53 protein-coding genes, 1 tRNA gene and 3 pseudogenes (2 of these 57 running past the window's edge) are annotated in these 56088 nt (G+C 59.9%); 34 read left to right on the forward strand and 23 right to left on the reverse strand.

All coding sequences use genetic code 11. From position 1 onward, the window contains the following. The 3 genes from ISN39_RS00275 to ISN39_RS00285 all read right to left on the reverse strand — a co-directional run. On the reverse strand, window positions 1-1796 hold the 5' portion of the coding sequence (locus ISN39_RS00275; RefSeq protein WP_194728781.1) for a methyl-accepting chemotaxis protein. The gene continues 538 nt to the left of window position 1, outside the view; the window shows 1796 of its 2334 coding nt (coding positions 1-1796); it begins with the start codon at window positions 1794-1796; its stop codon lies off the left edge, out of view. Window positions 1797-2027: 231 nt separating this feature from the next. Beyond that, window positions 2028-2927 (reverse strand): ribokinase, encoded by a 900-nt coding sequence (locus ISN39_RS00280; protein WP_194728782.1) that lies wholly within the window; start codon window positions 2925-2927, stop codon window positions 2028-2030. Window positions 2928-2977: 50 nt separating this feature from the next. After that, entirely contained in the window at window positions 2978-4201 is a 1224-nt protein-coding gene (locus tag ISN39_RS00285; RefSeq protein ID WP_194728783.1) for a DNA recombination protein RmuC, read from the reverse strand. Window positions 4202-4407: 206 nt separating this feature from the next. Between ISN39_RS00285 and ISN39_RS00290 the strand changes: the two genes are divergently transcribed. The 5 genes and pseudogenes from ISN39_RS00290 (at window position 4408) to truA (ending at window position 8549) form a co-directional block, all read left to right on the forward strand. After that, on the forward strand, window positions 4408-5904 hold the full coding sequence (locus ISN39_RS00290; protein ID WP_194728784.1) for a globin-coupled sensor protein: 1497 nt from the start codon (window positions 4408-4410) through the stop codon (window positions 5902-5904). A 95-nt stretch (window positions 5905-5999) separates the two neighbouring features. Continuing rightward, the gene (def, locus tag ISN39_RS00295) at window positions 6000-6518 is read left to right on the forward strand and encodes a peptide deformylase (RefSeq protein WP_074066452.1); all 519 of its coding nucleotides are present in this window, start codon (window positions 6000-6002) and stop codon (window positions 6516-6518) included. Window positions 6519-6653: 135 nt separating this feature from the next. After that, window positions 6654-6789, forward strand: a pseudogene (locus ISN39_RS00300) (type II toxin-antitoxin system VapC family toxin); the annotation flags it as partial. Window positions 6790-6810: 21 nt separating this feature from the next. Next, window positions 6811-7746 (forward strand): methionyl-tRNA formyltransferase, encoded by a 936-nt coding sequence (fmt, locus tag ISN39_RS00305; RefSeq protein WP_194728785.1) that lies wholly within the window; start codon window positions 6811-6813, stop codon window positions 7744-7746. After that, window positions 7746-8549 (forward strand): tRNA pseudouridine(38-40) synthase TruA, encoded by an 804-nt coding sequence (truA, locus tag ISN39_RS00310; protein WP_194728786.1) that lies wholly within the window; start codon window positions 7746-7748, stop codon window positions 8547-8549. The genes fmt and truA overlap by 1 nt, the downstream gene beginning before the upstream one ends. A 24-nt stretch (window positions 8550-8573) precedes the next feature. On the opposite strand, the gene ISN39_RS00315 is transcribed toward truA, so the two are convergent. The 3 genes from ISN39_RS00315 to dapD all read right to left on the reverse strand — a co-directional run bounded on the left by ISN39_RS00315 (window position 8574) and on the right by dapD (window position 11322). Continuing rightward, window positions 8574-9170, reverse strand: coding sequence for a hypothetical protein (locus tag ISN39_RS00315; RefSeq protein WP_039843750.1), 597 nt, complete (start codon window positions 9168-9170; stop codon window positions 8574-8576). Next, window positions 9157-10350: a succinyl-diaminopimelate desuccinylase gene (gene dapE / locus ISN39_RS00320; RefSeq protein ID WP_194728787.1), complete on the reverse strand. Its 1194-nt coding sequence runs from the start codon at window positions 10348-10350 to the stop codon at window positions 9157-9159. Before dapE ends, ISN39_RS00315 begins: the two co-directional genes overlap by 14 nt. A 111-nt stretch (window positions 10351-10461) precedes the next feature. Beyond that, complete coding sequence (gene dapD, locus ISN39_RS00325) at window positions 10462-11322, reverse strand: 2,3,4,5-tetrahydropyridine-2,6-dicarboxylate N-succinyltransferase (protein ID WP_194728788.1); 861 nt, start codon at window positions 11320-11322, stop codon at window positions 10462-10464. A gap of 193 nt (window positions 11323-11515) precedes the next feature. Here dapD and ISN39_RS00330 point away from each other — a divergent pair, with 193 nt between their 5' ends. After that, window positions 11516-12382, forward strand: coding sequence for an LOG family protein (locus tag ISN39_RS00330; protein ID WP_194728789.1), 867 nt, complete (start codon window positions 11516-11518; stop codon window positions 12380-12382). A 47-nt stretch (window positions 12383-12429) separates the two neighbouring features. Here the strand turns inward: ISN39_RS00330 and ISN39_RS00335 are convergent, their stop codons facing one another. Then, window positions 12430-13083 carry an EF-hand domain-containing protein gene (locus ISN39_RS00335; protein WP_194730059.1) on the reverse strand — a complete coding sequence of 218 codons (654 nt, stop codon included), beginning with the start codon at window positions 13081-13083 and terminating at the stop codon, window positions 12430-12432. Between the two features lie 110 nt (window positions 13084-13193). Next, a complete protein-coding gene (locus ISN39_RS00340) occupies window positions 13194-13901 on the reverse strand; it encodes a pyrimidine 5'-nucleotidase (RefSeq protein ID WP_194728790.1) in 708 nt (235 codons plus the stop codon). Between the two features lie 97 nt (window positions 13902-13998). Between ISN39_RS00340 and ISN39_RS00345 the strand changes: the two genes are divergently transcribed. Both ISN39_RS00345 and ISN39_RS00350 read left to right on the forward strand, forming a co-directional pair. Further along, window positions 13999-15063: a trifunctional transcriptional activator/DNA repair protein Ada/methylated-DNA--[protein]-cysteine S-methyltransferase gene (locus ISN39_RS00345; protein WP_194728791.1), complete on the forward strand. Its 1065-nt coding sequence runs from the start codon at window positions 13999-14001 to the stop codon at window positions 15061-15063. Between the two features lie 12 nt (window positions 15064-15075). Beyond that, window positions 15076-15855, forward strand: coding sequence for an isocitrate lyase/phosphoenolpyruvate mutase family protein (locus tag ISN39_RS00350; protein ID WP_194728792.1), 780 nt, complete (start codon window positions 15076-15078; stop codon window positions 15853-15855). A 1-nt stretch (window position 15856) separates the two neighbouring features. Here ISN39_RS00350 and argB read toward each other — a convergent pair whose 3' ends face one another. Next, window positions 15857-16744 (reverse strand): acetylglutamate kinase, encoded by an 888-nt coding sequence (gene argB, locus ISN39_RS00355; protein WP_039843756.1) that lies wholly within the window; start codon window positions 16742-16744, stop codon window positions 15857-15859. Window positions 16745-16890: 146 nt separating this feature from the next. Here argB and ISN39_RS00360 point away from each other — a divergent pair, with 146 nt between their 5' ends. The 3 genes from ISN39_RS00360 to ISN39_RS00370 all read left to right on the forward strand — a co-directional run bounded on the left by ISN39_RS00360 (window position 16891) and on the right by ISN39_RS00370 (window position 18815). Beyond that, window positions 16891-17430, forward strand: coding sequence for a sigma-70 family RNA polymerase sigma factor (locus ISN39_RS00360; RefSeq protein ID WP_074070142.1), 540 nt, complete (start codon window positions 16891-16893; stop codon window positions 17428-17430). Further along, entirely contained in the window at window positions 17427-18149 is a 723-nt protein-coding gene (locus ISN39_RS00365) for an anti-sigma factor (protein ID WP_194728793.1), read from the forward strand. The genes ISN39_RS00360 and ISN39_RS00365 overlap by 4 nt, the downstream gene beginning before the upstream one ends. A 108-nt stretch (window positions 18150-18257) precedes the next feature. Continuing rightward, on the forward strand, window positions 18258-18815 hold the full coding sequence (locus ISN39_RS00370) for a fasciclin domain-containing protein (RefSeq protein WP_194728794.1): 558 nt from the start codon (window positions 18258-18260) through the stop codon (window positions 18813-18815). Between the two features lie 45 nt (window positions 18816-18860). Here the strand turns inward: ISN39_RS00370 and yihA are convergent, their stop codons facing one another. The 4 genes from yihA to rpmH all read right to left on the reverse strand — a co-directional run bounded on the left by yihA (window position 18861) and on the right by rpmH (window position 22005). After that, window positions 18861-19517 (reverse strand): ribosome biogenesis GTP-binding protein YihA/YsxC, encoded by a 657-nt coding sequence (gene yihA, locus ISN39_RS00375; protein WP_022713523.1) that lies wholly within the window; start codon window positions 19515-19517, stop codon window positions 18861-18863. A gap of 143 nt (window positions 19518-19660) precedes the next feature. After that, on the reverse strand, window positions 19661-21451 hold the full coding sequence (gene yidC, locus ISN39_RS00380; protein WP_194730060.1) for a membrane protein insertase YidC: 1791 nt from the start codon (window positions 21449-21451) through the stop codon (window positions 19661-19663). Further along, complete coding sequence (rnpA, locus tag ISN39_RS00385) at window positions 21451-21849, reverse strand: ribonuclease P protein component (protein ID WP_039843758.1); 399 nt, start codon at window positions 21847-21849, stop codon at window positions 21451-21453. The genes yidC and rnpA overlap by 1 nt, the downstream gene beginning before the upstream one ends. 21 nt (window positions 21850-21870) lie before the next feature. Then, window positions 21871-22005 (reverse strand): 50S ribosomal protein L34, encoded by a 135-nt coding sequence (gene rpmH / locus ISN39_RS00390; protein ID WP_016552555.1) that lies wholly within the window; start codon window positions 22003-22005, stop codon window positions 21871-21873. A 452-nt stretch (window positions 22006-22457) separates the two neighbouring features. Here rpmH and ISN39_RS00395 point away from each other — a divergent pair, with 452 nt between their 5' ends. From ISN39_RS00395 to ISN39_RS00405, 3 genes are all read left to right on the forward strand, one after another. Beyond that, window positions 22458-24455, forward strand: coding sequence for a methyl-accepting chemotaxis protein (locus tag ISN39_RS00395; protein ID WP_194728795.1), 1998 nt, complete (start codon window positions 22458-22460; stop codon window positions 24453-24455). A gap of 144 nt (window positions 24456-24599) precedes the next feature. Continuing rightward, complete coding sequence (locus tag ISN39_RS00400; protein WP_194728796.1) at window positions 24600-26102, forward strand: HAMP domain-containing sensor histidine kinase; 1503 nt, start codon at window positions 24600-24602, stop codon at window positions 26100-26102. A gap of 123 nt (window positions 26103-26225) precedes the next feature. Next, window positions 26226-26302: transfer RNA gene (locus ISN39_RS00405), tRNA-Arg, on the forward strand. 635 nt (window positions 26303-26937) lie between these two features. On the opposite strand, the gene ISN39_RS00410 is transcribed toward ISN39_RS00405, so the two are convergent. Continuing rightward, window positions 26938-27381, reverse strand: a complete 444-nt coding sequence (locus ISN39_RS00410; RefSeq protein ID WP_074066482.1) for a nuclear transport factor 2 family protein — start codon at window positions 27379-27381, stop codon at window positions 26938-26940. Window positions 27382-27895: 514 nt separating this feature from the next. On the opposite strand from ISN39_RS00410, the gene ISN39_RS00415 reads away from it, so the two are divergent. Beyond that, window positions 27896-29785 carry an adenylate/guanylate cyclase domain-containing protein gene (locus ISN39_RS00415; RefSeq protein WP_194728797.1) on the forward strand — a complete coding sequence of 630 codons (1890 nt, stop codon included), beginning with the start codon at window positions 27896-27898 and terminating at the stop codon, window positions 29783-29785. Between the two features lie 662 nt (window positions 29786-30447). Next, window positions 30448-32361: an adenylate/guanylate cyclase domain-containing protein gene (locus ISN39_RS00420; RefSeq protein ID WP_194728798.1), complete on the forward strand. Its 1914-nt coding sequence runs from the start codon at window positions 30448-30450 to the stop codon at window positions 32359-32361. Here ISN39_RS00420 and ISN39_RS00425 read toward each other — a convergent pair. The 3 genes from ISN39_RS00425 to ISN39_RS00435 all read right to left on the reverse strand — a co-directional run bounded on the left by ISN39_RS00425 (window position 32358) and on the right by ISN39_RS00435 (window position 34527). Next, a complete protein-coding gene (locus ISN39_RS00425; RefSeq protein WP_194728799.1) occupies window positions 32358-32816 on the reverse strand; it encodes a YHS domain-containing (seleno)protein in 459 nt (152 codons plus the stop codon). The two genes, ISN39_RS00420 and ISN39_RS00425, sit on opposite strands and share 4 nt — an antisense overlap. 760 nt (window positions 32817-33576) lie before the next feature. Further along, window positions 33577-33789: a hypothetical protein gene (locus ISN39_RS00430; RefSeq protein ID WP_194728800.1), complete on the reverse strand. Its 213-nt coding sequence runs from the start codon at window positions 33787-33789 to the stop codon at window positions 33577-33579. Between the two features lie 246 nt (window positions 33790-34035). Continuing rightward, window positions 34036-34527, reverse strand: a complete 492-nt coding sequence (locus ISN39_RS00435; RefSeq protein WP_194728801.1) for a BA14K family protein — start codon at window positions 34525-34527, stop codon at window positions 34036-34038. 500 nt (window positions 34528-35027) lie between these two features. Between ISN39_RS00435 and ISN39_RS00440 the strand changes: the two are divergent. The 4 genes and pseudogenes from ISN39_RS00440 to ISN39_RS00455 all read left to right on the forward strand — a co-directional run bounded on the left by ISN39_RS00440 (window position 35028) and on the right by ISN39_RS00455 (window position 38348). Further along, window positions 35028-35509, forward strand: a pseudogene (locus ISN39_RS00440) (RidA family protein). A gap of 179 nt (window positions 35510-35688) precedes the next feature. Then, entirely contained in the window at window positions 35689-36090 is a 402-nt protein-coding gene (locus ISN39_RS00445; protein WP_074066492.1) for a VOC family protein, read from the forward strand. Between the two features lie 649 nt (window positions 36091-36739). Next, entirely contained in the window at window positions 36740-37078 is a 339-nt protein-coding gene (locus ISN39_RS00450; protein WP_194728802.1) for a helix-turn-helix transcriptional regulator, read from the forward strand. Further along, on the forward strand, window positions 37068-38348 hold the full coding sequence (locus ISN39_RS00455; RefSeq protein ID WP_194728803.1) for a HipA domain-containing protein: 1281 nt from the start codon (window positions 37068-37070) through the stop codon (window positions 38346-38348). The genes ISN39_RS00450 and ISN39_RS00455 overlap by 11 nt, the downstream gene beginning before the upstream one ends. 250 nt (window positions 38349-38598) lie before the next feature. On the opposite strand, the gene ISN39_RS00460 is transcribed toward ISN39_RS00455, so the two are convergent. Next, the gene (locus tag ISN39_RS00460; RefSeq protein ID WP_074066495.1) at window positions 38599-39069 is read right to left on the reverse strand and encodes an aminoacyl-tRNA deacylase; all 471 of its coding nucleotides are present in this window, start codon (window positions 39067-39069) and stop codon (window positions 38599-38601) included. A 212-nt stretch (window positions 39070-39281) separates the two neighbouring features. On the opposite strand from ISN39_RS00460, the gene ISN39_RS00465 reads away from it, so the two are divergent. From ISN39_RS00465 to ISN39_RS00495, 7 genes are all read left to right on the forward strand, one after another. Next, on the forward strand, window positions 39282-39596 hold the full coding sequence (locus tag ISN39_RS00465) for a hypothetical protein (protein ID WP_194728804.1): 315 nt from the start codon (window positions 39282-39284) through the stop codon (window positions 39594-39596). Between the two features lie 270 nt (window positions 39597-39866). Further along, window positions 39867-40529, forward strand: a complete 663-nt coding sequence (locus ISN39_RS00470; protein WP_194728805.1) for a methyltransferase domain-containing protein — start codon at window positions 39867-39869, stop codon at window positions 40527-40529. A 15-nt stretch (window positions 40530-40544) separates the two neighbouring features. Beyond that, complete coding sequence (locus ISN39_RS00475; protein WP_194728806.1) at window positions 40545-41180, forward strand: TetR family transcriptional regulator; 636 nt, start codon at window positions 40545-40547, stop codon at window positions 41178-41180. A gap of 417 nt (window positions 41181-41597) precedes the next feature. After that, window positions 41598-42872 carry an alpha/beta hydrolase gene (locus tag ISN39_RS00480; protein ID WP_194728807.1) on the forward strand — a complete coding sequence of 425 codons (1275 nt, stop codon included), beginning with the start codon at window positions 41598-41600 and terminating at the stop codon, window positions 42870-42872. Window positions 42873-42956: 84 nt separating this feature from the next. Next, window positions 42957-44207: an FAD-dependent oxidoreductase gene (locus ISN39_RS00485; RefSeq protein WP_194728808.1), complete on the forward strand. Its 1251-nt coding sequence runs from the start codon at window positions 42957-42959 to the stop codon at window positions 44205-44207. A gap of 9 nt (window positions 44208-44216) precedes the next feature. Then, window positions 44217-44927, forward strand: a complete 711-nt coding sequence (locus ISN39_RS00490) for an SDR family oxidoreductase (protein ID WP_194728809.1) — start codon at window positions 44217-44219, stop codon at window positions 44925-44927. Between the two features lie 12 nt (window positions 44928-44939). Then, window positions 44940-45977 (forward strand): proline racemase family protein, encoded by a 1038-nt coding sequence (locus ISN39_RS00495; protein ID WP_194728810.1) that lies wholly within the window; start codon window positions 44940-44942, stop codon window positions 45975-45977. 3 nt (window positions 45978-45980) lie between these two features. Here ISN39_RS00495 and ISN39_RS00500 read toward each other — a convergent pair whose 3' ends face one another. Continuing rightward, complete coding sequence (locus tag ISN39_RS00500) at window positions 45981-46457, reverse strand: RbsD/FucU domain-containing protein (protein WP_194728811.1); 477 nt, start codon at window positions 46455-46457, stop codon at window positions 45981-45983. Further along, window positions 46441-47688, reverse strand: a complete 1248-nt coding sequence (locus tag ISN39_RS00505; RefSeq protein ID WP_194728812.1) for an ROK family transcriptional regulator — start codon at window positions 47686-47688, stop codon at window positions 46441-46443. The genes ISN39_RS00500 and ISN39_RS00505 overlap by 17 nt, the downstream gene beginning before the upstream one ends. A gap of 238 nt (window positions 47689-47926) precedes the next feature. Between ISN39_RS00505 and ISN39_RS00510 the strand changes: the two genes are divergently transcribed. The 6 genes and pseudogenes from ISN39_RS00510 to ISN39_RS00535 form a co-directional block, all read left to right on the forward strand. Next, on the forward strand, window positions 47927-48946 hold the full coding sequence (locus ISN39_RS00510) for a sugar ABC transporter substrate-binding protein (RefSeq protein ID WP_022713541.1): 1020 nt from the start codon (window positions 47927-47929) through the stop codon (window positions 48944-48946). Between the two features lie 154 nt (window positions 48947-49100). Next, complete coding sequence (locus ISN39_RS00515; RefSeq protein WP_074066504.1) at window positions 49101-50165, forward strand: ABC transporter permease; 1065 nt, start codon at window positions 49101-49103, stop codon at window positions 50163-50165. Window positions 50166-50167: 2 nt separating this feature from the next. Further along, window positions 50168-50950 carry an ATP-binding cassette domain-containing protein gene (locus tag ISN39_RS00520; protein WP_074066505.1) on the forward strand — a complete coding sequence of 261 codons (783 nt, stop codon included), beginning with the start codon at window positions 50168-50170 and terminating at the stop codon, window positions 50948-50950. Next, window positions 50947-51573 (forward strand): nucleoside triphosphate hydrolase, encoded by a 627-nt coding sequence (locus tag ISN39_RS00525; RefSeq protein WP_194728813.1) that lies wholly within the window; start codon window positions 50947-50949, stop codon window positions 51571-51573. Before ISN39_RS00520 ends, ISN39_RS00525 begins: the two co-directional genes overlap by 4 nt. Window positions 51574-51666: 93 nt before the next feature. Then, window positions 51667-52710, forward strand: a complete 1044-nt coding sequence (gene pyrC / locus ISN39_RS00530; protein WP_194728814.1) for a dihydroorotase — start codon at window positions 51667-51669, stop codon at window positions 52708-52710. 10 nt (window positions 52711-52720) lie between these two features. Continuing rightward, window positions 52721-52960 (forward strand): annotated as a pseudogene (locus tag ISN39_RS00535) (glyoxalase superfamily protein); the annotation flags it as partial. 36 nt (window positions 52961-52996) lie between these two features. On the opposite strand, the gene ISN39_RS00540 reads toward ISN39_RS00535, so the two are convergent. Next, on the reverse strand, window positions 52997-53479 hold the full coding sequence (locus ISN39_RS00540; protein ID WP_194728815.1) for an anthrone oxygenase family protein: 483 nt from the start codon (window positions 53477-53479) through the stop codon (window positions 52997-52999). 2 nt (window positions 53480-53481) lie between these two features. Beyond that, window positions 53482-54306, reverse strand: a complete 825-nt coding sequence (locus ISN39_RS00545) for an NmrA family NAD(P)-binding protein (RefSeq protein ID WP_194728816.1) — start codon at window positions 54304-54306, stop codon at window positions 53482-53484. Between the two features lie 96 nt (window positions 54307-54402). On the opposite strand from ISN39_RS00545, the gene ISN39_RS00550 reads away from it, so the two are divergent. Then, window positions 54403-55068, forward strand: a complete 666-nt coding sequence (locus tag ISN39_RS00550; RefSeq protein ID WP_194728817.1) for a TetR family transcriptional regulator — start codon at window positions 54403-54405, stop codon at window positions 55066-55068. On the opposite strand, the gene ISN39_RS00555 is transcribed toward ISN39_RS00550, so the two are convergent. Beyond that, window positions 55065-56088 carry the 3' portion of an MgtC/SapB family protein gene (locus ISN39_RS00555; protein ID WP_194728818.1) on the reverse strand. Its footprint extends 248 nt past the window's final position, so only the last 1024 of its 1272 coding nucleotides appear in the window; its start codon lies beyond the right edge, outside the window; it ends in the stop codon at window positions 55065-55067. The two genes, ISN39_RS00550 and ISN39_RS00555, sit on opposite strands and share 4 nt — an antisense overlap.

The following is a 56088-nucleotide window of genomic DNA, read 5'->3' on the forward strand; positions in this document are numbered from 1 at the left end:
CCAGCGCGCGCTGCCTCGACGCCGGCATTGAGTGCCAGCAGGTTCGTCTGGAAAGCGATTTCGTCGATGACGCCGATGATGCGCGAGACTTCCGTCGATGACTGTTCGATGCCGTGCATGGAGGCGATTGCTTTCTGTACGACCTCGCCGGATTTTTCCGCATCTTCACAGGCGAGATTGACGTTTTCTGCAGCCGTGCGGGCATTCTCGGCACTTGAATTGACCTGAGCGGTCAGCTCGTTGAGCGCGGCGGCGGTTTCTTCCAGGCTTGCCGCCTGCTGTTCCGTGCGCTTGGCAAGGTCCGAGGCGCTGTTGCTGATTTCGCTGGTGCCGGAGCCAATGTTCACGACGCTGAGGTTCATCGTGTTGATCGTCTCTTCAAGGCTCGCAAGCGCAGCGTTGAAATCCTGCTTCAGCTTGGCGTATTCGCCGGGGAACTCCTCCGTGAGGCGATGACCGAGGTTGCCCTGCGATAGTTCTGAGAGCCCGGCACCGACGATGGAAACGATCTGGCGTTGCAGCGCGACAGACGCCTGCCGCTCGCTTTCCGAGCGGCTGCGTTCGGCTTCAGCGGCACTGCGCTGATTGTCGGCCTCTGCCTCGAGCCGTTGCGTATCGGCAAGCGTAAACCGGAATCCTTCGAGGGCCTTGGCGACGGAACCGATCTCGTCTGCGCGCTCCTGGCCGGTGACCGGCTCTTCGTACTTGCCGTCGCTGAGTGCCTTGACACTTGCAACGAGCAAGCCGAGAGGCTTTTGCACCAAGGAGCGGACGGCAAAATAGAGAGCCAGCATGACGGCACCAAGGACAACAATGCCACCGGCGATCATCATGAAGGTTTGATCTCGCACCGGTGCATTGATGGCGCTGTGGGGAACATCGACGAGTACGACCCAGGTGGCATGAAGATCCGGTACGGCAAACGGATAAACGACGCGATCGAAGGGTTCATGGCCATCAAAGTTGAGGTTGCGAACCACACTCGGGGTCATCGAGGCTAGCGCTGTCTTAACTTCGGCCGCGGCTTCGCCGTTGCCGTAGGGTTTCGACATCAGTTCTTTCGTCGGCGCCACGATCCAGTTGCCGTTTTGCGCAACGAGAGTGACACGGCCCGAACCGAAGGGTTGCAATGCCTGCAGTTTGTCGGTGAGGGACTTGAGCGAGATGTCGACGCCTTCGACACCAATCATCTTGCCGCCGGACATGACCGGATAGGCGATGGAAGTCAGCAACGTCGGAACGTCGGTGCCTTCGGCAAGATAGGGTGAGGTGATGGCGCCCTTGCCGGTGTCGGCGGCAAGTTTCCACCATTCGGCGGTATAGTCGTTGTCGAAGGTCGAAAACTGGATGGCGCCATCCCTCGTCTTCGACCAGTAGGGCGTAAAGGCGCCGTTCTTGTTCGTGCCCTCATCGAGTTTGTCGGCGATCTCGGCTGTTTTGCCGTCAAAGGCGCCGAGCTGTTCGCAGAACCAGCTTCCGAAGGCAAAGGCATTCTGCTCGAGGTTGGCCTTCAGGATGTTAATGATGCCCTTGCGGTCGAAGGTCATGCCTTCGTGACCGCGGCCGAGGACGCCCGACATCGAGCGCGCGGCACTCGCCAGCTCGCCGACATTCGCGGCGATCTCGTTGGCGATTGATTTCGCTTCGAGGTTGGCTTGGTCCATCGTCAACGCATGAACGCGATCGCGGGTCTGGCCAATCAGGAAGAAGTTGGAAACCAGTAGGACAAGCGCGATGGCCGCGCCTGTAATGAGGATGAGCTTTGCGGCAAGCGACTTCATGCGGAAGATGGACATGGGTTCCTCGGCAGGGACGACGCACCGGAGTCGCATTCTCCGGCACGGGGAGGAAATGCCGCGCCGTCATGGAGCAGCCGTGACGTTGCCGGGGCCTTTTAAGAAAAGCCTGGCGATCAAAAGAAAGATCGCCGGAGATCTCTTAAATTTGAATGAAACTATACCGATTCATTCCGCTAATATGTTGAGTTGATTCATATTTCTTCGAGTGTCCGGTCAAAATAGACAAGACTATATCTTGTTTGCGACTTCGGCGGACAAGGGAATGGATGGCTGTGCTCCGGCCTTGAGGCAGGCAAGCGAGCCGGCGACGGCGGCCCGGCGCAGCGAAGCCTCGAAATCGAGGCCTTCATCGAGGCTTGCGGCAAAGTAGCCGCAGAATGTATCGCCCGCCCCGACGGTATCCACCGGCTCGATCTTCAGTCCTTTCGCTCGTGTAATGACGCCATCCCGGATTGCGATCACACCGTCGGCGCCGAGCGTCACGATCAACGTCTGCCCAGTCTCTCCATGCAGGCGTCTCAACGCCGTTTCGCGATCAGCCGGGTTCATGTTGTCCTGGCCAGCAAGCAGCTCGAACTCCGTCTCGTTGGCAATGACGATATCGGCGAGACGTCCAAGCCGCGGGGCGTCCGCAATGAGCGGGGCGAGGTTGAGGACGGTCGTGACGCCCTTGACCTTGGCTGCGGTCAGCGCGCGCTCGACTGCCGGGGCGGGCACCTCGAACTGCAGCATCAGGGTATCGCCCTTGCTCATGGAGCCGATCGCCGCATCGGCATCCTCGGCCGCGATGGTCCCGTTTGCGCCCGGCACGACGGCGATCATGTTCTCGCCGTCTCCACCAACAAGGATCAGCGCCGTACCGGTGGGTCCATCGACATGCTTGACGCCTGCAAGGTGGATGCCCGCCTGATCGAGAAGCGTCAGCGCCGGTGCAGCGAATTCATCCTTGCCGACTGCGCCCACCATATGGACCACGCAGCCGGCGCGTCGCGCGGCTAATGCCTGGTTGGCTCCCTTGCCGCCCGCCGCCGTTGCAAAACCGTTGCCGGCCACCGTTTCGCCAGGCTTTGGCAGGCGATCGGTCGTGGCGATGAGGTCCATGTTGATAGAGCCGAAAACGGTGATCATAAAGGGTGTCCTGTCATGCTTCTTATGGCGACGGACACTGCCCGATGGGCTCACTCTTCGTCAACCACCCTGAGTTTGAGAAGGCCGGTGCGGCTTTCGACCGACTTCGCCGGAGGTCCGCTTTCACGTTCCTCCTTGAGCGCTTCTGCGCCCTCGAATTCCAGCGCTTCGATTTTTGCGCCGCGTTTGGAGAGTTTGTCAGTGGACGTGATGATCTGATCAACATCCCGCTGTGCCTGGGAAAAATGCGTCTGCAGTTTGCGCACGCGTTCATCGAGCCGCCCGAGATCATCCATCAGGATCGCTACCTCGCCCTGGATGACGTGCGCCTGCGCCTGCATGCGCTGATCCTTCAAAACGGCCTGGATGACCTGGATCGACAGCATCAGCAGCGAAGGCGAAACAATGACGATTCGGGAACGATGCGCTTTGTGGACGACCGGCTCGAAATTCTCATGAATTTCAGCGAAGATCGATTCCGAAGGAACGAAGAGAAAAGCCGTATCCTGCGTCTCACCCTGGATAAGATACTTCTCCGATATATCGCGGACATGGATTTCCATATCGCGGCGGAATTGCTGCGAGGCAAGCTTGGTTGCGTCCGGCGTGCCCGCGTCGCGAATGGCATTCCAGGCTTCGAGAGGAAACTTGGCATCGATGACGAGCGGCGGTGCACCGTTCGGCATGCGCACGGTGCAGTCCGGCCGCGAGCCGTTGGAAAGCGTTTGCTGGAAAGCATAGGCGCCCATCGGCAGACCGTCGGCGACGATGGTCTCCATACGCGACTGGCCGAAGGCGCCGCGCGTTTGCTTGTTGGAGAGGATAGCCTGAAGCCCGACGACATCCTTCGCCAGCGTCTGGATATTGTTCTGCGCTGCATCGATGACAGCGAGCCGCTCCTGCAGGCGCTGAAGGTTCTCATGCGTCGATTTCGTCTGTTCGCTGATCGTCGTGCTGACACGCTGCGACATGCCATCGAGGCGCTGACCGATCGCCTGGTTGAGTTCGGCCTGACGCGTTCCGAAGACCTCAGCCATGATCGAAATGCGTCCCTGCATCTCGGCCTGAATCTTCAGGAGCTCGGCCATCCGGGCATCGGCTTCCGCGGCCCGGATCGCTGCCTCCTCATCCTGTTCGCGCCGCAGGTTGCTGTTCCTGACCAGCAGGAACACGAGCACCACGACAACGACAGCGACAGCGCCCCCGGCAAGCGCGAGGATGGTCGGGCTGAGCCCGGCGATCGAAATTGTCAGCGATTCGGTAACATTGTTCATTCGCGCACAATAACAAACCCGCCGGCGATGGCTAGATCAAAACGTGAACAAATCCACAGCGCGATTTCGTGGGCAAAGTGCCGCCGCACTACGGCACGAAGCGCCTGAAGATCGCCGCCCGAATTTAACGAATACTCAACTATATTTTCGAATTGTCGTTTCCGAAGAGACCTCTATCGCACCATGCGCCAGGACAGAAATACAGTATGACCGCTCAGCAATTCGAAAACGCACTCAAGCAGCGCCTTGATTTCATCGAACTCGACAGCGAGGCGAGAAAGACGATACGCGAACTGCGCCCGGTCATCGGCGAACTGATCGGCGGCGCGCTGGACAAGTTTTATGGCAAGATCGCCAGGACGCCCGCTGTGGCCGGCTTCTTTTCCGACAAGACGCATGTCGGCCACGCCAAGAAACGCCAGGAGGATCACTGGGCGAACCTTGCCGGCGGCAATTTCGACGAGAGCTACGTGAACGGCGTCACCGCCGTCGGCAGGGCGCATGCCCGCATTGGCCTTGAACCGCGCTGGTATATCGGCGGTTATGCGATCGTCATGGCAGAACTTGTCAAAGGCATCATGGAAAAGCAGTGGCCGTCACGTTTCGGCCATCAAAAGGGCAAGGCGCTTGCCGAGAAGCTCGCCTCGGTCATCAAGGCCAGTATGCTCGACATGGACTATTCAATTTCTGTCTATCTCGATGCGCTGGAAGAGAAGCGGCGCAAGCATGAAGAGGAGCGTGCCAAGGCGGAAGCGGATCAGGCGATTGCACTCGAGCATCTGCGTCGCGGATTGGAAGCTCTTTCAAAGGGCGATCTCGAAGCAACGCTGCCGGCGGACCTGCCGGGCAATTTCCGCCACATGGCGGAGGACTATAACCGCGCCGTGGCGGCCCTTCGCGCCTCGTTCGCATCGGTGCGCAGCAGTTCCGGCGAAATTTTAAGCGGCACCGACGAAATTTCCAAGGCGACCGACGATCTGGCGATGCGCACGGCGCAACAGGCGGCCGGCATTGAGGAGAGCTCTGCTGCGCTCCAGCAGCTCTCCGTCAGCGTTGGCCAGACCGCAGCAAATGCCGAGAAGGCATCCGGTGCGGTGCGCGAGACGCAGGAGAAGGCGAAGAATTCAGGTGAACTCGTGACAAGCGCGGTGTCGGCCATGGCGGGTATCGAGAAGTCGTCCGCCGAGATAGCCAAGATCATCGGCGTCATTGACGAAATCGCCTTCCAGACGAACCTTCTGGCACTTAACGCGGGCGTCGAGGCCGCGCGTGCCGGCGAGGCGGGCAAGGGCTTTGCAGTCGTCGCACAGGAAGTGCGCCAGCTCGCGCAGCGCACTGCCGATGCAGCCAAGGAGATCAAGAATCTGATCTCGGAAAGTTCCATGCAGGTGAATGAGGGCGTCGGCATCGTCAGCAGTACCGGCGAGGCACTTAGCGATATGATCAGCCGTATCGACATCATCAACCGCTTCGTCGCCGATATCGCAGCGGCAGCGCGTGATCAGGCGACAGGGGTAAACGAAGTCAGCATTGCGATCCGCAACATGGACACGATCACGCAGCAGAACTCAAGCATGGTAGAACATACCTCGGCAGAGAGCCGTCACTTGCGCGCGGAGGTGGATAACCTCGTGGCGCTGCTGCAGCACTTCAATATCGGCTCGCAGGAGCGTCTGGCGCCGGCCTCCCGCCGCGCGGCCTGACCGAATGCCGCAAATTCCGCAGGGCTGCGCAAAAAAGCACTTTCCGGAGTTTCAGGATAATTCCCTAGCTGGAAAAGATAGGTTATGGGAACGCGATGACCATCAAGCCACTTATCATTCTTCCAGATCCCGTCCTCCGCCAGGTTTCCAAACCGATCGAGCGGGTCGATGCCGATCTCAAGCGTCTTGCCGACGATATGCTGGAAACGATGTATGACGCACCGGGCATTGGCCTGGCCGCAATCCAGGTCGGCGTGCCGCGCCGGATACTGGTGATCGACGTTTCGCGGGAGGGCGAGGAAAAGCAGCCGCAGGTCTTTATCAATCCGAAGATCGTCAAATCTTCCGACGAGCGATCGGTCTACGAAGAGGGCTGCCTTTCCATTCCGGACTATTATGCCGAGGTCGAGCGTCCGGCGACCGTCAGCGTCGAATATCTCGACCGTGACGGCAAGGCGCAGACCGTTGAGGCCGACGGCCTCCTCGCCACTTGCCTTCAGCACGAGATCGACCATCTGAACGGCGTACTCTTCATCGATTATATTTCGCGGCTGAAGCGGGAAATGGTGATCAAGAAGTTCACGAAGGCGGCGAAGTCGGCGAAGGCTCTCTGAGTTGCGTTGAAACCATGGACGCAGCGCATATGAAATCGCTGATCATCATGGAGCAGTCTTACGCTGCCGAAGATACTCGCCCTTGATCACCATGCCGCGATTGCAACGGGCCGTCTGCGGACAAAGCGTGAGAGCATGGGGCGGCCGAAAGATCCAGGACGCTAGGATTACCGCCATCTGCCTCGCTCACGGCGCGACGCTGGCGACACGCGAAATAAAAGATTTCGAAGGGCTTGATCTCAGGCTCGTAAACCCGTTTGAAGACGGCTGATCCTAAACCTGGCGAGAGAGAATGTCGTTTCGCATCATTTTCATGGGAACGCCGGAGTTCTCGGTTCCGACCCTGCGCACGCTGGTGGATGCGGGGCATCAGATTGTTGCGGTCTATACGCAGCCGCCGCGGCCGGGCGGACGGCGCGGTCTCGACCTGCAGAAGTCGCCGGTGCATCGAGCCGCCGAACTGCTCGGCCTGCCCGTCTTCACGCCGGTCAATTTCAAGGAACCGGAAGAACGGGAGCGCTTCCGGGCGCTCAACGCGGATGTGGCGGTTGTCGTTGCCTATGGACTGCTGCTGCCGGAGGCGATTTTGAACGGAACGCGCAACGGCTGCTACAATGGCCATGCCTCGCTGCTGCCGCGCTGGCGCGGCGCAGCACCCATCCACAGAGCGATCATGGCAGGCGACGAAAAGTCCGGCATGATGGTGATGAAGATGGACAAGGGGCTGGATACCGGCCCCATCGCGTTGACCCGCGAGGTCGAGATCGGCCCGAACATGACGGCCGGCGAGTTGCACGACAAACTGATGCATGTTGGCGCCAAGGCGATCGGCGAAGCGATGGTAAAGCTCGAAATGGGTGACCTGCCGCTGACGCCGCAGCCGCAAGAGGGCGTCCTTTATGCCGCGAAGATCGACAAGGGCGAGACGCGGATCGATTTCGGCAGGGATGCAAGGGACGTTCACAATCATATCCGCGGACTTTCGCCGTTTCCGGGCGCCTGGGTCGAAGTCGAGATTGGCGGCAAGCCGGAGCGGGTGAAGGTGCTGGGTTCGGAACTTGCGGACGGGCACGGTCCGGCCGGCGAAGTGCTGACGGATGAACTGGTTATCGCCTGCGCATTTGGAGCGGTTCGGCTGACCAGATTGCAGAAGGCCGGTGGCAAGCCGCTTGCGGCGGCGGATTTCCTGCGCGGCACGCCGCTTGCGCACGGCACGAGACTCGCCTGATGCCGCGCTACCGGATGACCGTCGAATATGACGGCGGACCCTATGTCGGCTGGCAGCGTCAGGAAAACGGTCCCTCCGTGCAGGGGGCGATCGAAGCTGCGATCCTGTCGTTAAGCGGCGAGACGGTGTCGATCCGTGGCGCCGGGCGTACCGATTCCGGCGTACATGCGATGGGTCAAGTGATCCATGCCGATCTTTCAAAGGAATGGTCGGTGTTCAAGTTGCAGAACGCGCTGAATGCGCATCTGAAGCTGGCGGGCGAGCGCGTGTCCATTTTGGAGGTGCAGGTGGTTGGCGAGTTCTTCGATGCCCGCTTCTCCGCCGAGCGGCGGCACTATCTCTACCGCATCATCAACCGCCGGGCGCCGCTGGCGCTCGAGGCGGGCAAGGCCTGGTGGGTGCCGAAGGTGCTCGATCATGAGGTGATGCATCAGGCCGCCCAGATCCTCGTCGGCAGGCATGACTTTTCCACCTTCCGTTCCGCGCATTGCCAGGCAAACAGCCCGGTCCGCACACTCGACCGGCTCGACGTGACGCGGAACGGCGAGCTCATCGAAATCCGCGCAACGGCACAGAGTTTCCTGCACAATCAGATCCGCTCCTTTGCCGGAACGCTGAAGCTTGCAGGAGAAGGAAAATGGACGCCGGAGGATGTGCGTGCTGCGCTTAAGGCGCGTGACCGCAAGGCCTGCGGTCCAGTTGCTCCGCCCGAAGGACTTTATTTCATGCAGGTCGATTATCCGGCAGTGATCACCGATCGGCGCAAGCGGACGCAAGAGAATGGCGATGACGATCTGTCATGACCCCGCCCATGCCAGACCGTTGATCTAAACCGGATAAATGCCGAGGAAGCGCTGGAGATATTCGGCGAGGATCATGGTCGGCACCAGCAGTGCCAGCGTCAGCGCCCCGGCCATCAGCCCGTGGCCGTGAAAGATCATCCGCAAAATCCTTGCAAGCATGAAGACCTGCGCCATCATGAAGACCAGAAGCAGGATCGACACGACGCTGATGGCGCCGGGAATGAAGAAGACCAGCGCCAGCAGCAGGCCGTTGATGTAGGAAAGCGGCACGCCGAGCCAGTTGATGCTGACGACCACGGCGGCAAAGCGATCACCCATGCGGAAGGCAAACAGCAACAGTCCTGCAAACACCAACGGCACGAACCAATTGGCGATTTCGACCAGGCCCAAACGGAAATAGAAGGGAAGGCCGACTTCGACATGCGGCGGCATCGACTGCAGGAAGGCCTGACGCCACCAGAGCCACGAAATGCCCATCGGCGGCAGGCACCAGGCCATCGCCCAGAAGGAGCGGTTGACGCCGCGGTCCGACATATCGAGAAACCGGAAGCCCCGCGTGTCCATGCGGATCAGCAGCCACAAACCCGACAGATAGTATTGAACCTCCCTAAGCCCCGGCATTTGCGAACCATCGCTCGATGAAGGTTTCGTAGATCTGCGTCAGCGTTTCGAGATCGGAAACAGCAACGCGTTCGTCGACCATGTGCATGGTCTGTCCGACGAGCCCGAATTCGACGACCGGGCAATAGTCCTTGATGAAACGCGCATCCGACGTTCCGCCGGTGGTCGAAAGCTTCGGCGCCTTGCTGGCAATGCTCTCGACGGCAGAGGAAAGTGATGCAATCAGTGCGTTGTTACGGGTGAGGAAGACCTGGCTCGGACGATCGGCCCAGGCAATGTCATATCTTACCGCCTCGCGGCCGGGGCGCAGGGCGCCATTCTTGGCGGCCGCTTCAAGACGGCGGAGGATTTCGGCCTGCAGCGTGTCGACCGTCCAGGTGTCGTTGAAGCGGATGTTGAAGCTTGCGGCGGCCTTCGCCGGAATGACGTTGGTGGCCGGATTGCCGACATCGATGGTCGTCACCTCGAGGTTCGACGGCTGGAAGTTTTCGGTTCCATTGTCGAATGGGGGATCCATCAGCGCGCTCGTGAGCTGCAGCATGCCGCGCACCGGATTATCCGCCAGATGCGGATAGGCGGCGTGGCCCTGAACGCCGTGGACAGTGATCCTGCCGGAGAGCGAACCGCGGCGGCCGATCTTGATCATGTCGCCGAGCGCATCCGGATTGGTCGGCTCGCCGACGAGGCAGGCATCCCAGCGCTCGCCGCGTTCTGCCGCCCATTGCAGGAGCTTGATCGTGCCGTTGATGGCGGGGCCTTCCTCGTCGCCGGTGATCAGCAAGGAAATCGAGCCCTTCGGATTGCCGTGTTTTTCGACGTACCGGGAAACGGCTGCCACGAAGCATGCGATCCCGCCCTTCATGTCGACCGCACCACGACCGAAGAGTTCGCCGCCTGAAATTTCCGCGGCGAAGGGGGGATGCGTCCAGGCGGCTTCGTCGCCAACCGGCACGACGTCCGTGTGTCCCGCAAACATGAGGTGCGGGCCATCACTGCCCAGGCGGGCGTAGAGGTTTTCGATGTCGGGCGTGCCGGCTTCCGTCGCCTTCACCTTGTCCACCTTAAAGCCCAGCGGCGAAATCATGGCGTCGAGCGCAGAAAGTGCGCCGCCTTCGGCAGGCGTCACGGAGGGGCAGCGGATGAGCGTCTGGAGATTGGCGACGGGATCGGTGGCGGTCATGAGGGTCGAATTATCCGGCGGGAATGGCAAAGACATGGCAAGGCGGCGAACCGCCTCGCTGAAAACAACGCCGTTTGTTTACCGGATCGGAATCCGGCTGTCACTGAAAGCTTAGTCGCGCAGCAATTCATTGATGCCGGTCTTCGACCGGGTCTGCTCGTCGACGCGCTTGACGATGACGGCGCAATAGAGATGCGGTGCCGGTTGGCCGTTTGCCATGGTCTTGTTGCCGCTCGACATCGAACCGGCAACGACAACGGAGTAGGGCGGCACTTCGCCATACATGACGTCGCCGGTGGCGCGATCGACGATCTTGGTTGACTTGCCGATATAGACGCCCATGCCCAGAACTGAACCCTCGCGGATGATGCAGCCTTCGACGACTTCCGAGCGGGCGCCGATGAAGCAGTTGTCTTCGATGATCGTCGGGCCGGCCTGCATCGGTTCCAGCACGCCGCCGATGCCGACGCCGCCGGAAAGATGCACATGCTTGCCGATCTGTGCGCAGGAGCCGACCGTCGCCCAGGTGTCGACCATCGTGCCTTCACCGACATAGGCACCGAGATTGACGAAGGAAGGCATCAGCACGACGTTCTTGGCGATATAGGCCGAGCGGCGGACGACGCAGTTCGGAACGGCCCGGAAGCCCGCGGCGCGATACTGGTTCTCGCCCCAGCCTTCGAACTTGGAAGGCACCTTGTCCCACCAGGTGGAATTGCCGGAGCCGCCCTTGACGACTTCCATGTCGTTCAGGCGGAAGGAAAGCAGTACGGCTTTCTTGAGCCACTGATTGACCGTCCAGACGCCATCGGCGCCGCGCTCGGCGACGCGAGCCTTGCCACCGTCGAGAAGCTCGAGCGCTGCTTCCACGGCTTCGCGAACTTCGCCTTTCGTCGACGCGTTCACGTTGTCGCGGTTGTCGAAGGCAGCTTCGATGGTCTTTTCGAGGGATGCGAGGTCGGTTGCGCTCATGAGAATTCCTTAAACTTCGAGCTTTATCCTGAAGACTAAGAAGTCTCCGGGAATTGTGATCGGCGGGATGCGATCTGCTCTATCGCATGAGCGGCTAAAATGGAATGATTTTTCGAACGAGATCGTTTCTGTATTCAAGGTGTTATAGACAGACCCGGCAAGTGTTGCCGGCATTTTTGAAGGGCATTCTGAAATGGCGAAGGGAAAAAACGGCAAGCTCAGGCGCAAGGACGGAGTCTGGGCTCCGCTGAAGTCGAGCGAGATCGACAGGCATCGCGCACTCGCCGTGCCGAAGACGCCGCAAACGCTTTCTCCTTCCTACCGCCTGGCCTATGCCGACGACGACTTTCTCTGCCGCGAGGAACTGCGGCCGATCCGTCTCCAGCTTGAACTTTTGAAGGTCGAGATGATGTTGACGGAACGCGGCATCAAATCCACCGTCGTCATGTTCGGCGGCGCGCGTATTCCGGCCCCCGGTCAGAGCGCATGGGCAGCCCGCAACGACATGCAGCGCGCCAATCTGGAGGCGGCGTCCATCTATTATGACGAAGCGCGCAAGTTCGCCCGGCTCTGCTCGAAATATTCCGCTGGTTTCGATTTCCATGAATATGTGATCGTCACCGGTGGCGGCCCGGGCGTCATGGAGGCGGGCAACCGCGGAGCAGCCGACGAAGGCGCGCCCTCGATCGGCCTCAATATCGTGCTGCCTCACGAGCAGGCCCCGAACGCCTATGTGACGCCGGAGCTCAGCTTCAACTTCCACTACTTCGCGATCCGCAAGATGCATTTCATGGTACGCGCGAAAGCGATTGCGGTGTTCCCGGGCGGCTTTGGAACCCTCGACGAATTCTTCGAATGCCTGACGTTGATCCAGACGGGACGCATGGAAAAGATGCCGCTCATTCTCTTCGGCGAGAAGTTCTGGCGAAGCATCGTCAATTTCGACGCACTTGCCGAATTCGGGACGATCGCGCCTGACGACGTGACGCTGATCAGCTTCGTCGATACGGCAGATGCCGCCTGGAAGATCATCCAGGATTTCTATGAGCATCAGGAATAGAAAACCGGCCACGATGTGCGACGGCCTCAATAGCGGTAAGTCCGTGCTTACAGGAACGGCCGATTAGGCATGTCATCGATCGAGATCGCGCCGTCCTTGTTGCGATCCATGCGGATGAAAAACTTGTCGAAGGTTGCCTCGGCTTCCTGCTTGGAGATCTGGCCGTTCTCGTCGGTGTCCATGCGGCGCATCATCGACGTAAACATCATCCTGCCACCGTCGCGCATCCCCCAGCGCTTGTCGCCTGGGCCGCGATCGGCGCCGCCGCGGTCATGCTCGGCGCGCTTCGGTATCTTCGGCTGGCCACCGTTGTCGGCCGTCTGCGGAGCGTTAGGCACCGCGTCGTCATTGGCACCCAATTGGTCATCCGGTGCGTTGCGGTCCTCCATTTGGGCTTCATGGTGCTTGCGGATTTCGCCCGGTGTCAGCGCCCCGTCGTTGTTCGTATCGATCGCGGCAAAGACCTTCTCGATGCCGTCCTGGGCTTCCTGTTTGGAAATCTGGCCGTCCTTGTTGGTGTCGAACTGCTTCAACATGCGCACAAAGGCAACCTCGCGCATTGCTTCAGCGCGCATACCGTCGCCCGTCATCTGGCGCGGCGGTTGGCGGGCCCTGTCGCCTGGAGCGGCAAAACTGCCGTCGGCTGCAGCACCGATCATGACGGAGGAAAGTGCGATCAGTATCAGCTTGTTCCGAGACATCATATTTCCTTTCGGGTTCGCAATCTCGCTGGGGATCACGCTCGAAAGGTAGGACCGATGCGTCAATCTGACCAATTAAACATCGGCAAGTTGAATGAAATCTTGGTAATCTAGTCCACGACCCTTGCCAGAAACGCAGCCAGATCGTCGGTGACGAAATCGATATGGTCCTCGTCGCCGCTCGTTTGTTCCCACCATTCGACGACGGTTTCCTCAAGATTGTTCGGCACGAGCAGCACAGTCTGCATGCCGAGCGCCTTTGGAACCACAAGGTTGCGCGGCAGGTCCTCGAACATGGCCGCCTTGCCGGTTGCGACTCGTTTCAGTGCCATGAACTTGTCATAGGTAACCTGCGCCGGCTTCGGCACGAATTCGGCGGCGACGATGTCGAAGATGTCGTCGAAATGTTCGAGAATGCCGAGTGCACCGGCCGTCATTTCGGCATGTTTGACGCTGCCGTTGGTGAAGATGAACTTACGGCCCGGAAGTGCCTTGATCGCCGCACCCAATTCGGGCTGAGCCGTGAGGCTCGAATAGTCGATGGCATGGGCCTTTTCCAGAAAGTCGTTCGGGTCGACGCCGTGATGGATCATCAGACCCTGCAGGGTCGTGCCGTGATCGAGATAATATTGCTTCTGCAGCTTGCGCGCCTCGTCCCGCTCCATCTGGAGAAGCGCCGAGACATAGGCCGTCATGTTTTTGTCGATCTGCGCGAAGAGATTGACGTGATGCGGATAAAGCGTGTTGTCGAGGTCGAAGACCCATTCGGTCACATGCGCAAAATCGGCTTTGGTCGGAGTGCGATCTATCTTGGTCATGGCGGCGTTATGGCATGGGCCAAGCAAATTGCCGAACAAAAAAATAGACGCCCGATTTTCGACGGACGGAAAAGGGAAGGGATGATAAAAGGCTCTCATGCTTTTCGATCTTCCCAATGAAGACACGCTTTATGATGCGCTGATCGCCCGCAGCTCCGATTACGAGGGGCTTGCCTATGTCTGCGTGAGAACGACCGGCGTCTTCTGCCGGTTGACCTGCCCCGCACGCAAGCCGAAACGGGAGAACACGCTCTTTTACGATTCCATCGCCACCTGCATGCAGTCCGGCTTCCGGCCCTGCCGGCGCTGCAAGCCGCTGGAACAGGCGGGCAAGGAACCGATCGTCGACGAGCTGCTGGAAGCGCTCGACTGCGCTCCGGCGGCGCGCTGGACCGAGGATGATCTGGTCCGCAAGGGTTACGATCCCTCCACCGTGCGGCGCGCTTTCAAACGGTCGCTGGGCATGACATTCTTAGACATCGCCCGCTACCGCCGACTCGGCGAGGCAGCAAGGCAGCTTGCGAGCGGCGCCCGCGTCATCGATGTCCAGCTGGATGCAGGTTACGAGTCGGGCAGCGGGTTTCGCGCCGCGTTTCAGCGGTTGATCGGCAAGGCGCCTGCTATGTCGCAGAACCGCGAGCTGCTCTTCGCAGACTGGTTTGAAACGCCGCTCGGGCCGATGGTCGCGGTGGCCGATCAGACGCATCTGCATCTTCTGGAGTTCCACGATCGGAAGGCGCTTCAGGCTGAGCTGGAAAACCTGCAGCGCAAGACACGCTCCTTGGTTGCCGCCGGAAGAACGCCTGCGATCGAACAGATCGATGCCGAGCTGCGCGCCTATTTCGACGGTCAATCCGCGAACTTCAAAACCCCTTTGGCGCTCGGCAACAGCACCGCCTTCGAGCGGGCGGTCTGGGCGAAGCTTCGGGAAATACCTGTCGGAGAAAGACGCGCTTATGGTGATCTGGCCAGGGAAATGGAAAACCCGCAGCTGGTGCGCGCGGTCGGCCGCGCCAACGGCGCAAACCAGCTTGCCATCGTCATCCCCTGCCATCGCGTGGTTGGCGCAGACGGATCACTGACCGGTTATGGCGGCGGGCTCTGGCGCAAGCAATGGCTTTTGAGGCACGAAGGAAAAATGCGGCCCAAAGGGGCTGTTTGAGGAGGACGTTCCATGAACCAGGCGGAAAAGGCGAAGGCGTTCGGCGCATTGCATCAGAAGGGCAATCCGGTCGTCCTCTATAATATCTGGGATGCTGGCACGGGGAAGGCTGTCAGCGACGCAGGCGCCAAGGCACTGGCGACCGGCAGCTGGTCGGTTGCTGCGGCGCAAGGCTATGCGGACGGCGAAAAAATCCCGCTGGAAGCGCTTGTCGCAACGGTGCGGTCGATCACTGCGGCCAACGACTTGCCTCTCTCCGTCGATTTCGAGGGCGCCTATTCGACCGACAAAGCGGGAGCCGCTGCCAACGCCGCCAGGCTGATTGATGCAGGCGCCGTCGGCATCAATTTCGAGGACCAGGTGGTTGGCGGCAGCGGGCTGCATCCCATCGATAAGCAGGCCGCACGCATCCGCGCCATCCGCGAGATGGCCGAGGCTAAGGGCATTCCGTTCTTCATCAATGCCCGCACCGACCTGTTCCTCAAGTTCTCCGATCCCGACCGGCATGTGCCGCTGGTGGATGAGGCGATCGAGCGGGCAGCCGCCTATGCAGAGGCTGGCGCCAGCGGCTTTTTTGCGCCGGGATTGTCGAACCAGGACCTGATCCGCCGAGTGTGCGAAGCCGTTACGCTGCCGGTCAACATCATGATGCGGCAAGGCGTGCCGGATGTGAAGACGTTGGCAAAGCTCGGCGTCGGCCGTGTCAGTTATGGGCCGGGACCCTACCGCGCAATGATGGAAAAGCTGAAGGAGGCAGCCGAGGCGGTCTTCGCCGCCGCGGGCCAAGCTTGAATCACGGAACGATCAGCGTTCCGGCGCCGTGTTCGGTGAAGATTTCGAGCAGCACGGAATGGGCCGTCTTGCCGTTCAGGATGACGACGCCCTGGACGCCGGCCTTGATCGCGTCGATGCAGGTTTCGACCTTCGGGATCATGCCGCCGGAAATCGTGCCGTCGGCGATCAGCGCGTGCGCCTGCGAAACCGAGAGCTCCTTGATGAGGTTGCCCTGCTTGTCGAGCACGCCGGGAACGTCCGTCAGGAAGAGCAGGCGCGTGGCATTCAGTGCGCCAGCGATAGCGCCTGCGAAGGTGTCGGCATTGATGTTGTAGGTCGCGCCGTCGCGGCCGGGCGCGACCGGGGCGATGACCGGGATCATTTCCGAACGGGCGAGCAGGTCGAGCAGCGTACGGTCGACTTCGACGACCTCGCCGACGAAGCCGAGATCGAGCACGCGCTCGATGTTCGAATCCGGGTCCTTGATCTTCTTCTGCGCCTTTTCGGCAAAGACCATGTTGCCGTCCTTGCCGCAAAGCCCGATCGCCCATTCGCCCGTCTGGTTGATGAGTGCCACGATCTCCTTGTTGATGGAGCCGGCAAGCACCATCTCGACGATCTCGACGGTCTTGGCGTCGGTGACGCGAAGACCGCCTTCGAACTTCGATTCGATGCCCATCTTCGTCAACATCGCGCCGATCTGTGGACCGCCGCCGTGGACGACGATCGGATTGACGCCGGATTGCTTCAAAAGCGCAATGTCGCTGGCGAAGGCCTTGCCGAGCTCGGGATTGCCCATGGCATGGCCGCCGTATTTGACGACTATCGTCTTGTTCTCGTAACGCTGCATGAAAGGCAGCGCCTGTGCGAGAAGGCGTGCTTGGGTTTCGCTTTCGGACTGGTTCATGGCATACCCCGCAGAATAGATCGCGGCCTTTTATCTCAAGTTCTTGACAGATGGAATAATGCCCTGCGCATTAGTTGCTGTGCCTCTTGTCAATTTGAGCCGGCCGCCGTTTATTGGCATCGTGTCAAAGACAGATGGGCCGCGGCATGACGAGCGAGGAAATCGCGCAATTGATAGGCCGCATCGCCATGGCCGACCGGAAGGCTTTCGCCGATCTCTACAAGGCGACGAGCCCGAAACTTTTCTCCATATGCCTGCGTATCCTGAACGATCGTATTGAAGCCGAGGAGGCGTTGCAGGAGGTTTATACAAAGATCTGGCAGCGCTCCGGGGCCTTCGTGGCCAACCAGGGTACGCCGTCCTCCTGGCTCGCGGCGATTGCCCGCAACCAGGCGATCGATACGATGCGGGCGCGAAAGCCTGTCGCCGACGAGTTGAACGGTGAATACGATCTTCCCGATCCTGCCCTCGACCCGGAAAAGCAGGCCATGTTGTCTGATGAAGGAAGGCGGATTGACACCTGCATGGAAGAGTTGGAAGCTGATCGGGCGCAGGCGGTGAAGAAAGCCTATGTCGAAGGACTGAGCTATCAGGAACTTGCCGATCAGTTTGGCGTTCCGCTGAACACCATGCGGACATGGCTGCGGCGCAGCCTTTTGAAGCTGAGAGAGTGCATGGAGCGATGACATCGCCGGATCAAAGCAAGGGAGGCCGCTCCCGTGATGAAGTGCTCGCCGGCGAGTACGTGCTTGGTGTTCTTTCGTTTCAGGATCGCCGGGTGGTCGAGGAGCGCATGCGCCGGGACCGCCAGTTTGCCGCAATCGTCAGCCGCTGGGAAACGAACCTCTCTGCTTTCAACGACGAGTATGAAGTGGCCGCGAGCCCGGGCCGGGAGACCTTCAAGCAGATCGAGGCACGCCTTTTCGGCGAACCGGAGCTTTCGCGATCCTTTTCGCGCGGCCTTTGGAATTCCGCCGTCTTCTGGCGCTCGCTGACCTTCGCTTCTCTGGTCGTTGCGATCGGAGCTATAATTTTCGCCTCCGGCAACGTTCCACCGCCGAAAGGTCAATCGCAACTGGTTGCCGAATTGTCGTCCGCCGACAGCCAGGTCAATCTGCTTGCCTCTTACGACGTCCAAAGCGGCCGCCTCCGCATCGTTCCCGTTGCGGCGGGCGGGGCTGAGAAAAAATCACTGGAGCTCTGGCTGGTGCCGGGAAGCGGCACTCCAAAGTCGCTCGGCATTTTCCAGTCGGATGAAGATGGCGAGCTTGTCATTCCTGCCGATCTGCGCGGCGGCATTGCCGATGGTGCGACGCTCGCCGTCAGCCTCGAGCCTTTTGGCGGTTCGACGACCGGCGCACCGACAGGACCGGTTGTCGCCAGTGGCACCACGCATCGCCGCTAAAAAATTGTCTCTTCTGAAACTCTTTCTGCATCGCCTCGTACATCTCGGTGTCCGGGCGGGCCGAGGCATTCCGCACGCGAACCGGCGCCGGACGTGAGGAGGATGATCATGATGAAGCCAGCTTTGCGCACCATTGCGCTTGCCACTGCCGTATCCGCAATCGCTTTTGCTGTGCAGGCCGCCAACCCCATGGTGGGTGGCGCTCCGATGTTCCCGACGAAGAACATCATCGACAATGCCGTTAACTCGAAGGACCACACCACCCTGGTCGCGGCGGTGAAGGCCGGCGGGCTTGTCGGCACGCTCGAAGGCAAAGGTCCGTTCACGGTTTTCGCACCGACGAACGAGGCCTTCGCCGCCCTACCGAAGGGCACGGTCGAGACGCTTCTCAAGCCGGAAAACAAGGCCGCGCTCGTCAAGGTGCTGACCTGCCACGTGGTTGCAGCAGATGCGATGGCGAAGACCGTCGCCAAAATGATCAAGGACGATGGCGGCGAACACGACATCAAGACAGTGGGCGGCTGCGTGTTGAAAGCCAAGGAAAGCATGGGCAAGATCACGCTGACCGATGAAATGGGAGGCACGGCACGTGTGACGATCGCCGACGTCAAGCAGTCGAACGGCGTAATCCATGTCGTCGACAGGGTGCTTCTGCCTAAGACGTGATGGATCTAAGGACGAAGGGGGGAGGCGCCTCTGGTGCGCCTCCGTTCAATTCCAGTTTTTGATCTCGACCGTTTCGGCAATGGCTTGGCGCAACTCATCCAATCCCTCGCTCTTCTCGGAAGAAGTGGCAATAACGAATGGGAAGGCCGCCGGACGCTTTTTGATCTTCTCTGCCGTTTCCGCGAGCAGCTTGGCGACCGCGGGCGGCTTGATCTTGTCGGTTTTGGTGAGAACAATCTGGTAGGAAACGGCGGCCTTGTCGAGCAGGCTCAGAACGTCATCGTCGTTCTTCTTGATTCCATGGCGGCTGTCGATAAGCACGTAGACGCGCTTCAGCGTAGCGCGGCCGCGCAGATAATCGAACACGAGTTTCGTCCAGGCGTCGACCTGGTCTTTCGGCGCCTGCGCATAACCGTAGCCCGGCATATCGACGAGCGCCATCGGCGGCAGGTCGCCGCCTTCGCCGGAATAACCCTCGGGAACGAAGTAGTTCAGCTCCTGCGTCCGGCCCGGCGTATTCGAGGTACGCGCCAGTCCCTTATGTCCGACAAGCGCATTGATGAGCGACGACTTGCCGACATTCGAGCGCCCGGCGAACGCCACTTCCAGCGGCCCTTCCGGTGGCAGAAACTTCATGGAAGGCACACCGCGGATGAAGATCCACGGCCGCCCGAAGAGTGGCTTTTCGTTGTTTTGCGTCATTCCACTTTTCCAGCGCGTCCTAATCCATTGCGCATAAGGCATTCAGGTTTCGCATGATTTTGTCAACCAACGGTCCCTGATAGGCCCTCATTGAAAACAGGTTGCCGAAAAGAAAAAGCCCCGCCGAAGCGAGGCTCGCTCATTCACTTCGATGGCGCCGGTTTTCGCCGGAACAAGCCCTTGAGATTGTCGAAGAGCTCGATCTTCACACCGTGGCGGCGCATGATTACCCCCTGCTGAATAACGGAGAGCGTATTGTTCCAGGCCCAGTAGATGACGAGGCCGGCCGGGAAGCTTGCCAGCATGAAGGTAAAGACCAGCGGCATCCAGTTGAAGATCATCGCTTGCGTTGGGTCGGGCGGCGTCGGGTTCATGCGCATCTGCACGAACATCGTCACACCCATTATCAGTGGCCATACGCCGAGATGTAGGAGGGCGGGCGCTTCGAAGGGGAGCAGGCCGAAGAGGTTGACGATCGTGGTCGGATCGGGGGCCGAGAGGTCCTGAATCCAGCCGAAGAACGGCGCGTGCCGCATTTCGATCGTGATGTAGATGACCTTGTAGAGCGCGAAGAAGACCGGAATCTGCAGGGCGATCGGCCAGCAGCCGGCAATCGGATTGATCTTCTCTTCCTTGTAGAGCTGCATCATCGCCTGCTGCAGGCCCATTCGGTCGTCGCCGAATTTTGCTTTGAGCTCTTCCATCTTCGGCTGCACGCGCTTCATGTTCGCCATCGAGGCGTATTGCTTGCTGGCGAGCGGGAAGAACAGCCCCTTGACGACGATCGTCGTCATCAGGATCGCGACGCCGAAATTGCCGAAGTAGCGGAAGAAGAAATCCATCAGCTTGAACATCGGCTTGGTGATGAAATAGAACCAGCCCCAGTCGATCAGGCGGTCGAAGCGCGGGATCTGGTAAGAGGCCTCGTAGCCGTCGATGACCGGAACTTCCTTGGCGCCGGCAAAGACGAGGTTCTTGAGCTCGATCGACTGTCCGGGAGCAACCGTTACGGCGTCTTCCTTATAGTCGGCCTGATAGCGTGGCTGGCCATCGGTGAAATGCGAGAAGCGAGCCTCATAAGCCGATTTCTGCGGCGGCACGATCGTTGCGGCCCAGTACTTGTCGGTGATGCCAAGCCAGCCGCCGGTGGACTTGGCGGGCGTGACGGGTTCCTCCTCGACGGCAGAGTACTTGCTCTCGACCAGGCCGTCGCCAATGACGCCGATGAAGCCTTCGTGCAGGACGTAGACGGAGGGCGTCGTCGGCTTGTTGTAGCGGGTAACGCGCCCGTAGGACGAAATGGAAGCCGGAGTGCTTCCGCTGTTCGTCACCTTGTCCGTGACGGTGAACATGTAGCGGTCGTCGACCGAAATCGTACGCGCAAAGGTCAGGCCCTTGTCATTGGTATAGGTCAGCGTCACCGGTGACTTGTCGGTGAGCTTGGCGCCTTCCGGCGCCGTCCATACGGTCGACGGACCGGGAACTGCTCCGGTCTGATCGCTGCCGATATAGCCGAGTTCGGTGAAGTAGCCGTCCTTGGTGTCAGCCGGCGAGAAAAGCGTAATGATCGGGCTGCTCTTGTCGACCGTCTCGTGATAACCTTTGAGCTTCAGGTCGTCGAGGCGGGCACCTGCCAGGTTGACGGAGCCAGAGAGCGCTTCCGTGTCGATGGCGACGCGCGGCGCCTTTGCAAGCGCTTCCTCGCGCGTTGCGGTCGCGGCGGCCTGGCCGGTCGGCGCGGCGCCACTTGTCTGCGGTGCGGGCTGGCCGCCTGCAGCAGGAGCCTGTGTCTGCTCGCTCTGCTGCTGCGCTTTCTGGGCTTCCTGAGCCTTGCGCTGAGCCTCGATGCGCGGGTTCATGTAAAGAAACTGCCAGCCGAGAACGATCAGCACCGAGAGAGCGATCGCAATGAAATAATTGCGGTTGTTTTGCATCATACGTTCCTGGGGCGTCCGTCGGAGGATCGCCTGTGTTTCGGCTTGTTTTCGACGCGTGCCTTAAGCTCCGCGCTCAATTCCTTGAAGGACGCCGTCAGGCAGTCTCTTCGCGCGACAACCACATAGTCGTGTCCGGGCTGCATTGCAAACCCCACATGAAGCCGCACCGCCTCTTTGAGGCGGCGGCGCATGCGGTTCCGTTCGACCGCGTTGCCATGTTTTTTTGTGACGGTGAAGCCGACGCGCGCTTCGGTTTCGGGCTCTTTCCGGTCGAGAACCTCGAGCAGGAAGAGGCCACCCTTGCGCTTTTCGCCGTTGCGGACAGCAAGAAACTGCGGGCGGCTTTTCAACCGCCCTGCAGTGTTTTTTTCAGTGGTCGTCAATTCGCCCGCCATCTGTTATCGGGCAATCCGGCCTTAGGCCGAAAGACGCTTGCGGCCACGCGCGCGGCGGGCAACGATGACCTTGCGGCCGCCCTTGGTAGCCATACGCGCACGGAAACCGTGGCGGCGCTTGCGGACAAGCTTCGATGGTTGGTAGGTACGCTTCATTTATTTAAACACCGCGGAGTGCGGCCCTTCTTGAATTTGCATATTGCAAGGAGCGTTGTTTTTCGAACGGGCGAGGCCAAAGACCGAAGTGACCGAACGTGCGGCGGCTTATACGGATGAAGCCTCAAGAAGTCAATTATCGCCCGGTGATTCATCGGTCAGCCGTTTAGGACTGCAAAAATTCGCATTATGGTATTAACTATTGTGCTCAACACGTCGAAAGGTTGAATTTTGCTGATTTTGTCTTGATGGGTATGCCATCGGTGATATTTTTACTCAGGTTTATGCAATTTTTGCGAAGAATGCCGTCGATGGGCGGATAATATGGGTAATTTTTTGTAGTACTAAACCATCGCATTCGAAATGTAACATTAAGACATTTAGCCGATCTTCATTCTATCGGCTGGGAATGTGCTTTCCAGACTGTCGTTAGTCCCTCAGGAGGCATTCCGTTGAAAATCCGCGGCAAGATCAATTTGCTCGTTTCTGTTATGGCAGCTGTTGCCCTTGTTATTGGCGCAACCGCCCTTATTGCCATGAACGAGTACAACAACAAATTCAGCGCCTATAAGAGTGCCTCACAGCGTGCCTATGCTGGCGAGCGGCTCAACCGCTTCGTGACAGCGACAGTTATGGAAGCCCGCGGCATCTACGCGGCGAAGGAAATCAAGGATACCGGCAACTTCGCCAAGGGACTGATGGCGGACCTCGACGAGATCGACAAGGTCATCGCCGGATGGGCGCCGCTCGTTCCCGAGAGCCAGAAGGAAAGCTTCGGAAAGCTCGTCGAGCGCGCCAAGGAATTCCGCACCTTCCGCACCGAAACGGCCCGTCTCGGCACTGAAGTCGGGCCGGCAGCCGCCAACACCCAAGGCAACAATGAAGCCAACCGCGCGAACCGAAAGGCCTTCCAGGCCGAGATCGATGCGATCGTAAAGACCGACAAGGCCGAGCTGCAGGTCGTCGATGCCGAGATCGAAGCCTTCCGTGCTTCGCTGTTCTGGCTCGTGCTTGCCATTGCCGGCGTCGGCATTTCGACAGGCGTCGGCATGGGCGTTTACATCGGCACCAATCATCTCAGCCGTCCGATCAAGCGCGTAACGACCGCCATCAATGAAGTCGCCAACGGCAATTTCGACGCGGATGTGCCCTATGCCGGCCGTAAGGACGAGATCGGCGAGATGGCCGCCGCCGTCGCCGTCTTCAAGGAGAACGGCTTGGCCATCAAGCGTCTGCATGCACAGGAAGCGGCCATGCGCACCAAGAGCGACGACCTGCAGTCGAGCATGTCTGTGGTGGTCGCTGCCGCGGCTGCTGGTGATTTCAGCCGCCGTATCGAGAAGGACTATGAGGACGACAATCTCAATCAGTTCGCAGGCAATATCAACACGCTGCTTTCGAGCGTCGATGCCGGCGTCGGCGAAACCCGCCGCGTCATTGCAAGTCTTGCGGATGGCGATCTGACACAGACCATGCGCGGCGACTTCCAAGGCGCCTTCGCCGAGTTGCAGCAGAACGTCAACAACACGTTCCAGACGCTACAGACGACCATGCGCGAGATCCGCGAGACCACCGAAGCGATCAACGGCAACACCAACGAGCTCCGCGTTGCCAGTGACGATCTCTCCAGGCGCACGGAACAGCAGGCGGCAGCCCTCGAGCAGACCTCCGCAGCTCTCGACGAGATCACGGCCGTCGTGCAGAACTCGACGGAACGGGCGCAGGAAGCCAGCATCATGGTCTCGGAAGCGAAGGATGATGCCGGCCGCTCCGGCGTCGTCGTCCGTAACGCGGTCGATGCCATGGGCCGCATCGAGCAGGCATCGCGCGAAATCAGCCAGATCATCAACGTAATCGACGAGATTGCTTTCCAGACCAACCTTCTCGCACTGAACGCCGGCGTCGAAGCGGCACGCGCCGGGGAAGCAGGCAAGGGCTTTGCCGTCGTCGCGCAGGAGGTTCGCGAGCTCGCCCAGCGCTCGGCAACGGCCGCAAAGGACATCAAGGCGCTCATCACCAAGTCCGGCGATGAGGTTCACGTCGGTGTGAAGCTGGTGCAGGCAACCGGCGAGGCGCTTGGCGAGATCGAAACCCGCGTCATCGCGATCAACGATCACATTCACTCGATAGCGACGGCGGCCAAGGAGCAATCGACCGGCCTCAAGGAGGTCAACACCGCCATAAACCAGATGGACCAGGTGACGCAGCAGAATGCGGCGATGGTCGAGGAAACCTCGGCTGCGACGCACAAGCTCTCCGCAGAAGCCGACGGTCTCGTCAATCTTATTGCCCATTTCAGGATTTCGAATGCTGCTGCAGCGCCGCTGGCCGTTGCCCGCCGCGAAGAACACCGTCCGGTCGCCTCGCCGGCGCGCCGCGTGATGAAGACCGTCTCGCGGGCCTTCAACGGCAACGCAGCGGTTGCCGCGCAGAATTGGGAAGAATTCTGAGTATCTTCGACAGTCAGAAAACGCCGCCTCCGGGCGGCGTTTTCTTTTGTGACGGCTTGCCGTCGCTCGCGAAGATTTGAAAGCGCACTTCGATCGGCTAATATAGAAGTCTGGTTTCAGGCGCTTAGCCGATCGGAAATGACGATGCCGGAGCAACAGCAAGGCGGAAATTCGACTGTCGACATTGCGGCGGACGGCGCAAACGGCCGTCCGGCGGGTGCGTTCGGCGGCCTGTCGGGCAAGCTGCTTTGGCTGACCGTCCTGTTCATCATGCTCGCCGAAGTGCTGATCTTCTTCCCTTCCATTGCGAGCATGCGCATCCGCTGGCTGGAGGACAAGCTGAACACGGCTGCCGCCGCTGCCATCGTTATCGATGGCCTGCAGCCCGTCGAACTGCCGTACGCTTTGCAGAAGGAAACATTGGCGGCGACCGGCACGAAGGCGATCGTTCTTCGCAAGGAAGGTACCTCCAGGCTTCTCGCGATGAGCAGCATGCCGACATCCGTCGATGAGCAGTATGACCTGACCAAGGCCACGCCGATCAGTTCCATGGGAGACGCGCTGGATACGCTGCTTTTTGGCGGCAACCGCATCATCCGCGTTTACGGCCCGGTCGGCGAGACGAACATGGGCGTCGAAGTGCTGATGAAGGAAAAGCCGTTGCGCATGGCGATGCTCGTCTATGCACGCAATGTTCTGCTCCTCTCCGTGCTGATCTCGCTCTTTACCGCGACGCTGATTTTCTTCGTCATCAATCGCATCCTGATCCGCCCGATCCGCAGGCTGACCGGCAACATGCAGCAATTTTCAGCCGATCCGGAAAACCCGCAGCATGTCTTCGTGGGCGATGGCGGGCGCGACGAACTGGCGGTCGCGGGGCGGCGTCTGACGGCGATGCAGATGGAACTGCAAAAGACGCTGAAGCAGCAGAAGAATCTTGCGGCACTTGGCCTTGCGGTCTCAAAAATCAATCATGACATGCGCAACATCCTCGCCTCGGCGCAGCTGATGTCAGACCGTCTCGTAGATGTCGATGACCCGATGGTTAAGAGCTTCGCACCGAAGCTGCTGCGCACGATCGATCGCGCGGTCGGCTATACGACGGAAGTGCTCTCCTTTGGTCAGGCAAGCGAATCGGCGCCACGCCGACGGCGGGTCAGGCTCTACGATCTGACGCAGGACGTGCGGGATATGCTGGCGATAGATCCGCAGAGCGGCGTTGAGTTTGCCGAGCAGATGCCGCCGGACATAGAGGTCGATGCCGATAGCGAGCAGCTCTTCCGCGTGATTCACAATCTCTGCCGGAACGCGTTGCAGGCGTTGACCGGCGAAACTGCCCCTGACGGCGTCAAACGCATCACTGTCTCGGCGCAGCGTGTCGGCAGCGTCGTCAGCATCATCGTTGACGATACCGGGCCAGGCATGCCGATGAAGGCCCGGCAGAATCTCTTTGCGGCCTTCCGCGGTTCGGCCCGCAGCGGCGGCACAGGCCTCGGACTTACGATCGCGCGCGAACTGGTCCTTGCGCATGGCGGCACGATCGCCCTCGTCGAAAAGCCTGCTGCCGGCACGCAGTTCCGCATCGAAATCCCGGACCGGCCGGTTTCGCTGGAGGACTATCGTTCGCGCACCCAGGCGGAAAAGTGATGCAAATTCCGCAACTCAGCCATCTGCAACCAAAGTCGTGATTTTTTTCGAATTGCTATTGCATTCGCCCAAAGGACGCTTTAGAGGATCGCCCACGCAAGCGGCACGGCCCGCTTTTGGCACGCACCCGTAGCTCAGCTGGATAGAGCACCAGACTACGAATCTGGGGGTCAGGAGTTCGAATCTCTTCGGGTGCGCCAATTTCTCTAGTTCTCTGTGTCACCGCATAAGCGCGGACTCGCACCCGCAGTTCTCGGACTATGACCACCATAAGCGCGGATTCCGGAAGCCATTGTCTGATCGAAAAGTTGACAACAGGCGCGCCCATCAGCGCAGAAAAGCACTCCTGATTGAATGTATAATCGTCCATGCGGCGCAGGGAGCCGTTACACTATTGAATATACGATGTATATCCACGGATTTACGAAATCAAAAAATTTAATAATATTACAGCACGAGAGTACAGCCGGAAATACTTTATCCCAGTCCTTCAGTATCCGCTTTCCAGCGGCCTGCCTGAGGGTGTGTGGATACTGAATCCTGTGCAGTCGAATCCTTTGCGGGCGCAATCGACCAGGGCGAGATGTGATCCGACCTCGACTTCTCAATCGCAGATTCGTCGGCACCTTCGGCAGAGATCGCGGGTTCTTGAAGTGGCGGACCGCAACTGCAGCCGAGCTTGAAGCCATCGCGATGATCGGTGCGCCTCTCAATGAGAGCGAAAAGAGACGTCGCGAAGAGGCGCTGAGATTGGCATCAGAGCCTGGACCTCATCGAACAAAGTAAAGCTCTACCGTTGGCGGCCTGGGGACATCGATACCCTGAGGCCAGCCGTTTAAGGTTTGAGATCGAGCAGAGCGCGACCGCTTCCATCCATGGCGAATGGCACGGATGCATGTTGGTGGGACACCATCCAGCGGCCATCGCGCTTCACCAGACCAAGGGTTTGACGAAACCAAAGATCGACCTCGGTGCCGTCAGTTTTAGTTCCCGTCATGCGCGTCAGACCACTCCAGAAAGCAACGTCTCCGCCGACCGTTAGCTTGGCATCGCAAACATCGCCACCGATCGGACCTTCCCAGGTATTGAACCACGCCTGCAGGCCTGCCTCGTCCTTGCCGTGATAGACGAGCGGCGGTGCTAGCGAAAACTCGACAGAATCCTCGGTTTCGTAGGAAAGCGCGCCCTTGGCATCTTTTTCGCCGAGCGCGGAAGCGCGCATCGTTAGCATGGCGATAATCGCCTCTTCTTCGATATTGACTTTGGTTTCGTTGCTCATTGCCGTTCTCCTGTGCTGTTCAAGCAGAGGACGAACGGGGGAACGACAATCCGACACCGACACACGAAGCTAGTGGAAATTTCGCGCCTTCACTCTGTGTCGCCACATAAGAGCGGATTCAGCTCTATTGAATTCATTCGGTTTTTTCAAGAGTTCGCCAGCATATGCTTGGACTCAGAACTCATAACCGTGACCCAAGTCGGCCATTCCGGGAGGCAAGCCCGAATGTCTCGAAACTTGCGGAAATGGACTTAGGCTAAGGCTAGGCCATGCGCCGCTTCGCCACCCACACCGGTCCGTGGGGCTGCGTTCGACGACGGTCCTCACATTGCAAGCGACTTGCGGGAGGCACACGAACAATCGGGCTCACATGGGCATTCCACACCGGGGGACTGCCTGCGGCGTTCAGTAGAAGTGTTGGATGAAACGCGGGTTCCCCTGAAGCGCTGTTGAGGTCGGTCGTTTCATTTAAGTGCGACCAGTCCTATAATCCGGTGAGGTTAGGGCCGAACCAATGGACCGCAAGCTTTCCGCCATCCTCGCTGCTGATGTCGTGGGCTATTCCGCGCTGATGGAACGCGACGAGGCTGGCACATTCGAGCGCCTTCGTGCGGGACGCAAGGAACTATTTGAGCCGGAGATTGCCCGCCATCACGGCCAGATTTTCAAGCTAATGGGCGACGGGATGCTCGCTGAATTTGGCAGCGTGGTGGACGCCGTGGAATGCGCCGTCTCGCTGCAGCGCGGGCTGGCAGAACGGAATGCCGCCGTTCCCGAGGACCAGCGGATCCGGGTCAGGATCGGCATCAATCTCGGCGAGGTGATCGTCGAGGGCGAGGACCGATATGGCGAGGGCGTCAATGTCGCGGCCAGGCTTCAGCAACTGGCAGACCCGGGCGGCATCTGTGTCTCGGCGAAGGTCGCCAGGGAGGTTGAGAAGAAGCTGGCTTTCGGCTTCGAGCCGATGGGCGAGCAGAAGGTGAAGAATATCGCCGAACCGGTGCACGCCTTCCGCGTCATCTTTGAGGGACAAGCCCCACGCCAACCAGCGCGGTCATCGCCTCCGCGCTGGGTTTGGGCAGTAGCAGCCGTGCCAGTCCTTATTCTGGTTTTGGCCGGAACGGTCTGGCAATTGTGGCCGACTGCGACAGTAAGCGGCAAACCGTCGGTAGCGGTGCTGCCGTTCGATAACTATGGCGGCGACGAGGCGACCGGACGCCTCGCCGATGGCCTCATTGAGGACATAATCACCGATCTCGCGGGGTTCCCTGAATTCCAGGTGATCGCCCGTAACTCGACTGAACAATACCGGGACAAACCCGCCGTGCCGAGTGAAGTGGGTAAGGCGCTTGGCGCAGGATTTGTGGTCGAGGGTTCCATCCAGCGTCAGTCTGACCGCGTAAGAATTACGGCGCAGCTCATCGACGCCAAAACGGGCAAACATCTTTGGTCGCAGCGCTGGGACCGGCCGGACGAGGACTTGTTCGCAATCCAGATCGAAATTTCCGAGCAGATTTCCAACCGCCTCGGCGGCGGCGCAGGTTTGGTCCAGGAGGCGGGCCGCATCACCGCCCACCGGAAGCCGCCCGAGAATCTCAATGCCTACGAACTTTATCTGCTCGGCACCGAAAAACTCGAGCAAGTCAATCAGGCGGATGTCGAGGAGGCCGTCAGGCTGCTCACCCGCGCGGTCGAATTGGACCCTGGCCTTGCCCGTGCCTGGGTCGAACTTAGCCATTCCCACGGGTTCCTGTCCAACTTCGGCGTCGAACCCGAAAATAACCGGGCTCTCTCTACCGACGCTGCCGAGCGCGCCGTCCAGCTCGATCCGAGCGATGCCGAGGCGCATGCTGTTTATGCCATCACTCTAGGTGACAGAGGCGAATTCGAGCGCGCCAAGGCAGAGTTCGACACAGCGCTACGCCTTGCTCCCGGCCAGTTCGAGGTTCTGACTTTTTACATCGGTTGGGCCTCGACCTTCGGCGAGCCTGAGCGCGGCGCGCAACTGGTCGACAAGGCGGTCAGTCTCAACCCCGCTTTTCCGATGTGGAGCGCCAGGATTTTCACTTACGCCTACTTCATGGCGGGCCGGTATGAGGATGCCCTGCGGATGCTGGACCGCTTGACGCCGGAAAACTATGGAAGGAAACACTGGGTGATGCGTTCTGGCGCGCTTGCGGCTCTTGGCCGAACTGAAGAGGCGAAGGTCTCAGTAACGGACGCACTCAGGCGGTTTCCCAATTTGACGGTCGAGGGATTTGTCAATATTCCCGGATTCAATGAAGCGGAGCGCCAGCGGTTGATCGAAACCATGCGGCTCGCCGCCTTCCCGGACTGCGCCAAGGCGGAAGAGCTCGCGAAGATAAAGAAGCCGCTGCGCCTGCCGGAGTGTGCTTCGCCGTAAAATGGCGGCCACGAATGACAAACGTCTCAAAGGGTCCGAGACGCGACCTTCGTTTCACTGACCGCGAAAGCCCAGATCTGGGCGCAAAGTAGACCCTCGGCTCCGGGAAGTGATCTTAAAAATCAATAGGCGCAACAATGACATAGTGGTGCCAGTTTCATCTCTTCGGGCGCGCCAATCGGGATGTACATTCCAATATCGTGTAGCGCGACGTCCGGTTTTGACCCCATTCCAGACCTTCCGGTGCATGCACAGCAAAGGGCCTTGCGGCGATACAATGCCTCCGACTTCTGCTACGGTGCATTCCTCGGGCATAGGTGGTCTTAAAGAACGCCGTCGTGGATCGCAAGCTTGCTGCCATTCTTGCTGCCGATGTGGTGGGCTACTCCGCGCTGATGGAGCGTGACGGCCAAGCAGGCGGCCGACGCGCGCACGTGGGCCGGCGTCCATTTTCGCTCCGATGTGGTTGCGGGCCAAAAGATCGGTGAGGGTGTGGCCGAGCAGGTCATAGCGTTCGCGGTTCCACCGCCCCAGCGGTGGGCGCGACGCTCGCCTTCGATTGGGGGCTCCTTGGGGCTAAGGACTACGGAACCCCAGGTTCCGTAGTCCTTAGCCCAGAGCTATCGGAAAAAAGTGGCCGAAGCGCACGGGGGAGAGTCGCATTGTCAACCGAGCATGTAGAGCGGCGACTTACGGCCATTCTAGCGGCCGACATCTCCGGCTACAGCCGGCTGATGGGCAACGACGAGGAAGGTACGCTCGCCCAGCTGAAGGAGCATCGGCGTGCTCTGGTCGACCGAAAGATCAACGAACACCGCGGGCGGATTGTCAAGACCACCGGCGATGGGATGCTGGTCGAGTTCGCGAGTGTGGTCGAGGCCGTGCGCTGCGCCGTCGAGATCCAGCGCGGCATGGCGGAACGCAATGTCGCGGCGCCGGCAGGACAACGTATCGAGTTCCGCGTCGGCATCAATGTCGGCGACATCATCATCGAGGATGACGACATTTTCGGGGATGGCGTCAACGTGGCGGCTCGCCTGGAGGGGCTCGCGGAGCCTGGCGGCATCTGCGTATCGGGCCGCGTGCAGGAAGACGCGCAAGGCAAGCTCGACATTGCCTTTGAGGATATCGGCGAACAGAAGCTCAAGAACATCGCTCGGCCGGTGCGCGCCTTTCGCGTGCGGCTCGACGCCACGGCCGCCCCGGCGCCCGCCGGCTGGCGCCGGGGATTGCTCGCCGCTCTGGCTCTGATGATTTTGCTTACTGCAGGCGCGCTGTGGGCCGGTCTTGGCTCTGAGTGGAAATTTCTCAGCATTCTGCGCTCTGGCGATCAATTCACAAAAAGTGCTGAAGTCGGCACAAAACCCGCGATCGCCATTCTCCCGTTCCTGAACCAGAGCGACGATTCGGCTCGTGAGTATTTCGCGGATGGATTGACGCAGGATATCATCAACGCACTGGGTCGGTTCTCCGCGCTGACCGTGATGTCGTGGAACGCTGTCTTCCCCTACAAGGGAAAGCCCGCAAGCCCGGAGGAGATCGGCCGCGGTCTCGCCGTCAGCTATCTGGTCGAAGGCAGCGTCCGCCAGACCGGCGACCGCGTGCGGGTCATCGCGCAACTCGTCGACACAAGGCAGGGACGGGTGATTTGGTCTGCACGCTTCGAGGAGGCGCTGGCGGACGTGTTCGCGCTGCAGGACAACATTGTCACTCGCATCGTCAGAGTCCTGGCGATTCGCGTGACGCAGATCGAACAAAATCGGGTGTTCGCAAAGCCAACCGAAAATCTCGCAGCCTATGATTACGTGCTGCGCGCCAGGCCGGCATTGCAGAGCCCGACGCATGCAAACAATGTGGAGGCGCGCGCCCTGCTCAGACGCGCCATCGAGCTTGACCCGAACTACGCTGCTGCCTATGCGGCACTTGCCGAAACCTATCACATTGCCAGCTCGATGGGCTGGGCGGAATCGCCAAGCGCCTTCCTGAGCCGTGCCGAGGAACTGGCAATCAAGGCGCTGAGCCTTGATGATTCCGACGTGCGCGCGCGCATCACTCTCGGCCACATCCACCTCTTTCGTCAGAGATACAACCAGGCAAAGGTTGAGATCGAGCGCGCCATTGCGATCAATCCGAACGATGCTCACGGCCTCGCCGGGCGCGGCACCATCCTGTTGTGGCTGGGACAGACGGATGAGGCGATCGAGGCCTTGGAGCAGGCGCAGCATATCGACCCCGATCTCAATGCGATCGATCGCTTTGCGCTGAGCCTGGCCTACTATCTGAAACGGCGTTACGACGCGGCGATCGAACAGGCGGAACTTAGTCTTCGAACAACTGCCGGCGCGAACTTCAGCCGTATCCTGCTGGCGGCCGCCTATGCACAAGACGATCGAGCGGAGGACGCCGCGCGTGTCGTGACTATGATACGCCGCATCGACCCAACCTTCGACCCGCAGGAGTTCGGAACCAAGTTTCTAAGCTCTGGCGATCTCGAACATCTGCGCGACGGATTCCGCAAGGCCCGCCTCTACCCCGTCACAGGCGACCTGCCACCGGCCGAGAGAATGAACCGCTAATGTCCTTGAAGTAGCGCGCGGTTCTGGTTGGCCTTCGCGATGTTCGCATCAAGGTCCTGCTGGAAGAGCGCGGGTCCCATCGGGGCCGGTTTGCTGAAAATATAAAGCTTTCCGTCGCTGATCAGCCAGTTCTCCGGGTTGGCCTCGTCGAGCTCGCCCAGGGCCAGCGCCATTGCACAAAAATTTCCGAACTCTGGCGCGTAGCGAACAGGATCGGCCTTGAAAAGCTCGCGATGCTCGGCGTTCGCGAAGAGGTAGCGGTGCTCGTCCCATTCGTACTCGATCTCCGGCAGCCCGCGCGTGGGGCTTCCGATGGTGAAATAGGCGACCGGGTCATAACCCTTGATCGCCAGCGGAACCGCTTCCGTGGCAAAAGAGGGCATCGAGGTCGCAAACAGGGCGGCTGCGACCGCCAGAACGAGGCGAATGGCATTTCGCCGAGAGACATTGTGCATGGCGAATTCCCTGATTTGCCCTTCCGGGGCCGCGAACGGCTCCGCGGCAAACGAAGCCGTCTGCGTCATTCCGTTCGAGCACTAATTATCGCTCTTGTAGCGCTCGGCCGCAACACGTTTCGGAGATTTTCGGAGTTCGAGTGTGGTGAGGGCCGGCGCCCATTGCAGGGGCGCCGGGCTCCATTCTTCGTCCGCTTATGGCGCGCAAGGCGGACCTTTCTGCTCCGAGCGGTGATCTCAGAAATCAATAGGCGCAGCAATGACATAGCGGTGCCCAGATTCATCCTGTCGGGTGCGCCATCTTTTCTAGGGTCCATACCGGACACATGTTTTCGCCCGTCGCCTATGCGGCGGCCAGAACGACGAAACGTATGGGAGGTCGGTCACGAGCAGACCGTAATCCCCCAAGACGTCGGTGACGCCTTCCTCATCGTTCTGATCTCCGTCACATCTCTGAAGTCGTAGAAGTCGGTCTGGATGAAGGGGCGACGGCATATGCGGCAGCGGTTTCATGCACCCGCCAAGCGGCGGTGATGCCGTAAGGGGCCAGTTCCGGATTGATTTCGTCCATCTCGGCAAGGGCGACCTCCAGCGATCTCTCGATCGTCCCAAGATTGACGACGCCCCCACTCCTCTTCACAGCGAAGCATTTAGAGCCAGTTCGCGTCGTTCGGTGTCTGCGCGACGCCATGCGGAAACTGAATTCGGTCACCCGTGTCCAGCCGGTAGCGAAAGCGATCCGCGCTGGCGTCGTCTAGGGTCAGCACAGGCGCCGTCGCTGGGGTGCGCCCCGTTCGTCCCACCTTAGGACGCTGTCCATTGTATCGACCGAAACGACGTCAATGATCTCCCAACTGCGGAAAACCTTCCGCCTACCGCAGATGTCAGCGAACACGACGCCGACGCCGAACTCGATATTGGTCGCGAGAAAGTTTCTCTCTTCGCCATCGTCGTCTATCGACACCACAAACATTGCAACCTCCGGAGACCGCACGCAGCCTATCGCTGCATCCTTGCGTAGAGGGAGATTGTGCATTTCCTATATGACGTGCGCTCCTCGGATCGTTCGGCTCTACCGAACTGCAGATTGGCGATCTGCCGACTAATCCGGACGGGCATTTTGTGCCGGATCCCGTTTTGGCGCATTGGCGATGCTCACAGGTCATGCCCACGGTTCACGGAACCTGGATCATCGGTCGCCCAGAAAGTACGCCCGCAATCAATAGTAGGGTGAGGCGCACGCGCGTCGCGAACCGTAGAAGGGCTGGAACGTGTTGTCGTAAGCCCTGTAGGACCGGTAGCGCGCATAGCACCAGCGCGTATGTGCGTTGCCGCCAGAATAGACCTGGCGGTAATAGCGTGGCGCGTAGTAGCGCGGACGGTAATAGGTCGGCCCGTAGTAGCCCTGATCGTAGTAGCTGGGGCCATAATACCTCGGCTGCGCCAGCAATCCGCCGATAACTGCGCCGGTCGCGAGCCCGCCGAGTGCCCAAGCCCAATCGTCGTCACCATTGTGGTGTCTATGCCCGCGGTAACCTCGATAGCCGCCCCGGTATCCACGGTTGTAGCCGCCACGGTAACGCCTGTACTGGACCGGCTGCGCCTCTGGGACTTCGATCTTCGGCACGGCAACGGTGGGAAACGCCATGGCCGACGGGACGCTCGTCAGCGCCGTCACCAGCGACAGGGTAACGATTGCTAACCTTTTCATTGGCTTCACCTTTCCTCTACAGCGCCCCGCGTCGAATACGGCGAAAGGACGCTGCAGCTCTCAAATGCGCTGCGTAATTTTACCCTAAAATCGATCTTGATTCGAGAATTATGCATTAGCAGGAAAGCTTTCTTTCATGCCCATTCGCGGTGTCGCATCGCCCCGCGCGAAAAACGCATTTTGTTGATCGCGAGCGCTCTCCCCAAAGTTACCAGAACAGGCGGCCGCGCGGATCCGGGGCCACACGTTCGCCGGAACGGTCTGGACAACGCGATATCCTACAACTGCAGATTTCGTGACTGCATGTTCCCTTGAATCGAGACCTGACCGCTCTGCCCCAATGCAGACGCTCGGCTGGCAGACAGAAGACTGACTCGTACGTCGTACGATGCGATTGGAATCGTACGACGTACGACCCAATTGTATGAGCTATGGGTTAAGTTCAATCCTGCCGGCCGCGAGGGTACGTTGCTCGCAGTTCGCAGAGCCAAGAGAAAATCATGTCACATGCAATCAAGCATCTGCTTATCGGAGGGCTAATCATCATGACGATGGGAACCACTGCGACGACGGCGAGAATGATCTCAGGCTGACCATCGTCAATCCACAAAACCTTTACGACCCGACGCCGAATGGCTACAGCATGGCGGTGATTGTGCGCCGTCAAGCCCGGGTGGCTTACATCTCCGGACAGGGTGGCCAAGACAGCACCGGGGCCTTGTCGTCCGACTTCGCTGTCCAGGTTCAGCAGGCCTACGCAAATTTGCGCACCGCCCTCGATGCGCTCGGTGCCAGGCCGGATCAGGTCGCCAAGCTCACGGTCTTCGTGGTCGATCACGATATGTCCAAGCTTGACGTGTTGACCAAGAACGTCAAGGAAATGTTCGGCGAGGCGCTGCCGGCGCAGACTCTGATTCCCGTTCCCAAGCTTGCAATTGACCCCATGCTCTTCGAGGTGGAGGCCGTGGTCGTGCTTCACTAGCGGGCGACGCTGCTAGCCCAATCGCTCAAAATGAAATCGGTCGAGCGCGCCGCCGCAGCCGCGCGCTCACAATCACGAGGGCCGAGCAACCAGGGTTGACCAATGCCTTTCAGATTGACCCTGTCGATTTGTCGCGAAACTTCTGATCTCTTACATGGATGAAGAGGAGACAGATCGAAATGGCTGGAAATTCTGGTAAGCAGCATCCGGCACTTCGAGTAAAAACGCATGGCATCATACTTGGGACTGAGCGTTTCGCGGAATGCGTTCGCTTCTATCGGGACATTTTGGAGTTGCCCGTTTGGTTCGAGAAAGACCAGCTTGTATGTCTGCACTTTGGCGACGGCTATCTCATGATTGAAACAGGTGGAATGGCCCGAGAGGAGCGAAAGCCCAACCAGGAAAATCCGACCATGCTGAGATTGAACGTCATGGACGTTGAGGGCGCAGCTGCCGAATTGGAAGCCAGAGGCGTCTCCGTGGAAATCAAACGGTTCACCTGGGGCACGGTCGGAACGTTCATCGATCCCGATGGCAATGCCTGCGAACTGAAGAACGCGGACGATCCGTTTTTCTCTTGATGGCTGAACAATCAGGTCTTCGCTGCCGCGCCCTCGTGCGTCAGTCGGGATATTCCGCAGGACCTTTGATCTCGATTTTGTTGCCAAAAGGGTCGTGTATATAGAACGAATGCTCCGGGCACCGCCGTGGGGGGCCTCTTGAAATATATCGATGCCGTGGCTCTCCACATGCGCACGTAGCTCTTCGTGGTGGAAAGCTCGTTGCGATGCAATGTGGTCGACATTGCGACCACCGGCTACCGGAGGGGCTGCCTTTCGGCCACCAGGGTGCATATCTCCCACAAGGCGATCAGCGCTGACCCGCACCAGACCTGTCCAATCTAAGGCGCCGGATATGAATAACTTCGCTTCAGCGCCGAATTAGAGGCTTGAGGCAAGACGCGTCTCGCGTTGCTTGTCGCGCTGCACCGGCCAGAGCTTGTGGCAAGAGGTGGCAAGAATCGCCGTAAACCGCGACACTCGGTCTATCTACTGGAAGTCGGGGCATTTGGGGCCGGTTTTCACAAATGATCCATAAATAGCCCATGAAGCCCCTCTATGAGCTTTTTATGGATCAAATCCTTGAACGAAGCCGCGAAGACTGCTAGTTTGATCTATAAATAGTCCACGGAGACGTTTTGTGGACTATTTATAGATCATAGGTGTGTCAGTGCCAAAACCGTCAGTCCGTGCTTATTCCCATTACAGTCGCGATGCCCTGGTTCTGTTGAGCCAGATGATCAAGCGTGCGCGCATCGAACGGACGCTGACCACCCAGGAGCTTGCCGACCGCGCCGGCATATCACGCGGCCTCCTACAGAGAATCGAGAAGGGCGATCCGGGCTGCGCCATAGGGGCTGTATTCGAGGTCGCCGCGATAGTGGGCATCCGGCTGTTTGATGCCGACCAGGCGACGCTCGCCATAGGCATTTCCGCCAACACCTCGACCTTGGCCCTTTTGCCCAAGTCCGTACGCCCGTCAGGAAGGAAGGTGGAGGATGACTTCTAAGAGCGACTATCAGGAAGCCTTCGTCTGGGTGTGGTTGCCTGGCTCAACCGAACCGGTAGTGGCTGGCCGTCTGGCGCGCGAAGGAGCGGCGCTGATCTTCAACTATGGACGAAGCTATATCGCCCGTACCGATGCCATCTCGCTTTTCGAGCCCGAATTGCCTCTGCAGGCGGGCGCATTGCCGCTGCAGCCGGGTCTTTCTATGCCCAGCTGTTTGCGTGACGCATCGCCTGATGCGTGGGGACGGCGGGTCATCGTCAACAGGCGGCTGGGACAAAAAGGTGCCCAGGTCGATACGACGGAGCTAGATGAGCTGACCTATCTTCTGGAGTCGGGCTCGGATCGGATAGGAGCGCTCGATTTTCAGAATTCCGCCGCCATTTATGTACCGCGGCAGGCCTCGGCCGCCTCGCTTGACGAACTTATCAACGCCGCCAAGCATGTAGAAGAGGGCGTGCCTTTAACCCCCGATCTGGATGCGGCGCTGCTCCATGGAAGCTCCATCGGTGGGGCGCGCCCCAAAGCGTTGATCGATGCTGGCGACGAGAAATACATCGCCAAGTTCTCTTCACAAGGCGACATCTACAGCGTCGTGAAGGCCGAGTTCATTGCGATGAAGCTGGCGGCGGCTGCCGGCATCGATGCCGCGCCGGTCCTGATGAAGCGTGCGGGCGGCAAGGATGTACTTTTTATCCGGCGTTTTGATCGCGGACCGTCACAGGAAGGATGGCGCCGCCGGGCCATGGTCTCAGCACTGACGATGCTCGGCCTTGATGAAATGATGGCCCGCTATGCCAGCTACGAAGAGTTGGCGACCATCGTCAGGCACCGGTTTGAAAGCCCCAAAGAGACCCTGCGCGAGCTCTTCTCGCGCCTCGTCTTCAACATCCTTTGCGGCAATACCGATGATCATGCCCGCAACCACGCCGCATTCTGGAATGGCAAGGGCCTGTCTCTTACGCCTGCCTACGATATCTGTCCGCAGGCCCGAACCGGCAGAGAAGCCGGTCAGGCGATGCTGATTACGGGCGACAAGCGGTTGAGCCAGATCGCCGTAGGCCTTGAGGCGGCCCCGGCATTCTTGCTGTCCGAGGGCGAGGCGACCGCTATCGCAGCCGGGCAGATCACCGTCATACGCGATCGCTGGGACACCGTCTGCGAAGAGGCTGGACTCAGTCAGGTCGACAAGCAGCTGTTCTGGCGCCGGCAGTTTCTCAGTCCTTTCGCGTTCGAGGGCGCTCCCACCGCCCTGAAGGCGCTAGTGGGTTGATTATGCGGAATGCCAGCCTCTCCGTTGTGTCATCTCCCGGCGCAGCTGACGGAGCGTCGTGATGATCGTTTCCTCCAGATCGCTGGAGTACGAGCTGCCGCCCAGAAGATTGCTGCGGAGGTATTGCAGCGGCGCAGGAATGGCAGGCCCTCGATATGGGGGGCAGGTGAAGGTGATGCCGCTCGGCGATGGGCTTACCGCCACAACCAACTCCGTCGGCCGCTATAAGGCGCGACCAGGATAGTGACGTCTAAGGCAGGTGGCTGAAGCGGGCGATTTGCGCATCCTTCATCAGGCTGCGAAAATTAGGCCCACTGACGTGCACGAGTGTCTTGTGGTCACCGCCTTCGAAATAGACGTCGCTCGCGTCGCCGAGGCTTTCGTCGAGGATCACGGGCACATCGTAAGCGGGTCCGATGGGTGGTACCGCGCCAATGTCGCAATCCGAAAAAAGCAAGCTAACCTCCTCCTCCGAGGCTAGGCCAAGACGCCTGTTCATCAGATCCTGCAATGTGGAGAGCTCGATCCGGTGTGTGCTCGGAACAACGGCTAGGACGTACCCCATTTCGTGATGTACGACCACGGATTTGGCCAGCCTGCTGCCCGGAATATGCGCAGCCTGCGCCGACTGGCTGGTTGTTGCTGTGCGGTGATGAGCGACGGTGTCGTAAGCGATACCCTCACCGGCGATATAGTCCTGAAGTTTTCCCGCGATCGTCATCGTAGGCACTCCCTATGTTTGCCTGGGATGCATAAGGGACATTTTCCTCTCATCATTCGGGAAGTCAACGGCGAATGGACGGCCGCAAAGTGTAAGCGGTTGGGAGACCATCTTTTTACGGCCGTCGATCAACTCGCTTAGCTTCGCGCAATCTTGCGCATGTATCTGCGTTCTGCGCCGCGATGGTGCGGAGCGGGGCGCGGGAGAGAAATATGAAGGCGAGAACCCAGGTTGTGATTTCGATGGTGGCGGTCGCGGTCATTCTTGCCGGATGTGTCACCTATGCCGACAAGCCGGTTCTCTATCCCGTCGGCAGCCCGGTCAATCCGCCATTCGTTGCCCACGTCATGTGCATCGGCGAAGCCAATGCGATGTATGGCGAAGCGATGCAGCAATATAAACTGCGTGCACAGCTGACTGGCGATTATGACAGCACCGAGGCGGAAGCGCTCTCACGCGGTGCTGCGCGCAGGCAGTACGACGCCTGCGCCTCGTCCGAAGGCTATCGCGCGGTCTACGATCAATAGCGCAGTCTGAAACGCTCTCTTTGACGGTAGGGGAACTGCTTACTGGCCTGTGTGGCAGCATGCCTGCGGCCGTCGATAAATCTGGCCCGTATGTGTTGCACTAAGTGCAAAAATGCAATAGATATAAAAGTGCAATAATTGAAAGATAGAATCCCATTCCATTGGGATGAATGACCTGTACGCGCTGCGCGGGCTGATGGCGTCTTGCAATTGTCTGGAGGCGATGCCTGGCAGGTAATGACGTTGCATTTCAAAAGTGGGCCAATCAACATGACCGCAGACATTGCATGCTCGGATTTCCTGCATTTCTTCCGTTCGTGGATCAGCAATCCACTTCGCGTCGCTGCAATCGCTCCCTCCGGGGTTTCGCTCGCCAAGCTGATGACGAAGGAAATCGCGGCGCTTGACGGGCCGATCATTGAACTGGGCCCTGGTACGGGTGTTTTCACGCGGGCGCTGCTTGCGCGCGGCCTCAAAGAGGCGGATTTGACGTTGATCGAATATGGCCCCGAATTCATCGATGGCCTCAAGGCCCGCTTTCCGTCCGCCCGTGTCCTGCAGATGGATGCGGGGCATTTGGCACACGCCGGAATCTTCCAAGGCGAGCCAGTCGGGGCGGTGGTCAGCGGCTTGCCGCTGCTTTCGATGTCGCCGCGCAAGATCACCGCCATTCTCGCCGGCGCCTTCACCTACATGCGGCCTGGGGGCGCGTTTTACCAATTCACCTACGGCCCACGCTGCCCTGTGCCGCGGCCGATCCTCGACCGGATGGGGCTCAAGGCAACGCATATCGGCGGCACGATGCGGAACCTGCCGCCTGCCGCAGTCTACAGAATTTCGCGCCGCAAGCCGCTTGAGCTCTCGCGGGAGCGCTTCAAATATCGTAGCAGGGAAGCGGAGATGGAAACGGCCGCAGGAGAGACTGGCGGCTGATGCAATCGGACGCAAATGGCTGAAATGAAACAGACCAGCACCGCTGAAGGGCGCCGCGAGCGCAAGCGGCGCCAGACGCGCGAGCGCATTGAGCAGGCGGCAATGACGCTGTTTCTCGAACGCGGCTTTGATGCAACGACGATCGAGGACATCACGGATTCCGCCGACGTGTCGAAGCGCAGCTTTTTCGATTATTTCCCCTCCAAGGAAGAGGTCGTCTTCGCCTGGCAGGATTCCTTTGCCGACCGTCTGATGGCTGCCATCGCCGCAAGGCCAAAGAACGAGTCGCCCCTGAAGGTCGTTGAAGAAGCAATCGTGGAAACCGTCGCCGCTTCCGCCGATGAACGCGGGCTCGCCCTTGGTGAACTCATCCGTCGCACGCCCGTGCTGAAAGCGCGCGATCAGATGAAATATGCAAAACTTGAGCAGAAGCTGACCGAAGCATTGGTCGCAAGAGGCGGCGAAGGGAAGGAAGTGCGGGCGCGCATGCGGCTTCTCTCTGCGATTGTCATCGGTGCATTGCGTGTCGGCGGCGAGCGCTGGCAGGAACGTCCGCCAGAAGGCCCCCTCGAGGCCTTTGCGAGGGAGCTTTTTGCGGATCTTTGGAAGATGCTGGCGGATTTTGGCGACCAAGCGAAAAGTCGGCGGTAGGCAATCGCACTTTTCCGGAATGTTTTTTTGACCGGCTGATCAAAATTGCTGGAAAATGAGGCGCCTTCGCAAGATTGCGCGCCGAGCCATGCATAAAATGCATTGCTGCGTTGCGGTAATAACCCTATTCTCGATCAAATCAATCGGGTATTTATAGCTTCGTAAGCAGCGCACTCCTCCTCCCAGCGCTCTTACGCAGACTGGTAACACTCCTCCTCCCAGTTGCCAGTCAGGATCAAGAGCCCGGTGCACCTCCTCCCGCGCCGGGCTCTTTTCTATTTCAGCCCTGAAATCAGTCTGCCCATCTGTTGCGAGGCTAACGGCTGTGTGCCTTATTTGACTCCCCTTGCGCCCACGGCTTATTTGAGCAGCAGCAGCCGTAGAGCGTTCAGCCAGGCGTCGATGTTGGAGTAGGGGATGTTTGACGGATCGGGGGCCATGCGGAAGATGCTTGCGAGCCTGACGCTTGCTACCTTCCTGTTATCGGCCTGCGGCGGACGGCACATCGGCGTGATGACGCCGGTAGGATCCGTGCAGCCGGACACGTCGAAAGTCGATCTTCTCGTCGCAACCACGCGCGCACAGGACAAGGATCCCGCCGTCCTCTTTTCCGGCGAGCGCGGCACCGGCCTGATGGTCAATGCGGTCAACGTTTCGATACCGCCGGATGCCAATCGCAAGATCGGTCAGGTGCAATGGCCGAAGCGCCTGCCGGCAAATCCGCTTCGCGATTTCGTTACCGTGTCCGTCGATCCGCTGGAAGGAGAGCAGGCGGGCGAGGTCTGGCTGAAGAGCCACATGCCGAAGAGCCGCCGCGTGCTGGTCTTCGTCCATGGCTTCAACAATCTCTACGAGGATTCCGTTTACCGCTTCGCGCAGATCGTTCACGATTCGCATGCGGACGTGGCGCCGGTCGTCTTCACCTGGCCGTCGCGCGGAAGCATCTTCGACTATAACTACGACAAGGAAAGCACGAATTATTCCCGCGATGCGCTGGAAGAGCTGCTGCGCCGCACGGCCCAGAACCCGGCAGTCAGCGATATCACCATCATGGCGCATTCCATGGGCACTTGGCTGACCGTCGAGGCGCTGCGCCAGATGTCGATCCGGGACGGGCACGTTGCAAGCAAGATCAACAACGTCATCCTTGCCTCACCCGATCTCGACGTTGATGTTTTCGGGCGGCAATTCGTAAGCCTCGGCGAGGAGAGACCGCACTTTACCATCTTCGTTTCGCGCGACGACCGCGCGCTGGCGCTTTCGCGCCGCATTTCCGGCAATGTCGACCGCCTCGGCCAGATCGATCCTTCGGCAGAGCCCTATCGCAGCAAGCTTGAGGCGGCGGGCATCACCGTCCTCGATCTCACCAAGCTCAAGGGCGGCGACAGGCTGAACCACGGCAAATTCGCCGAAAGCCCGGAAGTCGTGAAGCTGATCGGCGACCGGCTGATCGCCGGCCAGACGATCACCGATTCGCAGGTCGGTCTTGGCGAAGCGGTTGGTGCGGTCGCGATCGGTGCCGCGCAGACGGTCGGCAGCGCGGCCAGCGTTGCCGTCAGCACCCCGATCGCGATCTTCGATCCGCGCACCCGCCGCAACTATGATGCCCAGTTGAAGCGCTTCGGCCAGTCGGTGGAAAATACCGCGGGCTCGGTCGGCGATACGGTCGGTGCCGGTTTGCCGACACAATAAAATTCCTCATAGGCATTCATCTCATTCTGATATATCACAACGCAAAAGTCGTGCCGGTAAAGCCTTGCCTTGATGGATGATGATATGACGAATGAGAGGAAGCAGACCGTCGCCGTTGTCGGCGCAGGCGTAATCGGCGCATCGATCGCCTTCGAAATGCAGCATCGCGGTTTTCAGGTGACGCTGATCGACAAGGGCGAGCCGGGCCGTGGCACGTCCTACGGGAATATGGCGAGCATCGCGCTCGATTTCACCGCCGGTTCTGGTCCGGCGACCTGGAAGAAAATTCCCCGCTGGCTGATGGATCCCGAGGGGCCGGTCTGGCTGCGTCCGTCTTACGCACCGAAAATGCTTCCATGGTTCCTGCGTTTCATCGCTGCCGGCCGGCCGTCCCGTCTGCGCGGGATCGAAGATGCAGGCATGAACCTGACCCGCCGGGCGCTAGGCGATTTCCGGACCATGCTTTCTGCAATCGGCGCACCCGAACTCATGACGGAGGAGGGCTGCCTCGCCATCTATGAGACGGAAGCTGAATTCGCCGCCGACCGCGGCCATATCGAGTTAATGCAGCGCTATGGCTTCGATTTCGAGATCTTGAACAGCGGCGCGATCCGCCACTACGAGCCGGAACTTTCGCCCTCGATCGCCAAGGCCGTGCTTTTGCCGGACAACAAATCGATCCGTGATCCCTACCAATTGGTGGTCAAGCTTGCGGACGCCGCTCAGGCGGCGGGCGCGCGCTTCGTTTCAGGTGTCGTGCGCAATATCGAACGCAAACCGGCGGGCGATGCTGTCGTGCTGCTCGAGGACGGCGGCCGCATCGAGGTCAACTCCGTGGTACTGGCAGCCGGTGTGCACACGCGCGAGCTTGCCGCAAAGCTTGGCGAGCCGATCCCGCTGGAGACCGAGCGTGGCTATCACACGCAGATCATGAAGCCCGGCATCTCGATGCGGTATTCGATCATCTGGCCGCATCGGGCTTTCATGGTGACGCCGACGGCCGGCGGCATTCGCGTCGGCGGCAACGTCGAACTGGCGGGTCTTGACGCGCCGCCGGATTTCCGCCGCCCGCGATTGCTCGTGCGCCATGCGCAGCGTGCGCTGCCCGGTTTGAAGATCGAAGAGGCAACCGAATGGATGGGCCATCGCCCGGCGCTGCCGGATACGATCCCGATCATCTCGCCATCATCGAAGATACCGGGGGTCTGGTATGCAACCGGCCACGGCCATCTCGGCCTGACGCTTTCGGCGACGACAGCGCAGCTGATCGCCGATATGGTGATGGGGGGCAAACCCACGGTCGACATGACCCCCTTCCGCATAACCCGATATTAGGAGGAACCGATGTCCGATAGCATGAAGCCCGTAGCGCTGATCACCGGTGGCGGTCGCGGCATGGGCGAGGCGATTGCCCGCGAACTGGCCGCGCAGGGCTATCGTCTGGCGCTGATGTCGCCCTCCGAAACCTGCGAGAAGTTGGCCTTCGAGCTTGGCGGCGTTGCCTCGCGTGGCGTGGCGGAAAAGGCCGAAGACATCCAGGCGATTTTTGACCTGACGATGAAGACCTATGGCCGCATCGACGCTGTCGTGAACCACACCGGTCATCCGCCGAAGGGCGATCTCCTGGATATCACTGATGAGATGTGGACCCTCGGTTCCGACATGATGATCCTGTCGCTGGTGCGCATGGCCCGCCTCGTGACGCCCGTCATGCTCAAGCAGGGCAAGGGCGCTTTCGTAAACATCACGACCTTCGCCGCCTATGAACCGTCACTGATCTTCCCCGTTTCCTGCACCTATCGCGCGGCGGCAGGCGCCTTCACCAAGCTTTATTCGGATCGCTATGCTGCGGATAATATCCGCATGAACTGCATCCTGCCCGGTTATATCGACAGCCTTAACCACAAGCCGGAAACCGCTGACAAGATCCCGATGAAGCGGATCGGCCATATGGAAGAAATCGCAAAGACCGCAGCTTTCCTGCTTTCCGACGGCGCGGGCTACATCACGGGTCAGAATATCCGCGTCGATGGCGGCGTCACGCGTCACGTTTGATAGGAGTATAAAATGAGGTGGAAGCGTACCATCCAGCTTCTGGACGTTCACTGCGAAGGCGAAATCGGCAAGGTCGCGATTGGCGGTCTGCCGAAAATCCCCGGCGAGACCGTTGCCGCGCAGCTTCACTGGTTGAATACCGACCCCAAGGGCACCGAGCTTCGCCGTTTCCTCTGCCTCGAGCCGCGCGGCGCGCCGATCGGGTCCGTCAATCTGCTCTTGCCCGCCAAGCATCCCGATGCCGATGCAGCCTTCGTCATTCTGCAGCCGGATCAGGCGCATGCGAGTTCGGGCTCGAATTCGATTTGCGTCACCACCGCGCTGCTCGAATCCGGCATCGTAGAAATGAAGGAACCTGAAACGACCGTTACCCTGGAGACTGCGGCCGGTCTGGTAAAGGCGCTGGCAACCTGCCGCGATGGCCGCTGCGAGAAGGTGCAGCTCACCATGGTTCCGGCTTTCGTCCATCAACTGGACGTCGAGATCCAGACGCCGCATTGGGGCAAGGTCAAAGCGGACATCTGCTATGGCGGCGTCTTCTATGCACTGATCGATGTCCGCCAGATCAACCTGACGATTGAGAAGACGAATGCCGCAGGCCTCGTTCAGGCAGGAATGATCCTCAAGGAGATCATCAATCGCGACATCCCGGTCGTGCATCCCGAAATTCCCGCCATCTCCGGTGTTGCCTATGTGATGTTCCGCGATACCGAGCCGGATGGCGCGGTGCGCACCTGCACGACCATGTGGCCCGGCCGTGCCGACCGCTCGCCCTGCGGCACCGGCAGCTCGGCGAACCTGACTGCGCTCCATGCGCGCGGCATGGCCAAGGTCGGCGATATCTTCAGGTCACGCTCGATCATCGGCTCGGAATTCGAGGTTGGCTTGCAAGCGGTCACCGAAGTCGCAGGCCGCCCGGCCATCATCCCGACGATCACCGGCCGCGGTTTCACTTTCGGCCTGTCTCAGGTGGCGCTCGACCCCTTCGATCCGCATCCGGATGGCTTCGCGCTGACGGATGTCTGGGGGCCGCAGGCGGGGGAGATTTAAGCGTTAATAGTCGAAAGGCTCGACCTCGGTCTTGGCGCCTTCGCCGGCAGCCTTCGGGTAGATGACGCCTTTGCGCAGGATGATATTGGCGTAGAGACGCGGCTCGCTTGTCTGAATGACGGCGTGGGCGGCGCGAACGCGGCTATAGAAATCCTGGCCGACGAGCGGCGTCACCTGGCGATGCGGCTCGTGTTTGGCGCAGCAGTCGATCATTTCCTCGTGCACGGGATCGAGCTTGTCGCGCTCTGCCTTGACGGTCGAGCGGAAGATCGCTTCCGGCACGAAATCGTCGATCGGCAGCACGCTCAGAACCGCGTCGAGCACCGGTACGACGCCGTGGCCGTCGAGACGGATCAGGCGCCGCCCATGCTCGACACCCGGATAATTGCCGTCGACGATGGCGATCTCGTCGCCGTGGCCCATCTCGCGCAGCGTCGAAAGCAGTTGCGGACTTAAGAGCGGATCAAGTCCCTTCAGCATTTTCGATCTCCTTGAAAAGCACATTCTGGTCGGTCAGATAGCGCGCAAAAATCGGCAGGCTCGCGCCACCGATCGCGCGCGCTTGCGCCCCCACCACACCCTCGATGATCTCTGGCATCACAACACCCTGGAGGTCGAGTTTCGCGGCCTCGCGGATCGTTGCGCTTACGATACGCTTGCGCACCCAGCCGGGGAAGCCGCCGTCGATGACGGCTGCGCTGAAATCGATGATCGAGGCAGCGGCAACGATCGCCTGCGCCAAGGCTTTCGCGGTGTCCTGGATCCAGGTCTCCATCGGCGCGCCGAAATCCACCCAGTCGTCGGCGGAATACCAGAGCGGCTGAGGGTCGATGCCTTTCTCGCGCAGCATGTTTTCGAGCACGAAGATCGAGGCAATATCGAGAAGCTGGCGGTTCTCGCCGTTCTTGCCGCGCACCGGAAGCGGGCCGATCGCGCCGGCAGTGCCGGTTCGGCCGGAGAAGATCGCCGAATTGAGGACGATGCCGCCGCCGATGAACGAGCCTATGAAAAGATAGACGAAATCCGGGTAGGATGGGCCGACGCCGAAGACGAGCTCAGCGCCGCAGGCGCTGGTCGCATCGTTTTGCAGATAGACCGGATGTGAAACGCGCGCGGCAACTTCGGCCTGCAGGTCGAACCCGCGCCAGACTTCCATCGCGCCCTCCGGCGCGCCGACCTCGTCTGCCCAGTTCCAAAGCTCGAAGGGCGCGGCAATGCCGATGCCTGCGATCCGGCTCCGTTGCCTCTCGTCGAGCCTGCTTTCAAGCTCCCGGATGCCGGAAATGATGAAAGCGAGAATTTCGTCGGGTTGGGGATAGGCATATGTCCGGTGCAACTGCATGCGGATGCGCCCGACGAAATCCATCAAAACCAGATCGGCGCTGCGCCGGCCCATCTTTACGCCGAAGGAATAGACGGCGTCGGGATTGAGGTGCATCGGGATCGACGGCTGTCCGACGCGGCCGCGAACAGGTTCGCCTCTTGAAAGCACCCCCTCCCTCTCCAGTTCCCTCATGATGACGGAAACGGTTTGAGCAGAAAGGCCGCTGCGGCGTGCGATGTCGGCCTTCGAAAGCGAGCCGTAGAGGCGCACCAGCGAAAGGACCAACCGCTCGTTATAAGCGCGCACCCTGACCTGGTTCGCGCCTCCCGCCGGATTGAGAATAGGTGGTGTGCCCGGCGCGTGCGTCGGACCGTCCAAGGACGACATTGGGCCACTCCTCCCGTTCATTGGCCTATGCCTGATTTGTGATCAACATGCCACATGGAATTAATAATTCAATTGGATTTATTTATTGACAAGCGAATTTCTTTTCGTTCTTAATTGCGATCGTCAACAGTGTGGGACGGCTTTGGAGGAGGCCTTTGACTGAATCTGCGGTGTCGTCCCGTATCTCAAATTCCGGTTCTGCCATGCGGGCGTTCCGGCTAATCTCTGGGAGGAGTTCATGAAGAAATCAGTTCTGGCTTTCGGCGCGCTTGCACTCGGCGTTGCTTTTTCCGCTCCGGCCATGGCCGCGGATGTTTCCGCCTGCCTGATCACCAAGACGGACACCAATCCGTTCTTCGTCAAGATGAAGGAAGGCGCGACGGCCAAGGCGAAGGAACTCGGCGTTACGCTGAAGTCCTACGCCGGTAAGATCGACGGCGACAGCGAAAGCCAGGTTGCTGCTATCGAAAGCTGCATTGCCGATGGCGCGAAGGGCATTCTGATCACTGCATCGGATACCAAGGGCATCGTTTCTTCGGTCAAGAAAGCGCGCGACGCTGGCCTGCTGGTCATCGCGCTCGACACGCCGCTCGATCCGGCCGATGCCGCTGACGCGACCTTTGCGACCGACAACCTGCTCGCCGGCAAGCTGATTGGCCAGTGGGCCAAGGAAACGCTTGGCGACAAGGCCAAGGACGCCAAGGTCGGCTTCCTCGATCTGACGCCGTCGCAGCCGACCGTCGACGTTCTGCGCGACCAGGGCTTCATGATGGGCTTCGGCATCGACCCCAAGGACCCGAACAAGATCGGCGATGAAGACGATCCGCGCATCGTCGGTCATGATGTGACCAACGGCAACGAAGAAGGCGGCCGCAAGGCCATGGAAAACCTTCTCCAGAAGGATCCGAGCATTAACGTGATCCACACGATCAACGAACCGGCCGCTGTTGGTGCCTATCAGGCGCTGAAGGCTGTCGGAATGGAGAGCAATGTGCTGATCGTGTCGGTTGACGGTGGTTGCCCGGGCGTCCAGTCGGTCAAGGATGGCGTCATCGGCGCCACCTCGCAGCAGTACCCGCTGATGATGGCGGCTCTCGGCGTCGAGGCGATCAAGAAGTTCGCCGATAGCGGTGAAAAGCCGAAGCCGACCGAGGGCAAGTCCTTCTTCGATACCGGCGTTTCGCTCGTCACCGACAAGCCGGTTTCCGGCGTCGAGTCGATCGATACCAAGGTCGGCACCGACAAGTGCTGGGGCTGAGCCTGGCTACCTAGCCACAACAACGGCCGGGGCTCGATCCTCGGCCGTTTTCGACAGACGACAAGCTCTTGCCTCAAGAACCGGCGTGCGAAGACCGGAGCGATATGGGCAATAGCTTCCGCGCGCGGTTCGGCGCGAAAGCGGAGGAGAAAAAATGACCGGATCACAGGAATTCGAACGGGTTCTTGACGGCAGTGACAAGAATGTTGCGTCGTTCGAACACCAGGACATCTCATTTCTGAAGCGTGCGCAGCACTTCCTGCACTCGACGCCGGCAGCGGTGCCGCTGATCGTGCTGGTGCTGGCGATCATCATTTTCGGCATGGCGATTGGTGGGCGGTTCTTCTCGTCCTACACGCTCACGCTCATTCTGCAGCAGATCGCCATCGTCGGCATCCTCGGCGCGGCCCAGACGCTGGTCATCCTGACCGCCGGCATCGATCTTTCGATCGGCGTCATCATGGTCATTTCCGCCGTCATCATGGGCAACTGTGCCATCACCTACGGAATTCCAACGCCGATTGCCGTCATCCTCGGCATGCTGGTCGGCGGCCTATGCGGCTTGCTCAACGGTTTTCTCGTCGCCTACATGAAGCTGCCGCCGTTCATCGTGACGCTCGGCACGTGGAATATCGTTATGGCGACGAATTTCATCTACTCGGCGAACGAGACGATCCGCGATGCGGACGTGGATGCGCAGGCGCCGCTGCTGCATTTCTTCGCGCTCAGTTTCAAGGTCGGCAATGCGGTCTTGACGCTCGGCGTCATCGCCATGGTGCTGCTGGTGCTCGGGCTCTGGTATGTTCTCAACCACACGGCCTGGGGTAGGCACGTCTATGCGGTCGGCGACGATCCGGAGGCGGCAAAGCTCTCCGGCATCCAAACCAAGAGCGTGCTGCTCACGGTCTATGCAATCTCGGGCGTCATCGCAGCCTTTGCAGCCTGGGTATCGATCGGCCGCAACGGCTCCATCTCGCCGTCTTCAGCGGTCACCGATTATAACCTGCAGGCGATCACCGCGACCGTGATCGGCGGTATCTCGCTCTTTGGCGGCCGCGGTTCCATCCTCGGCACCCTGTTTGGCGCGATGATCGTCGGCGTCGTGTCCATGGGCCTCAACATGCTCGGGGCCGACCCCCAGTGGAAAGTCCTGCTGACCGGCGTGCTCATCATCGCCGCTGTCGCAATCGACCAGTGGATCAGAAAGGTTTCGGTGTAATCATGGCTGTTGAACCCATCCTTACCGCCCGCGGCCTCGTGAAGCGCTACGGGCGCGTCACCGCGCTCGACAACGCAGACTTCGACCTCTATCCCGGCGAAATCCTCGCCGTCATCGGCGACAACGGCGCCGGCAAGTCGTCGCTCATCAAGGCGATTTCCGGTGCAGTTACTCCCGACGAGGGCGAGATCACGCTGGAGGGCAAGCCGGTCCACTTCAGGTCGCCGATGGAGGCGCGTGAGGCGGGCATCGAGACCGTCTATCAGAACCTTGCGCTTTCCCCCGCCTTGTCGATTGCCGACAACATGTTTCTTGGCCGTGAGATCAGGAGGCCGGGCGTGCTCGGCAGTTGGTTCCGCATGCTCGATCGGCCGGCGATGGAAAAACGCGCCCGAACGAAGCTCTCGGAACTGGGCCTGATGACGATCCAGAACATCAATCAGGCGGTCGAAACGCTTTCCGGCGGCCAGCGCCAGGGTGTGGCGGTTGCGCGCGCGGCCGCTTTCGGCTCCAAGGTTGTCATCATGGATGAGCCGACAGCCGCACTCGGAGTGAAGGAAAGCCGTCGCGTGCTGGAACTGATCCTCGACGTGCGTTCCCGCGGCTTGCCGATCGTGCTCATTTCGCACAACATGCCGCATGTCTTCGAAGTCGCGGACCGTATCCACATCCACCGGCTCGGCCGCCGCCTGACGGTCATCAATCCGAAGGAATATACCATGTCCGACGCCGTGGCATTCATGACCGGCGCCAAGACGGTCCCCACGGATCCGGTTCCCGCATGAGCGTAACCATCGAGGAAATCGCCGGCGAGGTGGCCACCCGCGCCGGCGACACCAAGCGCTTCCTGATCGCCATCGCCGGTCCGCCGGGCGCCGGCAAGTCGACCATGGCGGATAATCTCGCCGATGCGCTGAGAGCGCGGGGAGAAACCGCGGAAGTGCTGCCGATGGACGGCTTTCACATGGACAACGCAGTTCTGAGCGAGCGCGGTCTGCTCGCCCGCAAGGGCGTCCCGGAAAGCTTCGACGTCCGCGGTTTTCTGGACATCATTCGCGCCGTGCGTCTAGCCGACCAGGAAGTGCTGATCCCGGTCTTCGACCGGTTCCGCGAGATCGCCATCGCATCGGCCCGCGTCGTCTCGCCGGAGCATCGCTTCATCATCGTCGAGGGCAACTACCTTCTGCTCAGCCAGGGCAAGTGGGCGGAGCTTGAGGGTATCTTCGACTACTCCATCATGCTTGCGCCGCCGATCGAGGTGCTGGAGGAGCGGCTCTTAGCCCGCTGGCGCGGCTACAAGCTGACGGAAGAGCAGGCGAGTGCCAAGGTCTATGGCAATGACCTGCCGAATGGCAGGCTCATCCTGGAAAACCGCCGCCGCGCCGATGTAACGCTCGAGATCGCCTGACAATTGAAGCGGCAAAATGTTTGCCATGAGCCGTGCCGGGGTGATAATGCGCGGGGCAGAGCCTTGAAGGCCGCCCTACCGGAGTTATAGCGCATGCAGTCCATCACCATCCGCCGCCCCGACGACTGGCACCTTCATCTGCGCGACGGCGCGATGCTTGAAGGCGTGATCGGCGATACCAGCCGCAACTTCGCCCGTGCCATCATCATGCCAAATCTCGTGCCGCCGGTCGTGACGACGGCGGATGCGAAAGCCTATCTCGAGCGGATCATGAAGGCATTGCCGAGCGGCGATCGCTTCGAGCCGTTGATGACGCTCTATCTGACGGAGGATACGAGCGCCGACGATGTCGAGGAAGGCAAGAAAAGCGGCCTGATCACGGCGGTGAAACTTTATCCGGCGGGTGCGACTACCAATTCCCATAGCGGCGTGCGCGACATGGAAAAGGCCATGCCGGTGCTGGAGCGCATGGCGAAGATCGGTCTGCCGCTTTGCGTGCATGGTGAAGTTACGACGCCTGAGGTCGATATCTTCGACCGTGAGGCGGTATTCATCGAAACGGTGCTCGATCGCCTGCGCAAGCGCCTGCCGGAGCTGAAAGTCACGATGGAGCACGTAACGACGGCAGACGGCATCGACTACATCAAGTCGTCGAAAGCCAATCTCGCAGGCTCCATTACGACACACCACCTGATCATCAACCGCAATGCAATCCTGGTCGGCGGCGTCCGGCCGCATTATTACTGCCTGCCGGTCGCCAAGCGCGAAACCCACCGCCTGGCGCTGCGTGCAGCCGCTGTGAGCGGCGACAAGCGCTTCTTCCTCGGCACCGATTCGGCCCCACATATCGATCCGCTGAAGGAGTGCGCCTGTGGCTGCGCTGGCATCTATTCCTCGATCAATACGATGAGTTGCCTAGCCCATGTCTTCGAGCAGGAGGGCGCGCTCGACAAGCTCGAAGCCTTCGTCTCGCTGAACGGCCCGGCCTGGTACGGCCTTCGGCCGAACGAAGAGCGCGTCACGCTGGTGAAGCGTGAAGTGCCCGTGTCGTTTCCGACGAAGATCGAAACCGGTGCCGGAACGGTGACGGTGTTCGATCCCATGTTCCCGCTGCACTGGGACGTCGAACGCTCTTGATCGGCTCGTTCCGCTCTATTGCCAGGTCTCACGCGGCAGCATGCTGCTGCATCTGAGCGAGCATTCCGGCGACGCTAACCCCGGCGCCAGAGCCTTTGTGCCGATGAACGGTGTTCGCGCCTTCCAGGGGGAACTCGTCGGCAAGAATTATCGTTACATGAAGCCGGGCGTCGAAGAGGCGCCGTGGGGGCTAGAGATGCAGGTCGTCGACCCGTTCAACAACCACATCACCTTCTGCGAAAGATGCTGAAAGGCGGGCAGGAGGAGCAACGTCCTCCCGCTTCCATCAAAGAATCATCAGGGCGCGGACGAAGGCAGCTGCGGAAAGCAGGGACGCGATCGTGCGGACGTGATTCCACCAGGTCCAATCTTTCAGATAGGTATTCCAGACGCTGACGGCTTGCGCGCCATTACCGCTGACCTTTGCCAGCGCATCATTCATCGGCACGTTGAAGACGATAGTTGAGATAAAGGATGCGACGACATAGAGCCCGGCACCAGCCAGCATCCAAATGCCTGCGCTTCCCCGCCAGTCGATGACGGCCAGGACGGCGATCAGGACGGATAGGATGGCGGTCGGAATGAAGACGAGCATGAACGGCGAGCGCACGATCGTCACGTTGATCGAATTCACTGCCGCGATGCCTTGCTCAGGCGGAATGCGGGAAAAGGCGGTCATGATGAAGGTCGAGAAGGCAAAGAAGATACCGGCGACAAGGCCGCTGCCGATTGCAGCGGTGACAAGCGCGAAGGTGAGGATCATTCCCATGGTCATGTCTCCCATATGCCGGTCACCGCTGTCTCGCGGGCATATTGGCTGAAGTTTTTCGGCGGCCGGCCGAGGATTTCCGCAACACCGTTCATGACGCGCGAATTGCGGCCGTCGAGAACCTTGCCGAAAAGCTCCTCGAGAAGATCGATCGTTCCTGCCGACAGGTCGGCCGAAGAGAGTCCGGCCTTGAAATCTTCCATGGAAACCTGACGGTAGCGGATCGTCCGGCCGGTCGCCGTCGCGATCTCCGATACCGCTTCGCGGAAGGTAAGCGCACCTGGCCCGGTCAATTCGTAGGTTTTGCCGAGGTGGCGCTGGTCGGTCAGCGCGGCAACGGCCGCATCGGCAATGTCATCGGCATCGGTGAAGGGCTCCTTGACCTCACCCGCGGGCAGGACGAGCTCTCCCGCGGTGATCGAATCTTTAAACGCGCCTTCGCTGAAGTTCTGGCAGAACCAGGATGCTCGCAGGATGGTGTAGCCGATGCCGGCGGCTTTGAGCATCTCTTCGCTGCGCTCGGCACCATCTTCACCGCGACCGGAGAGCAGGACGATATGCCGTAAGCCGCAATCAACGGCCGTCCGAGCGAATTCGCCGATCGCGTCCGCAGCCCAGGCCACGGCAAGATCAGGCTGAAAGGTCACGTATGCGCTGGTGGCACCCTCAAGTGCCGCGGGCCAGGTTGCTCTATTTTCCCAATCAAAGGGGCGTGTGCTGGAGCGCGAAGCGAAGCGCGACTCGATACCGCGCTCTTTGAGCCGGGAAGCGACGCGCCCGCCTGTTTTTCCCGCGCCGCCGACAAGGATGATTTCGGAATTCTGCATTTGACTGCTCCTCCCACAAAACAAGAGAAAATCTCGTATTTGCATAATGAGATAAACTCTCTTATTTTATCCGTCAATAGAAAAATGGAGTGCCGAATGCCGGAACAGACCGTGGTTAGGCGTAAAAGAGGATTGCAATCGGCAGGTCAACTTCGACGCATCCCGCGCCAGCAGCGGGGTCGGGAACGCTTCGAGAAGATCTTGTCGGTGGCAATGGAACTGATCGAAAAGAATGGCAGCGACGCCCTGAAGATGAGCGAAATCGTTGAAAAGGCCGAGCTTTCCTTCGGCGCTCTTTACCAGTATTTCCCGGACAAGAGCTCCATCATCCGGACGCTTGCCGAACGCTTCAACGAGCAGGGCAGGCACTGCGTAGACGAAGAGCTGGCCAAGGTAACAAGCACCGAAACGCTGCAGCAGGCGCTCTGCAACATCGTTGATCAGTATTGCGATTTCTTCCGCAGAGAACCGGTCATGCGCGACATCTGGCATGCGACCCAGGCCGACAAGCTGCTGCAGCAGGTCGATGCCGAGGACATGGAATTCCACTCGCAAAGACTGTTCAAGGTCTTGGAAAAACTGTGGCCGGAGCGCGAAGGAGGCGAATTGCTGGCGATTGCGCGGCTGACGATGCATTTGCTTGCAGCGGCCGTGCGCTATTCGATCTCAGTCAGCGAGGAGGAGGGGCGGACTGCGATCGCGCTCTACAAGAGAATGCTGCCGACCGATATCGGCGGGCTTCTCGACAACCCGTCGTGCTAGACGGGCATAAGGCTGCGGAGCACAAAATAGGCGATGCCTCCCATGGCAACCGCGACTGCTGACGCCAAAGCCAAGGCGACGCCATACTCCCGCGTACCGGCGGTGAAGGCCAGCACCGCCTTTGTTATGACATTGACGGCGACCGCAATCAGGATGACGTCGGCGGCGGTTTTGACATTGATCGCCGTGCCCATAAGGCGCGCCGTCGAAAGTGTGATGGCGTCCACATCGACCAGCCCGGAGATCGCGGCCACGGCGTAAAGTGCCGACGCGCCGATATAGTCGATTGCCATCTTCGATATCAGGCTGATCAACCCAAGCAGCGCGGCGAAAGAGAAGACCATGCGAAGTTCGAACGGGTTCTTCAGCTCAATTTCCGGCACCTCTCTCGCGGAGCCGGAACGCCAAACCCAGAAGACGCCCGCAATCATGAAGCCGATGATCGCCGGGATCAGGCCGGCTGCAAGCGGAGCGAGCAAGTCGAGCGAGAAGGCGCTGCCGATGACAAGAACACGGGCAAAGGACAAGGCTCCAGCAACGGCCGCCCCGGCCGCCAGATGTGTCGAACCCTGAGGCGCTTGCTTGGAATAACGTGCGAAGGAGAGCGTCAGCGCAGTGGAAGAAACCAGTCCCCCGGCAGCCCCTGCCAGCAGGATGCCACGAGTCGTGCCAGTCAGCTTGATTGCGAGATAGCCGGCAAAGGAAAGTGCTGCGATGGTAATGGTCAGCACCCAGAGGGAAAAAGGGTTGAGCGCGCCCCAAGGGTCGAGCGGCCTGTCCGGAAGCAGCGGTAGGGCAACCACGGTCATGGCAAGCAGCACCAGCGCAGAGCGAAGCTCCGGCCAGGTCATACCTCTCAGAAAGCCATGCAGGCTGTGGCGCGCGGCAAGAATTATCGTCATCACGACGCCGCTTGCAGCCGCAGTCACGATGTCACCGACAGCGGCGAGAACGCCAAGCCCGAAAACCGCCAGCGCAGCCACGACCGAGGTTATGCTGTAATCTTCGTCTTCCTGGGTC

This window comes from Rhizobium sp. 007 (assembly GCF_015353075.1).
Lineage (GTDB): Bacteria > Pseudomonadota > Alphaproteobacteria > Rhizobiales > Rhizobiaceae > Rhizobium.

Bases quoted from the DNA above. Each gene is read 5' to 3' on its own strand.
- ISN39_RS00350 (WP_194728792.1), top strand. From the start codon at position 15,076: ATGAACCAGGCGGAAAAGGCGAAGGCGTTCGGCGCATTGCATCAGAAG.
- ISN39_RS00435 (WP_194728801.1), bottom strand. From the start codon at position 34,527: ATGAAAAGGTTAGCAATCGTTACCCTGTCGCTGGTGACGGCGCTGACG.
- yihA (WP_022713523.1), bottom strand. From the start codon at position 19,517: ATGACGCAAAACAACGAAAAGCCACTCTTCGGGCGGCCGTGGATCTTC.
- ISN39_RS00400 (WP_194728796.1), top strand. From the start codon at position 24,600: ATGCCGGAGCAACAGCAAGGCGGAAATTCGACTGTCGACATTGCGGCG.
- ISN39_RS00470 (WP_194728805.1), top strand. From the start codon at position 39,867: ATGACCGCAGACATTGCATGCTCGGATTTCCTGCATTTCTTCCGTTCG.
- argB (WP_039843756.1), bottom strand. From the start codon at position 16,744: ATGAACCAGTCCGAAAGCGAAACCCAAGCACGCCTTCTCGCACAGGCG.
- rnpA (WP_039843758.1), bottom strand. From the start codon at position 21,849: ATGGCGGGCGAATTGACGACCACTGAAAAAAACACTGCAGGGCGGTTG.
- yidC (WP_194730060.1), bottom strand. From the start codon at position 21,451: ATGCAAAACAACCGCAATTATTTCATTGCGATCGCTCTCTCGGTGCTG.
- ISN39_RS00370 (WP_194728794.1), top strand. From the start codon at position 18,258: ATGATGAAGCCAGCTTTGCGCACCATTGCGCTTGCCACTGCCGTATCC.
- ISN39_RS00285 (WP_194728783.1), bottom strand. From the start codon at position 4,201: ATGAACAATGTTACCGAATCGCTGACAATTTCGATCGCCGGGCTCAGC.
- ISN39_RS00550 (WP_194728817.1), top strand. From the start codon at position 54,403: ATGCCGGAACAGACCGTGGTTAGGCGTAAAAGAGGATTGCAATCGGCA.
- ISN39_RS00540 (WP_194728815.1), bottom strand. From the start codon at position 53,479: ATGGGAATGATCCTCACCTTCGCGCTTGTCACCGCTGCAATCGGCAGC.
- ISN39_RS00490 (WP_194728809.1), top strand. From the start codon at position 44,217: ATGTCCGATAGCATGAAGCCCGTAGCGCTGATCACCGGTGGCGGTCGC.
- ISN39_RS00480 (WP_194728807.1), top strand. From the start codon at position 41,598: ATGTTTGACGGATCGGGGGCCATGCGGAAGATGCTTGCGAGCCTGACG.
- ISN39_RS00455 (WP_194728803.1), top strand. From the start codon at position 37,068: ATGACTTCTAAGAGCGACTATCAGGAAGCCTTCGTCTGGGTGTGGTTG.
- dapD (WP_194728788.1), bottom strand. From the start codon at position 11,322: ATGAGCGCAACCGACCTCGCATCCCTCGAAAAGACCATCGAAGCTGCC.
- ISN39_RS00495 (WP_194728810.1), top strand. From the start codon at position 44,940: ATGAGGTGGAAGCGTACCATCCAGCTTCTGGACGTTCACTGCGAAGGC.
- ISN39_RS00330 (WP_194728789.1), top strand. From the start codon at position 11,516: ATGGCGAAGGGAAAAAACGGCAAGCTCAGGCGCAAGGACGGAGTCTGG.
- ISN39_RS00415 (WP_194728797.1), top strand. From the start codon at position 27,896: ATGGACCGCAAGCTTTCCGCCATCCTCGCTGCTGATGTCGTGGGCTAT.
- ISN39_RS00515 (WP_074066504.1), top strand. From the start codon at position 49,101: ATGACCGGATCACAGGAATTCGAACGGGTTCTTGACGGCAGTGACAAG.
- ISN39_RS00445 (WP_074066492.1), top strand. From the start codon at position 35,689: ATGGCTGGAAATTCTGGTAAGCAGCATCCGGCACTTCGAGTAAAAACG.
- ISN39_RS00365 (WP_194728793.1), top strand. From the start codon at position 17,427: ATGACATCGCCGGATCAAAGCAAGGGAGGCCGCTCCCGTGATGAAGTG.
- ISN39_RS00410 (WP_074066482.1), bottom strand. From the start codon at position 27,381: ATGAGCAACGAAACCAAAGTCAATATCGAAGAAGAGGCGATTATCGCC.
- ISN39_RS00475 (WP_194728806.1), top strand. From the start codon at position 40,545: ATGGCTGAAATGAAACAGACCAGCACCGCTGAAGGGCGCCGCGAGCGC.
- ISN39_RS00465 (WP_194728804.1), top strand. From the start codon at position 39,282: ATGAAGGCGAGAACCCAGGTTGTGATTTCGATGGTGGCGGTCGCGGTC.
- ISN39_RS00500 (WP_194728811.1), bottom strand. From the start codon at position 46,457: ATGCTGAAGGGACTTGATCCGCTCTTAAGTCCGCAACTGCTTTCGACG.
- ISN39_RS00340 (WP_194728790.1), bottom strand. From the start codon at position 13,901: ATGACCAAGATAGATCGCACTCCGACCAAAGCCGATTTTGCGCATGTG.
- ISN39_RS00360 (WP_074070142.1), top strand. From the start codon at position 16,891: ATGACGAGCGAGGAAATCGCGCAATTGATAGGCCGCATCGCCATGGCC.
- ISN39_RS00315 (WP_039843750.1), bottom strand. From the start codon at position 9,170: ATGCCGGGGCTTAGGGAGGTTCAATACTATCTGTCGGGTTTGTGGCTG.
- ISN39_RS00345 (WP_194728791.1), top strand. From the start codon at position 13,999: ATGCTTTTCGATCTTCCCAATGAAGACACGCTTTATGATGCGCTGATC.
- pyrC (WP_194728814.1), top strand. From the start codon at position 51,667: ATGCAGTCCATCACCATCCGCCGCCCCGACGACTGGCACCTTCATCTG.
- ISN39_RS00425 (WP_194728799.1), bottom strand. From the start codon at position 32,816: ATGCACAATGTCTCTCGGCGAAATGCCATTCGCCTCGTTCTGGCGGTC.
- ISN39_RS00510 (WP_022713541.1), top strand. From the start codon at position 47,927: ATGAAGAAATCAGTTCTGGCTTTCGGCGCGCTTGCACTCGGCGTTGCT.
- ISN39_RS00545 (WP_194728816.1), bottom strand. From the start codon at position 54,306: ATGCAGAATTCCGAAATCATCCTTGTCGGCGGCGCGGGAAAAACAGGC.
- ISN39_RS00520 (WP_074066505.1), top strand. From the start codon at position 50,168: ATGGCTGTTGAACCCATCCTTACCGCCCGCGGCCTCGTGAAGCGCTAC.
- ISN39_RS00525 (WP_194728813.1), top strand. From the start codon at position 50,947: ATGAGCGTAACCATCGAGGAAATCGCCGGCGAGGTGGCCACCCGCGCC.
- ISN39_RS00335 (WP_194730059.1), bottom strand. From the start codon at position 13,083: ATGTCTCGGAACAAGCTGATACTGATCGCACTTTCCTCCGTCATGATC.
- fmt (WP_194728785.1), top strand. From the start codon at position 6,811: ATGTCGTTTCGCATCATTTTCATGGGAACGCCGGAGTTCTCGGTTCCG.
- ISN39_RS00460 (WP_074066495.1), bottom strand. From the start codon at position 39,069: ATGACGATCGCGGGAAAACTTCAGGACTATATCGCCGGTGAGGGTATC.
- ISN39_RS00430 (WP_194728800.1), bottom strand. From the start codon at position 33,789: ATGTTTGTGGTGTCGATAGACGACGATGGCGAAGAGAGAAACTTTCTC.
- ISN39_RS00280 (WP_194728782.1), bottom strand. From the start codon at position 2,927: ATGATCACCGTTTTCGGCTCTATCAACATGGACCTCATCGCCACGACC.
- truA (WP_194728786.1), top strand. From the start codon at position 7,746: ATGCCGCGCTACCGGATGACCGTCGAATATGACGGCGGACCCTATGTC.
- def (WP_074066452.1), top strand. From the start codon at position 6,000: ATGACCATCAAGCCACTTATCATTCTTCCAGATCCCGTCCTCCGCCAG.
- ISN39_RS00505 (WP_194728812.1), bottom strand. From the start codon at position 47,688: ATGTCGTCCTTGGACGGTCCGACGCACGCGCCGGGCACACCACCTATT.
- ISN39_RS00485 (WP_194728808.1), top strand. From the start codon at position 42,957: ATGACGAATGAGAGGAAGCAGACCGTCGCCGTTGTCGGCGCAGGCGTA.
- ISN39_RS00290 (WP_194728784.1), top strand. From the start codon at position 4,408: ATGACCGCTCAGCAATTCGAAAACGCACTCAAGCAGCGCCTTGATTTC.
- rpmH (WP_016552555.1), bottom strand. From the start codon at position 22,005: ATGAAGCGTACCTACCAACCATCGAAGCTTGTCCGCAAGCGCCGCCAC.
- dapE (WP_194728787.1), bottom strand. From the start codon at position 10,350: ATGACCGCCACCGATCCCGTCGCCAATCTCCAGACGCTCATCCGCTGC.